48 protein-coding genes (1 of these 48 running past the window's edge) are annotated in these 57,671 nt (G+C 55.8%); 15 read left to right on the top strand and 33 right to left on the bottom strand.

Going from position 1 to position 57,671, the window contains the following annotated elements; all coding sequences use genetic code 11:
• The 8 genes from EF096_RS15175 to EF096_RS15140 form a co-directional block, all read left to right on the top strand.
• Window positions 1-473: the 3' portion of a FixH family protein gene (locus EF096_RS15175; RefSeq protein ID WP_158611294.1), read on the top strand. The gene continues 43 nt to the left of window position 1, outside the view; only the last 473 of its 516 coding nucleotides appear in the window; the start codon falls outside the window, past its left edge; its stop codon occupies window positions 471-473.
• Window positions 474-476: 3 nt separating this feature from the next.
• Entirely contained in the window at window positions 477-2,927 is a 2,451-nt protein-coding gene (locus EF096_RS15170) for a heavy metal translocating P-type ATPase (protein ID WP_123890649.1), read from the top strand.
• A complete protein-coding gene (ccoS, locus tag EF096_RS15165) occupies window positions 2,924-3,142 on the top strand; it encodes a cbb3-type cytochrome oxidase assembly protein CcoS (RefSeq protein WP_123890648.1) in 219 nt (72 codons plus the stop codon). Before EF096_RS15170 ends, ccoS begins: the two co-directional genes overlap by 4 nt.
• On the top strand, window positions 3,139-3,885 hold the full coding sequence (locus EF096_RS15160; RefSeq protein ID WP_123890647.1) for a sulfite exporter TauE/SafE family protein: 747 nt from the start codon (window positions 3,139-3,141) through the stop codon (window positions 3,883-3,885). The genes ccoS and EF096_RS15160 overlap by 4 nt, the downstream gene beginning before the upstream one ends.
• A gap of 99 nt (window positions 3,886-3,984) precedes the next feature.
• On the top strand, window positions 3,985-4,716 hold the full coding sequence (fnr, locus tag EF096_RS15155) for a fumarate/nitrate reduction transcriptional regulator Fnr (protein WP_123890646.1): 732 nt from the start codon (window positions 3,985-3,987) through the stop codon (window positions 4,714-4,716).
• Between the two features lie 15 nt (window positions 4,717-4,731).
• Complete coding sequence (locus EF096_RS15150) at window positions 4,732-5,280, top strand: adenine phosphoribosyltransferase (protein WP_123890645.1); 549 nt, start codon at window positions 4,732-4,734, stop codon at window positions 5,278-5,280.
• A gap of 52 nt (window positions 5,281-5,332) precedes the next feature.
• On the top strand, window positions 5,333-6,169 hold the full coding sequence (locus EF096_RS15145; protein WP_123890644.1) for an ion transporter: 837 nt from the start codon (window positions 5,333-5,335) through the stop codon (window positions 6,167-6,169).
• Window positions 6,170-6,289: 120 nt separating this feature from the next.
• A complete protein-coding gene (locus tag EF096_RS15140) occupies window positions 6,290-6,931 on the top strand; it encodes a response regulator (RefSeq protein WP_177412359.1) in 642 nt (213 codons plus the stop codon).
• Window positions 6,932-6,935: 4 nt separating this feature from the next.
• Here EF096_RS15140 and EF096_RS15135 read toward each other — a convergent pair whose 3' ends face one another.
• Entirely contained in the window at window positions 6,936-8,726 is a 1,791-nt protein-coding gene (locus tag EF096_RS15135) for a hybrid sensor histidine kinase/response regulator (protein WP_123890642.1), read from the bottom strand.
• A 152-nt stretch (window positions 8,727-8,878) separates the two neighbouring features.
• On the opposite strand from EF096_RS15135, the gene EF096_RS15130 reads away from it, so the two are divergent.
• Window positions 8,879-9,436: a hypothetical protein gene (locus EF096_RS15130; protein WP_123890641.1), complete on the top strand. Its 558-nt coding sequence runs from the start codon at window positions 8,879-8,881 to the stop codon at window positions 9,434-9,436.
• A gap of 121 nt (window positions 9,437-9,557) precedes the next feature.
• On the top strand, window positions 9,558-10,592 hold the full coding sequence (locus EF096_RS15125) for an NADP-dependent oxidoreductase (protein ID WP_123890640.1): 1,035 nt from the start codon (window positions 9,558-9,560) through the stop codon (window positions 10,590-10,592).
• 204 nt (window positions 10,593-10,796) lie between these two features.
• On the opposite strand, the gene glpD is transcribed toward EF096_RS15125, so the two are convergent.
• Window positions 10,797-12,344 (bottom strand): glycerol-3-phosphate dehydrogenase, encoded by a 1,548-nt coding sequence (gene glpD / locus EF096_RS15120; protein ID WP_123890639.1) that lies wholly within the window; start codon window positions 12,342-12,344, stop codon window positions 10,797-10,799.
• A 140-nt stretch (window positions 12,345-12,484) separates the two neighbouring features.
• On the opposite strand from glpD, the gene ybaK reads away from it, so the two are divergent.
• On the top strand, window positions 12,485-12,955 hold the full coding sequence (ybaK, locus tag EF096_RS15115; RefSeq protein ID WP_123890638.1) for a Cys-tRNA(Pro) deacylase: 471 nt from the start codon (window positions 12,485-12,487) through the stop codon (window positions 12,953-12,955).
• A gap of 39 nt (window positions 12,956-12,994) precedes the next feature.
• Window positions 12,995-14,476 (top strand): glycerol kinase GlpK, encoded by a 1,482-nt coding sequence (gene glpK, locus EF096_RS15110; protein ID WP_123890637.1) that lies wholly within the window; start codon window positions 12,995-12,997, stop codon window positions 14,474-14,476.
• A gap of 59 nt (window positions 14,477-14,535) precedes the next feature.
• Here glpK and efeO (EF096_RS15105) read toward each other — a convergent pair whose 3' ends face one another.
• The 19 genes from efeO (EF096_RS15105) to acnA all read right to left on the bottom strand — a co-directional run bounded on the left by efeO (EF096_RS15105) (window position 14,536) and on the right by acnA (window position 39,733).
• The gene (gene efeO, locus EF096_RS15105; protein WP_372237913.1) at window positions 14,536-15,381 is read right to left on the bottom strand and encodes an iron uptake system protein EfeO; all 846 of its coding nucleotides are present in this window, start codon (window positions 15,379-15,381) and stop codon (window positions 14,536-14,538) included.
• A 59-nt stretch (window positions 15,382-15,440) separates the two neighbouring features.
• Window positions 15,441-16,745 (bottom strand): iron uptake transporter deferrochelatase/peroxidase subunit, encoded by a 1,305-nt coding sequence (gene efeB / locus EF096_RS15100; RefSeq protein WP_123890635.1) that lies wholly within the window; start codon window positions 16,743-16,745, stop codon window positions 15,441-15,443.
• A gap of 31 nt (window positions 16,746-16,776) precedes the next feature.
• Complete coding sequence (gene efeO / locus EF096_RS15095; RefSeq protein WP_123890634.1) at window positions 16,777-17,904, bottom strand: iron uptake system protein EfeO; 1,128 nt, start codon at window positions 17,902-17,904, stop codon at window positions 16,777-16,779.
• A gap of 21 nt (window positions 17,905-17,925) precedes the next feature.
• Window positions 17,926-18,765, bottom strand: a complete 840-nt coding sequence (gene efeU / locus EF096_RS15090) for an iron uptake transporter permease EfeU (RefSeq protein ID WP_123890633.1) — start codon at window positions 18,763-18,765, stop codon at window positions 17,926-17,928.
• A gap of 141 nt (window positions 18,766-18,906) precedes the next feature.
• Window positions 18,907-20,439: a sensor domain-containing phosphodiesterase gene (locus EF096_RS15085; RefSeq protein ID WP_158611293.1), complete on the bottom strand. Its 1,533-nt coding sequence runs from the start codon at window positions 20,437-20,439 to the stop codon at window positions 18,907-18,909.
• Complete coding sequence (locus EF096_RS20315) at window positions 20,420-20,863, bottom strand: hypothetical protein (protein WP_158611292.1); 444 nt, start codon at window positions 20,861-20,863, stop codon at window positions 20,420-20,422. Before EF096_RS20315 ends, EF096_RS15085 begins: the two co-directional genes overlap by 20 nt.
• 23 nt (window positions 20,864-20,886) lie before the next feature.
• Window positions 20,887-22,371 carry a right-handed parallel beta-helix repeat-containing protein gene (locus EF096_RS15080; RefSeq protein ID WP_123890631.1) on the bottom strand — a complete coding sequence of 495 codons (1,485 nt, stop codon included), beginning with the start codon at window positions 22,369-22,371 and terminating at the stop codon, window positions 20,887-20,889.
• A 17-nt stretch (window positions 22,372-22,388) separates the two neighbouring features.
• Window positions 22,389-23,468: an alginate lyase family protein gene (locus EF096_RS15075; protein WP_158611291.1), complete on the bottom strand. Its 1,080-nt coding sequence runs from the start codon at window positions 23,466-23,468 to the stop codon at window positions 22,389-22,391.
• A 23-nt stretch (window positions 23,469-23,491) separates the two neighbouring features.
• The gene (locus EF096_RS15070) at window positions 23,492-24,883 is read right to left on the bottom strand and encodes an alginate O-acetyltransferase AlgX-related protein (protein WP_123890629.1); all 1,392 of its coding nucleotides are present in this window, start codon (window positions 24,881-24,883) and stop codon (window positions 23,492-23,494) included.
• A gap of 32 nt (window positions 24,884-24,915) precedes the next feature.
• Window positions 24,916-25,569 (bottom strand): alginate O-acetyltransferase AlgF, encoded by a 654-nt coding sequence (locus tag EF096_RS15065; RefSeq protein ID WP_235869756.1) that lies wholly within the window; start codon window positions 25,567-25,569, stop codon window positions 24,916-24,918.
• A 14-nt stretch (window positions 25,570-25,583) separates the two neighbouring features.
• Window positions 25,584-26,687: an alginate O-acetyltransferase gene (locus tag EF096_RS15060; RefSeq protein ID WP_123890628.1), complete on the bottom strand. Its 1,104-nt coding sequence runs from the start codon at window positions 26,685-26,687 to the stop codon at window positions 25,584-25,586.
• A gap of 11 nt (window positions 26,688-26,698) precedes the next feature.
• Window positions 26,699-28,126: an MBOAT family O-acyltransferase gene (locus tag EF096_RS15055; protein WP_123890627.1), complete on the bottom strand. Its 1,428-nt coding sequence runs from the start codon at window positions 28,124-28,126 to the stop codon at window positions 26,699-26,701.
• A gap of 13 nt (window positions 28,127-28,139) precedes the next feature.
• A complete protein-coding gene (locus tag EF096_RS15050) occupies window positions 28,140-29,510 on the bottom strand; it encodes an alginate export family protein (protein WP_123890626.1) in 1,371 nt (456 codons plus the stop codon).
• The gene (locus EF096_RS15045) at window positions 29,507-30,943 is read right to left on the bottom strand and encodes an SEL1-like repeat protein (RefSeq protein ID WP_123890625.1); all 1,437 of its coding nucleotides are present in this window, start codon (window positions 30,941-30,943) and stop codon (window positions 29,507-29,509) included. The genes EF096_RS15050 and EF096_RS15045 overlap by 4 nt, the downstream gene beginning before the upstream one ends.
• An 8-nt stretch (window positions 30,944-30,951) precedes the next feature.
• Entirely contained in the window at window positions 30,952-32,112 is a 1,161-nt protein-coding gene (locus tag EF096_RS15040; RefSeq protein ID WP_123890624.1) for a PilZ domain-containing protein, read from the bottom strand.
• A gap of 17 nt (window positions 32,113-32,129) precedes the next feature.
• On the bottom strand, window positions 32,130-33,677 hold the full coding sequence (locus EF096_RS15035; protein ID WP_123890623.1) for a glycosyltransferase: 1,548 nt from the start codon (window positions 33,675-33,677) through the stop codon (window positions 32,130-32,132).
• Window positions 33,678-33,697: 20 nt separating this feature from the next.
• Window positions 33,698-35,125 (bottom strand): mannose-1-phosphate guanylyltransferase/mannose-6-phosphate isomerase, encoded by a 1,428-nt coding sequence (locus tag EF096_RS15030; protein ID WP_123890622.1) that lies wholly within the window; start codon window positions 35,123-35,125, stop codon window positions 33,698-33,700.
• A gap of 137 nt (window positions 35,126-35,262) precedes the next feature.
• A complete protein-coding gene (locus EF096_RS15025) occupies window positions 35,263-36,573 on the bottom strand; it encodes a nucleotide sugar dehydrogenase (RefSeq protein ID WP_123890621.1) in 1,311 nt (436 codons plus the stop codon).
• A gap of 427 nt (window positions 36,574-37,000) precedes the next feature.
• Window positions 37,001-39,733, bottom strand: a complete 2,733-nt coding sequence (gene acnA, locus EF096_RS15020) for an aconitate hydratase AcnA (RefSeq protein ID WP_123890620.1) — start codon at window positions 39,731-39,733, stop codon at window positions 37,001-37,003.
• Between the two features lie 286 nt (window positions 39,734-40,019).
• Between acnA and EF096_RS15015 the strand changes: the two genes are divergently transcribed.
• The 3 genes from EF096_RS15015 to galE all read left to right on the top strand — a co-directional run bounded on the left by EF096_RS15015 (window position 40,020) and on the right by galE (window position 44,718).
• Window positions 40,020-41,579, top strand: coding sequence for a methyl-accepting chemotaxis protein (locus EF096_RS15015; protein ID WP_123890619.1), 1,560 nt, complete (start codon window positions 40,020-40,022; stop codon window positions 41,577-41,579).
• A 232-nt stretch (window positions 41,580-41,811) separates the two neighbouring features.
• Window positions 41,812-43,638, top strand: a complete 1,827-nt coding sequence (glmS, locus tag EF096_RS15010) for a glutamine--fructose-6-phosphate transaminase (isomerizing) (protein WP_123890618.1) — start codon at window positions 41,812-41,814, stop codon at window positions 43,636-43,638.
• Between the two features lie 57 nt (window positions 43,639-43,695).
• The gene (gene galE / locus EF096_RS15005; protein ID WP_123890617.1) at window positions 43,696-44,718 is read left to right on the top strand and encodes a UDP-glucose 4-epimerase GalE; all 1,023 of its coding nucleotides are present in this window, start codon (window positions 43,696-43,698) and stop codon (window positions 44,716-44,718) included.
• Between the two features lie 93 nt (window positions 44,719-44,811).
• On the opposite strand, the gene EF096_RS15000 is transcribed toward galE, so the two are convergent.
• From EF096_RS15000 to EF096_RS14945, 12 genes are all read right to left on the bottom strand, one after another.
• A complete protein-coding gene (locus tag EF096_RS15000; RefSeq protein ID WP_123890616.1) occupies window positions 44,812-45,294 on the bottom strand; it encodes a GNAT family N-acetyltransferase in 483 nt (160 codons plus the stop codon).
• A gap of 38 nt (window positions 45,295-45,332) precedes the next feature.
• A complete protein-coding gene (locus EF096_RS14995; protein ID WP_123890615.1) occupies window positions 45,333-47,330 on the bottom strand; it encodes a polysaccharide biosynthesis protein in 1,998 nt (665 codons plus the stop codon).
• 112 nt (window positions 47,331-47,442) lie between these two features.
• On the bottom strand, window positions 47,443-48,837 hold the full coding sequence (locus tag EF096_RS14990; RefSeq protein ID WP_123890614.1) for a phosphohexomutase domain-containing protein: 1,395 nt from the start codon (window positions 48,835-48,837) through the stop codon (window positions 47,443-47,445).
• A gap of 115 nt (window positions 48,838-48,952) precedes the next feature.
• Window positions 48,953-50,593 carry a glucose-6-phosphate isomerase gene (gene pgi, locus EF096_RS14985; RefSeq protein ID WP_123890613.1) on the bottom strand — a complete coding sequence of 547 codons (1,641 nt, stop codon included), beginning with the start codon at window positions 50,591-50,593 and terminating at the stop codon, window positions 48,953-48,955.
• Window positions 50,594-50,596: 3 nt separating this feature from the next.
• Window positions 50,597-51,892 carry a UDP-glucose dehydrogenase family protein gene (locus tag EF096_RS14980; RefSeq protein WP_123890612.1) on the bottom strand — a complete coding sequence of 432 codons (1,296 nt, stop codon included), beginning with the start codon at window positions 51,890-51,892 and terminating at the stop codon, window positions 50,597-50,599.
• Window positions 51,893-51,913: 21 nt separating this feature from the next.
• Window positions 51,914-52,795 (bottom strand): UTP--glucose-1-phosphate uridylyltransferase GalU, encoded by an 882-nt coding sequence (gene galU, locus EF096_RS14975; RefSeq protein WP_123890611.1) that lies wholly within the window; start codon window positions 52,793-52,795, stop codon window positions 51,914-51,916.
• A 145-nt stretch (window positions 52,796-52,940) separates the two neighbouring features.
• Window positions 52,941-53,837 carry a nucleotidyl transferase AbiEii/AbiGii toxin family protein gene (locus EF096_RS14970; protein ID WP_123890610.1) on the bottom strand — a complete coding sequence of 299 codons (897 nt, stop codon included), beginning with the start codon at window positions 53,835-53,837 and terminating at the stop codon, window positions 52,941-52,943.
• Window positions 53,824-54,393: a type IV toxin-antitoxin system AbiEi family antitoxin gene (gene abiEi / locus EF096_RS14965; RefSeq protein ID WP_123890609.1), complete on the bottom strand. Its 570-nt coding sequence runs from the start codon at window positions 54,391-54,393 to the stop codon at window positions 53,824-53,826. Before abiEi ends, EF096_RS14970 begins: the two co-directional genes overlap by 14 nt.
• Before the next feature lie 139 nt (window positions 54,394-54,532).
• A complete protein-coding gene (locus tag EF096_RS14960) occupies window positions 54,533-55,708 on the bottom strand; it encodes a DegT/DnrJ/EryC1/StrS family aminotransferase (protein ID WP_123890608.1) in 1,176 nt (391 codons plus the stop codon).
• 56 nt (window positions 55,709-55,764) lie between these two features.
• On the bottom strand, window positions 55,765-56,382 hold the full coding sequence (locus tag EF096_RS14955; RefSeq protein WP_123890607.1) for an acetyltransferase: 618 nt from the start codon (window positions 56,380-56,382) through the stop codon (window positions 55,765-55,767).
• Window positions 56,379-56,975 (bottom strand): sugar transferase, encoded by a 597-nt coding sequence (locus EF096_RS14950; RefSeq protein WP_123890606.1) that lies wholly within the window; start codon window positions 56,973-56,975, stop codon window positions 56,379-56,381. Before EF096_RS14950 ends, EF096_RS14955 begins: the two co-directional genes overlap by 4 nt.
• A gap of 73 nt (window positions 56,976-57,048) precedes the next feature.
• Window positions 57,049-57,540 (bottom strand): glycosyltransferase, encoded by a 492-nt coding sequence (locus EF096_RS14945; protein ID WP_177412361.1) that lies wholly within the window; start codon window positions 57,538-57,540, stop codon window positions 57,049-57,051.
• Window positions 57,541-57,671 lie beyond the last annotated feature (131 nt).

Genomic DNA, 57,671 nt, shown 5'->3' with positions numbered 1-57,671 from the left:
GGGCATGGTTCGTCATAGCCATCCTCGCCTTTGCCGTCTTTATTGGCCTGGGGCTGCTGTTTGTGGCCACGATGAACCCTGACAGCCTGGTACGTGACAACTATTACACTGAAGGCAAGGCAATCAACATGTACCTGGGGCGCGACCATATGGCGCGCGACCTCAATGTAGTTGCCGACTTCAGTGTTGATGAGGTAACCGGCGACGTCAGCCTGCAGTTGCAAGGCGACTTTGTCGCCCTGCCGCGCAGCCTGACCCTGGATCTGATTTCTCCCACCCATGCTTCGCTGGATCATGCGGTCTCCTTGCGCCAGATCAAAGGCAACACCTACACAGGTCAACTGGAACAAAAGATCGAAGGCAGACGCTACATTGAGCTCAGTGATCCGGACAAACCCGGTGACCAGGGCTGGCGCCTGACCGGCGAAGTACACCTGGCGCCAGGACAGCCATACCAGATCACCGCGCAGTAACAAATGGCGCAACCCACCCCCTGCTTTCATTGCGGCGAACCGGTGCCTGCCGGCGCGCCCTGGCATGTGCAAATCCTGGATGAGCAGCAACCAATGTGCTGCCCCGGCTGCCAGGCGGTCGCGCAAGCAATCTGCAACGCAGGCCTGGAGTCATACTACCAACACCGCACCGAGCGCTCTGCCAATCCCGAGGCCATGCCTCGGGTGCTGCAGGAAGAGCTTGAGCTCTATGATCGCGAAGACGTACAACAGCGCTATACCCAGAGCAGCGGAGAGCAACAGCAAATTCAATTGCTGATCGAAGGCATTAGCTGTGCTGCCTGCTGCTGGCTGATTGAACGTCACCTGCGGGCAGAGCCCGGAGTTGTCGAAGCCAACCTGAACATGGGCAACCAACGCCTCAACCTGACGTGGCACGCGAGCGAAGCCAAGCTGTCCGCGCTGATCGCCGGGCTACGCCGTATCGGCTATACCGCGCACCCATACGAACCCGACAAGGCCGGCGAGCAAATCGCGCTGGAAAATCGTCGCTATCTGCGGCGCTTAGGGCTGGCTGGCTTGATGTTCATGCAAGTGATGATGGCCACCATGGCACTCTATGAGGAGTTCGACCAGGACCTGACCGAAGGCATGGCTCATCTGTTGCGCTGGGCAAGTTTACTGATGACCACGCCGGTTGTGTTCTACAGCTGCGCGCCCTTCTTTCAGGGCGCCTGGCGTGACCTTAAAAATCATCGCCTCAGTATGGATGTATCCGTGTCGCTCGCTATTGGCGGCGCTTATCTTGCCGGGATTTGGGCCACGGTTACCGGTACCGGCGAGGTCTACTTTGATTCCGTCACCATGTTTGCCTTCTTCCTGCTGGCCGGTCGCTACCTGGAGCGACGCGCACGACAGCGCACGGTCGAAAGCACCGCTCGACTGGTCAACCTGCTACCACCCAGTGCCGTGCGTATTCAGTCCGACGGCAGCAGTCAGCGCATCATGCTGGATGAGCTCAAGGTCGGCGACGCGGTCGAGGTAAAGCCTGGCGAGAGCATCCCGGCGGACGGTCGTATCCTGCGCGGCACCAGCAGCGTTGACGAATCGGCGCTATCGGGCGAATACCTGCCTATAGCTAAAAGTGCGGGTGACCTGGTTACTGCCGGGACGCTGAATGTCGAGGGCCCCATGCAGATAGAAGTGACTGCATTAGGCGAGGAAACACGCCTGTCGGCTATTGTTCGCCTGCTGGAGCGCGCGCAATCCGACAAGCCGAGACTGGCCAAACTGGCCGATCAGGTCGCGCAGTATTTTCTGCTGATTGTACTGCTCAGTGTGGTTGCGGTCGGCGGCGCCTGGTGGGTGCTAAGCGACGGGCATACCGCGTTCTGGATAGTGCTTGCCATGCTGGTAGCAACCTGCCCTTGCGCACTCTCGCTGGCTACACCGACCGCCCTGACCACGGCGACAGGAAGCCTGCACAAGTTAGGACTATTGATCACCCGTGGCCACGTGCTGGAAGGCATCAACCAGATTACCACCGTCATTCTGGATAAAACCGGAACCTTGACCGAGGGGCGCATGACCCTTGAGCAAATCCAGCCCCTTGCGAATCATGATAGCGAGCAGGCGCTGCGCTGGGCGAGCATGCTGGAAAGCGGTTCTGAACACCCTATCGCCCGCGCCTTCGGCCGGAGCATGCTCAGCGCGAGCGAGCTCAGCAGCGTTCCCGGGCAAGGCCTGCAAGGCGACTGCGATGGCACTACCTTGCGAATTGGCAAGCCCGATTTCGTCAGCGCACTGGGTCACTACAGCGCTCCTGACTACCCCGATTCGCCAGGCCAGTGGTTGCTGCTCGGCAGCGCCGCCGGGCCGATTGCCTGGTTCGCGCTCAATGACCGTCTGCGTAGCGATGCCGTCGCCATGGTTGCAGCACTGCAGAGTCAGGGACTGCGCGTCGTTCTGTTATCCGGCGACCAGTCTCCGGTAGTGCAGCGCATGGCTGCCACTCTTAACATCAGTGAAGCCATCGGCAACGCCAGCCCGGACGATAAGCTGGCCTTTGTTCAGACCCAGCAAGCGCGCGGTGAGAAGGTATTGATGCTGGGAGACGGTGTAAACGATGTGCCGGTGCTAGCCAGTGCTGATATCTCAGTCGCCATGGGCAACGCCTCTGATCTGGCCAAGACCAATGCCGATGCGGTGCTGCTCAACAGCCGCTTGCTCACCCTGGTCGACAGCATGCAGGTAGCCAAACGCACGCGCGCCATCATGATTGAGAATCTCTGCTGGGCCAGCCTGTATAATCTTGCGGTATTACCCCTCGCAGCGCTCGGCATGGTCACACCAGCCTGGGCTGCACTGGGTATGTCCGCAAGCTCGCTACTGGTGGTGCTCAACGCGCTGCGCCTGACGCGAGTCACGGTGCAGCCTCAAGCACCGGCCCGCTCAACCCTGGAGGTCAGTGCATGACGGTACTTTACATTCTGGTCCCCATTGCAATCTTACTGGTGATCCTGGCCATCTGGGTATTCAACTGGGCGGTCAACAACGGCCAATACGACGATCTGGATAGCCCGGCGCACAGTATTTTATTTGACGAAGATGACCCCGCTCACCTGGCCGCGCAAAGCCAGCACGATAAAGCCAAAACTGGCGATGAAAGCCCTGATGATAAATCGGTATGACGGCTGACTTGCTGCCGCAACTATTTACTGCTTTGGCGCTTGGCCTGCTCGGCGGCGGCCATTGCATTGGCATGTGCGGCGGACTAATGGGCGCGCTCACTATGGCCATACCTGCCAAACAGCGCCAGGGCTGGCCACTATGGCGCATTCTACTTAGCTACAACCTTGGCCGCATCGCCAGCTACACCCTCGCAGGCGGCTTGCTCGGCAGCTTTGGCTGGGCACTGCAGGGAATGGGTCTGGGGCCTGTATTACGGACCATAGCCGGCCTACTGATGATTTGCATGGGTCTCTACCTTGCCAACTGGTGGTCTGGCCTTACTCGCATTGAAAGCCTGGGACGCGGCCTCTGGCGGCACATAGAGCCGCGCGCGCGCAAGCTCTTGCCTGTCGAGCGCCCACGACAAGCATTGCTCTTAGGCACGCTCTGGGGCTGGTTACCCTGTGGTCTGGTATACAGCTCGCTGGTCTGGGCCAGCAGTCATGGCAGTGGCGCCACCTCTGCCCTGCTGATGCTGGCATTCGGTATTGGCACCCTGCCCACCTTGCTGGCAACGGGCGCTGCCGCAGACAAGCTCACTGCGCTGCTACGCAAACGCACCTTGCGCATCGGCGCTGCGAGTCTCATCATCGCGTTTGGCCTATGGACGCTCCCCGGACCGCATCAGCACTGGATTATCAACAAGCTGACACCACCTGCCAGCGTGCAACAGCCGGATAACCAGCAGCATAGCCACCACTAACAGCAACATCTTGAGCACAGCCCGGGGTGAAACCCATCGGGCCTTGTTGTACTCTTGCAACCAACGCCTGTACACCAAGACTGAAGAGACACTTTTGCCATGACTGACGCCATTAAACTTCGTGCATTGCCAGAGGCCCACTGCAAAGATTGCAGCTTGGCCACCATGTGCCTGCCATTGGCGCTGCATGACAAGGATATGGATACGCTTGACGACATCGTCAAACGTGGCAAGCCGCTGCGCAAGGGTGAGCTGCTGTTTCGTCAGGGCGACACCTTCAGTTCGGTCTACGCGCTTCGCTCCGGCACTATCAAGACGTTCAGCGTTGACGATGCCGGCATAGAGCAAATAACCGGGTTTCATCTGGCAGGTGAACTGATCGGCCTCTCCGGCATGGATGGTGATCGCCAGCCGCTGTCGGCCATGGCGCTGGAGACCACCTCGATTTGCGAAATCCCCTACGAGCGACTTGATGACTTAACGGCTAATATCCCCGGCTTGCGCCGCCAGGTAATGCGCTTGATGAGCCGTGAGATCCGCGAAGATCAACAAATGATGTTACTGCTGTCGAAAAAAACCGCCGACGAGCGAATCGCGACCCTGCTGATCAACCTGTCAGCTCGTTTTCGCTCCCGCGGTTACTCAGCCAATCGCTTTCGACTGGCGATGTCACGCAATGATATCGGCAACTATCTGGGCCTCGCCGTCGAAACCGTATCGCGTGTTTTCACGCGTTTTCAGCAACAAGGGCTGGTTGCCGCCGAAGGTAAGCAAATTGATATTCTTGACCACGCCGAGCTCTGTGCTCTGGCCGGTGGCCAACTCGATTGATCCGCAGGAAAGCCCATGATTTTTGACGAATACACCATCAAGTCGCTGATCCGTCCGGTACCGGATTTTCCCAAGGTCGGCGTCACCTTTCGCGACATCACGCCGCTGTACCACTCACCACGCGCCATGCGCATGGTTGCCGACAGCCTGATTCAGCGCTACGTCGAGTCGCCGGTAACTCATATCGGCGCCATTGATGCCCGTGGCTTTCTGCTCGGCGCGGTATTGGCTTACGAGCTGAACAAACCTCTGGTGCTATTTCGCAAAGCAGGCAAATTACCAGCCGACACCCTGCGTGAAAGTTATGCAACTGAATACAGCGAAACCACACTGGAAATGCACCGTGACGCCCTGAGCGGCGGTGAACAGGTGTTGCTGCTCGATGACCTGATTGCCACCGGCGGCACCTTTCTCGCCGCAGCACGACTGGTACGCCAATCCGGCGCCCATGTTTATGAAGCCGCTGCCATCATCGACCTGCCCGACCTTGGCGGCTCCCGCAGTATGCAGGATGCCGGCATTCCAACCTTTACTCTCTGCGCCTTTGCCGAGGACGAACAGTAGAAGCCCTCCGGCTGGCAGCACTGGCCAGCCAAGGCATTCACCGACAACGCCCATGAACGATAATTTCCTGAACCTTGCTAGTCCCTGGCGTCAGCGCCTGGCTGAATGGCTGGAACGTGCGTCCGTGCAATATCTCGTTACCGGACTGATCCTGATCAATGCAGTGATCCTTGGCCTGGAAACCTCCAGCACCGCCATGCAGCAGTGGGGCCATTGGCTGAGAACACTGGATCAGTTGATTCTCGCCTGCTTCGTTATCGAGATCGCACTTCGCTTCACCGCGCATGGCTGGCGCCTGCTGCGTGATCCCTGGGGCCTGTTCGACACGCTCGTCATTGCCATAGCGCTGATTCCAGCCAGTGGGCCTTTGGCGGTATTGCGAGCGCTACGGGTGCTGCGGGTTTTGCGCCTGATTTCACTGGTACCCAGCATGAAGATGGTGGTCCAGTCACTGCTGGCCTCCTTGCCCGGCATGGGCAGTATCGTCGCGCTGCTTGGCCTGGTTTTCTACGTAGCCGCCGTCATCGCTACACAACTATTCGGCGAGCAATTTCCGCAGTGGTTTGGCACCCTGGGCGACAGCCTTTACACCCTGTTTCAGGTAATGACGCTGGAGAGCTGGTCGATGGGTATCGTCCGGCCGGTGATGGAAGAGTTCCCCTACGCCTGGCTGTACTTCATACCCTTTATTCTGATTGCCACCTTCATGATGCTGAACCTGTTCATCGCCGTCATTGTCGATGCCATTCAGAATCAGCGCGACAAGGTCGCAGAGCAAGAGCAGGAACAGGCGCCACCCAGCGAGAGTGCGCTGCTGCTGGAAGAAGTGCGCCAGCTACGTGCGGAACTGCACATACTGCAGCAACGTCTACCGCCCAACGAGCCCTAAAGCACATCTTTGATCCTGGGCGCTAGACCTGGCAACTGCAGTTACTTATCATCTGCTTTGTTCAAAATAAAAAGCCTACCCTGCCATCTGGCTATAAGGTAGCTGCCGAGGATGATCAAGATGCCTAGTAATCTGCCGCCGGATACCCGGCTGCTGTTGATTGATGATCACCAGATATACCTTGACGGACTCAGCCTCACACTGGGTAGCCTCTGCGAGGGAGTGAAGCTGGACCACGCTCACAATGCGGCGCAAGCCATACAGCAAGTCCAGTCCAATACCTATGACCTTATCCTGCTCGACTTGCAGCTACCGGACAGCAGCGGCCTGGCCTTGCTACAGCGGTTGAACGCAATAGATGCCATGGTACCCGTCGCCATTCTTACCGCCAGCAATAGCCCCAGTGACCTTGATGCCGCCCTCCAGCTTGGCGCCGCCGGATTCATCAGCAAAACCGCCGACAGCAAGACCCTGATTGAAGCGGTTACGCAGCTCCTGTTCGGCGCGCAAGTAGTGATCGGTGATGAAAGTCGGCCACTGGACCGCCAGAGTAGCGCACGCGATGTCGGCATCACACCAAGACAACTGGAGATTCTGGACCTGCTAGCCGAAGGGCTGCCAAACAAGGTGATATGCCAGCGTCTCTGTTTGTCCGAAGACACCGTAAAGACGCACCTCAAGGCGCTTTTTTCCTCACTGGACTGCCACAACCGCACCGAGTGCGTCAGCAATGCACGCAAGCTGGGGCTGGTTAGTTTTTAACCGCTCATTTGCTTAACGACAAGAGTTTATGCACCACTCGGCGCAAGCGCGCTGGCAGGACCGGCTTGTAAAGCACCTCGACATCCGCCAGGCGCGCAGACTCGCCCAACTCCTCAGAGGTATCCGCGGTCACCAAGGCAGCGGGGCCGGCAAAAATAGCCTGATCGCGCAGCGCGCGAATCAAATCCAGTCCGTCGCTATCGCCCTCAAGACGATAATCAGTCAACAGCACATCAACGTCTATGCTATTCAGGCCATCAATCGCCTCATCGGCACTTTCGAACGCCCAGACGATGCAACCCCAAGACGACAGCAAGGTCTGCATTGCCTCGCGGCTAATCCGATCATTTTCAATCAGCGCAATCCGGCCATTCAGTGCAGGCGCCTGGGCCTGTGTCGGCGTATCTGGTTGCGCTTGCCATTCACCCAGCGGCACCTCGAACCAGAACAGCGCGCCCTCGCCCGCGACTGAGCTTACGCCGGATGGATACTTCAACAGATGAACGATCTGTCTGCAGATACTCAACCCTAACCCTACGCCCTTATCCAGCGTGCGGGCAGGATTTCGCAGTTGAGTAAACTCCTCAAAAATACGCTCCTGATCAGCCTCAGCCAATCCACAGCCATCATCCACCACACTGATACGCAAACTGTTATCCAGGCGCTGCACCTCAATACTGACCGTACTGGCGTCAGCATGAATCAGGGCATTATTCAGATAGTTGCGAATAAGGCGTTCCAGCAGCACTGGGTCACTCGAAACAGCATAGGCTTTATTGCACTCCAACTGCAGGCGGATATTGCGCCGTGCAGCAAAGGGCTCAAGGCTATCGAGTAACTGACGCAACCAGGGTGCCAGGTTGAACGAGCGACGCTGCGCCCGCACCATCCCGACCGACAGCCGAGAGATATCCAATAGCGAGTTCAGCATGGCCTGCAACAATTGGGTCGAATCACTCAGCTTAGCTACCGTTTTGTTTGCTTCAGGGCTGTCTACCTGCTCGTAAAGATGCTGAATAAACAAAGACATGGCATGCAAAGGCTGCCGTAGATCGTGGCTAGCCGTGGCCAAAAAGCGTGTCTTGCTCTGACTTTCGCGCTCAGCACGACTGCGCGCAGCTTCCAGTAGCTTTTCGTTCAAGTAGGCGCGCCGTTGCATGTATTCATACAAGTAGGCACCAAAGGCGCCCATCAACGTAAAGTTGATCAGATAGATGCTGCTGGAGATCACCGTCGACCGGCTGGAACCAATGCCGTACTCGGCAAGCAAATAAACCACGACGATTGCAAGAGAGCCCACAGTGGCATGGCGCATGGGCAGCCCTAATAAAAACATACCGGACAGTAACACCACGTATAAACCGTCATGGGTGATCCGTATCGGCAGGTCAGCCAGGCGCGCGGCTATGATCACCATCGCCACCATCAAACCCGTGCAGAAGTAGGCAAAAGTCGACACAGCAAAAGCGCGGTAAGGTGCAACCCGTCCCGCGCGATTGGCATAGAACAACGCAAAAATCATCACCATCAGCGCCACGCCTCGCACGCTCAAGGTGTAATTCCTTACCCAGTCAGGCAGATAGATGATGTCGAGCAGCATAAAAAACAGCATGAAGGCGATGCTTGAGATAGCGACTATTTTTGCGCGCGCACACATTTTACCGTGCAGGTAGAGCTGAAAATCAGGCTCCAGCTGTGCACTGAAACGCAGCCGAGCAAAACCTCTCGCCTGCCCCAGCAGTGCCGGTTCATCTACAACGGCACCGGCAGAGGTGAGCCGCATATCGCTCATCATTTTTCATCCATTTTTATTGTAATAATCCGGCTTATATATCCAGCCGTTATATCCGCAAAACCGAATTGCATAAAATAATTTAAAAACAACGCTTTACAGCGTCAATTTACAACTACGCTTCACCTTAGGCAGATAAACAACAGGATGTAGTCGTGATTGCCAACCCGCTCTTGCAAGCACCACAAGTCACCAATACTCAGGATCTCTTCCCTCTTAATCTGCTGGCCCTCAGTGCAGCTGACAATTTGTTGGAAAACATTCTCCGCCCCACCCTCACCTATCTAGGCGTCACCTGCGTCGCGATGGAACAGCTACTGCTCGGCACTCTGCTTACCACGGCCCGCCTCTCAGCATTGCAGCGCAACGAGCAGGCCATTGGCCCGTATGCAATAACGCCTGAACAGCACACCGAGATCTGGGACAAGCACCTGGCCTTGCAGCCTGAACTCGCCAGCAAGATACGAGGGCTGGCCAGCCAGCACTGTTTTCTGCATAACCCACATGCCGAACTGGGCTACAACCTGGGCTACGCCACGGCCATAGCCTGGCTAATCTACGAGCGTCAGCAATTGTCTATCGGGAGCCACAGCGATCTACCAAGCCTAGCGCGAATATGGGAACGCTCCTACCCCCATAGAGGTGGTCGTGCGCAAGATTTCTTGCGCGCCTGGCGGTCGGCCTGCAAAGCAGCCAGCCCAGTCTCGGCCTGATCAATAGCGCCCTATCAAGCCAACCCGGGTCAACTTGACCCCGTTATAGCGGGCGCGCACTCTGACGCAGCGCCATTATCGTGGCGCCCTTCCATGCTAACCACAGTGCCGGAGACCCTTTATGCCGCAATCAGCCAAGATCAACCGCCAGATTCTACTTGCTTCACGCCCAGTGGGCGCACCTACCGCTGCCAATTTCAATCTGGTCGAGACGGCCATCCCAACTGTCGCTGACGGTCAGATGCTGCTGCGCAATAAGTGGATGTCGCTGGATCCTTACATGCGTGGCCGCATGAGCGACGCGAAATCCTACGCTGATCCAGTGCCGGTGGGTGGTGTCATGACCTGCGCCACCGTCAGCGAAGTGATGGAATCGAAACTGTCAGGCTATGCCGCGGGCGACCTGGTCATGAGTTTCGGTTCAGGCTGGCAGGATTACACGCTGTCTGACGGCACCATGGTATTTCGCCTCGACAAGCAGATGAAAGAGCCCTCACAGGCGCTCGGCGTGCTCGGCATGCCTGGCTTTACTGGCTATATGGGTCTGACCGACATTGGCCAACCCAAGCAAGGCGAGACTGTCGTCGTTGCCGCTGCAACCGGGCCGGTAGGCACCGTTGTCGGTCAGGTTGCCAAACTGATGGGCTGTCACGTTGTCGGCATCGCCGGCGGTGAAGAAAAGTGCCGCTACGCTGTCGAAGAGCTGGGTTTTGATGCCTGTATCGACCACAAAGACGTCGGCCTCAATGACCAACTCGCCGCCGCCTGCCCCAAGGGCATCGACGTGTATTTCGAAAATGTGGGTGGCAAGGTATTTGACGCTGTTATGCCTCTGCTCAATGCTCATGCGCGTATCCCGCTGTGCGGCCTGATCGCCCAGTACAACGCCACCGAGCTACCCGCCGGCCCGGACCGCACAGCGCAATTGATGCGCTTGATATTGAGCCAGCGCATTCGTATGCAGGGCTTTATCATTTTCGACAACTACGGCAATCACTTCCCCGAGTTCCTGAAGACCATGACGCCCTGGGTTGAATCAGGCAAGGTGCGGGTTAAAGAGGATCGCGTGGAGGGTCTGGAGAATGCACCAGAGGCCTTTATGGGGCTGCTCGAAGGTAAGAACTTTGGCAAGTTGGTGGTTAAGATTGCGGATTGATTTGGGGTGTCAGCAAGACAGTTAAAATGCCGGCGATGCTGCATTTTTGATTGTTAATCAATTCCGCCTGAGGCGACCCTTGCCGCTGCCATACATTGCCAGGATCGAATCGCTCGTCCTATGGCTCACTGCTGTTTTCGCCCTTAGGCGAGTTCAGGCTTTTTAATCGTTCCCACGCTCCAGCGTGGGAACGCCAGCCATCTTTCAAACCGCTAATATCTCCCCAGCCAGTTCGCTCAGATACTCTCCCAACCGCACCTTTTGCGGCTCACTCAAATGCAGCCCCAGCTTGGTTCGGCGCCACAAAATTGCTTCCAGATCGCGCGCCCACTCGCGTTCGCGCAGGTACTTGATCTCGCGCTCAGTGAGTCCGGCACCAAATTGTTCGCCCATATCAGCCTGTGAGCGCATACCGCGCAGAAACACGCGGCTCAGGGTGCCGTAGCACCGCACAAAGCGATCCAGCTGCTGATCGGTCAACCAGGGAAACTCAGCCTTCAACTCGGCTGTCAGGCTGGCATGGGATGCAAAGTCCCCGCCAGCCAACGCGTATTCTGCGGTCCAGGCCGGCGTTGCGTTGGGAAACCACGGCTTTAGTTTATCCACCGCTGCCTCGGCGAGACGTCGATAGGTCGTCAGTTTGCCGCCATAAACCGCCAGCAGTGGCGCCTCACTTGCATCGCCATGGAGCGTGAGGCTGTAGTCCCGGCTAACGGCAGAGGGGTCCGCTTCGCTGGCGTCACTGATAAGCGGCCTGACCCCGGAGAATCGATGGCAGATGTCCGAGTGTTTCAACTGTCGCTTGAAATGCCCATTAACCACCTCGAGCAGGTAGTCAACTTCTCCGTCGGTAGGCTCAACCCGGGCCGGGTCTCCCTGATAATCGACATCAGTGGTGCCAATCAGCGAATAACCGCCCTCGTAGGGCAGCACAAAGACAATACGCTCGTCCTCATTCTGCAGAATGTAGGCCTGCCGCTCGTGATACAGCTCCGGCACTACGATATGACTGCCCTGCACCAGACGAACACCATAAGGAGAGCGCGTTGACACCACGCGCTCCATCACCCGCGCAGCCCAGGGGCCAGCCGCGTTGACCAGCGCTCGCGCCTGCACCCTTTCGCGCACATGCTCGCCGACCAATAGATCGACCTGCCATAGATCACCGACACGAGAGGCCGACTCACAGCGGGTATAGGGTCGAATGTCTGCGCCCAAGCTGGCGGCCTGCACGGCATTAAGCACAACCAGACGGGCATCGTCAGCCCAGCAATCGGAGTATTCAAACGCGTAATCAATCTCCGGCTTAAGCGGTCCCTGCCCATTCAATGGGCCACCAGTCGAACCGGGCAAGGTAGTGCGCTTACCGAGGTGATCGTAGAGAAACAAACCCGCGCGCAGCATCCAGCGCGGACGCAGATGCGGGCGGTGTGGCAGCACGAAACGCAGCGGCCAGATAATATGCGGCGCCTTGTTCAGCAGAACTTCGCGCTCGCCCAGCGCCTCGCGCACCAGCCTGAATTCGTAATGCTCGAGATAGCGTAATCCGCCATGCACCAGCTTGCTGCTAGCCGATGATGTATGAGAAGCCAGATCGTGCTGCTCGCACAACAATACGGACAGACCTCGGCCGGCGGCATCATTGGCTATCCCAACGCCGTTAACGCCGCCGCCAATCACCAGCAGATCATAGATCGCGGCATCTGCCGCTGACTGGCCTACACGCCGCTCTTGTGGATGGGGTTTGAACATCAACATCTCCGAAAACCTGCGCAACCATGCGCCCACTTGTTGTACAACGTCGCTGCCCGGCCCGCAAGGACCACAGGTGCTACTTGGCCATGCGCTCACAGACGTTTAATCTGTAGCTTGATATATCCAGTTGAAACGACATGACCCCAGCGACCAAACTACTCGATAAGGCAGGCGTCAGCTATCAGCTGCATCGCTACACTCACGACCCACAGGCTGAATCCTACGGCACCGAAGCGGCAGACAAACTGGGGCTGGCCCACGGCCGCGTCTACAAAACCCTGCTGGCAACCACTGAAAACGGCGAGCTGCTGGTCGCGGTTGTGCCGGTGACCGACAAACTTAACCTCAAGGCGTTGGCCACAGCGGCCAAGGTAAAAAAAACGGCTATGGCCGATCCCGGCGCCGCTCAACGCAGTACGGGTTACCTGGTTGGGGGCATTAGTCCACTCGGCCAAAAAAAGCGTCTGCGTACCTTCATTGATGCCAGCGCCACAAACTGGCCTACTGTATACATCAGCGGCGGTCGTCGGGGACTGGAAATAGAACTGAGCGCCGATGACCTGCGCCAGCATACCAGCGCACATCTTTGCGAACTCTGCCGCGACTAAGCGCTCAAACAAGAACGACAACCGAAGGATTTCCGCGCCATGGGCAAACCCATTCTTGCCATAGACCAGGGCACCACCAGCAGCCGCGCCATACTTTTTTCTGCCGAAGGCAAGCCTGAGTTCACCGCACAGCAGGAGTTCGCGCAGCATTTTCCGCAGGACGGCTGGGTCGAGCATGATGGCGAAGACATCTGGAACAGCACCCTGGCCGTTTGCCGTGAAGTGCTGGAAAAAGCGGGCATCAGTGCCTCAGAGGTAGCTGGTATCGGCATCACCAACCAGCGCGAAACCACCCTGCTCTGGGATGCTGAAAGCGGTGAGCTGTTGCACCGGGCGATCGTCTGGCAGGACCGTCGTACAGCGGATTTCTGCGCAGAGCTCAAAGCCGCAGGCCATGAAGAAAAGGTCACAGAGCGCACCGGGCTGCTGATTGACCCGTACTTCTCTGCCACCAAGCTACGCTGGCTGCTGGAAAACGTCGAGGGTGCACGCGAACGCGCTGAGCGCGGCGAGCTGCGCTTCGGCACCGTTGATAGCTTTCTGCTCTGGCGCCTGTCCGGCGGCAAGGTGCATCGCACCGACGCCACCAACGCCTCGCGCACCATGCTGTTCAATATCCATCAACAGTGCTGGGACGAGGAGCTTCTGGCGCTGCTCGATATTCCAGCCAGTCTCTTGCCCGAAGTAATGGACAGCGCCGCCGAGTTTGGCAACACCGATGCCGCCCTGCTCGGCGCCAGCATTCCGGTCTGCGGTATCGCTGGCGACCAGCAGGCTGCACTCATCGGCCAGGCCTGTTTCACGCCCGGTATGGTCAAGAGCACCTATGGCACCGGCTGCTTCATGGTAATGAACACCGGGAGCGAACCGGTGCGCTCAAGCAACCGACTACTAACTACCGTCGGCTACCGGCTAAAGGGCAAAACCACCTATGCGCTGGAAGGCAGCATCTTTGTCGCTGGCGCAGCAATACAGTGGTTGCGCGATGGCCTTAAGCTAATTCAAAACGCTGGCGAAACCGAGGCTTTGGCGCGCGAAGCAGGCGGCGCCACTGACGTCTACCTGGTTCCCGCCTTTACCGGCCTGGGCGCCCCCTATTGGGACCCGAGCGCTCGGGGCGCGATCTTTGGTCTGACGCGCGATACCGGTATTGCGCAAATCGTCACCGCCGGTCTGCAGTCGGTCTGCTTCCAGACCCGCGACCTGCTCGATGCCATGACCGCCGACGGCGCCCACAGCACCGCAGCCCTGCGTGTCGATGGCGGTATGGTGATCAATAATTGGGTGGTACAGGAGCTGGCGAACATTCTTGGCGTCACCGTTGACCGCCCGGAAGTCACCGAAACCACCGCATTGGGCGCAGCCTATCTGGCAGGGTTGCAGCTGGGGATTTTTGACAGTCTGGAACACATTGCCCGGCACTGGGCCTGCGAGCGCACGTTCAGCCCGCAGATGAGCGAAGACAAACGGGACAAACTGTATGAAGGTTGGCTGGATGCCATTCGCCGCGTGCGCGACTGAGGCTTGAGCAGTACTGCGCGCTTGCTGACGGCAAGTGCGCAGTGCTGCATCATCAACAATCAGTTGAGACCGAGCAGACCACGCAAGGTCGATAGTTCTTCGGCCAGCACAGTCACCGGGCCAACCAGCGCCCGACGGTCGGCATCGCTGACCTTGTCATAGGTGACAAAACCACTCGCAACATTGCCCTCTTCCACGTAATAGTGCGACAGCGTTGCCTCCATGGAGCTGAAGTTCTGCTCTATGCGCTCGACGAACGCAGGGTCTTCTTGTGCCGCCAACGGTTTGACCAGCTCAAAGATTTTCTTGGCGCCGTCCACATTACCCTGAAAGTCCCAGAGATCGGTTCGACTGTAACGGTCCTCTTCACCGGACACCTTGGTCGCCGCCACCTCTTCCATCAGCGCAGCCGCACCGCCAACGACTTTTTCCGGTGGGAAGGTCAGCTCTTGCACACGTTGTTCGAGATCCTCAACGTCCGACATCAGACGCTCGGCAAAAGGTGCCATGCCATCCGTAGACTCTTGCTTGAACAAGCCATATTCCAGACGATGAAAGCCGGTGAAGTCAGCATCTTGCACGCCGTTTTCATAATCGTCTTCACGCGCATCAATACTGGCATCCAGATCGGCAAACAACTCGGCAATCGGCTCAATACGCTCATAGTAGACGCGCGTAGGCGCGTACAGTGATTGCGCCTTTGCAAGCTCACCCGCCTTGATGGCCTCAGTGAACTCGCGGCTATGCGCCGTAAATTGCTCAAGGTTATCCAGCACATAAAGCTTGTAGTCGGTGATCGGTGCGACCAGGTCCTGTGGCGCAACCGCGGCATGCGCCGACACATTCAATCCAATCAGACCGAACGCACTAGCAGCAAAAAAAAGCGAGCGTGGTAATGACATCAAACATCTCCAGCAAATAGGGGTTTAACCAATCTACGAATAGCAAGGGTGGGTGCCCATGGCTAGCTTGCAGCCAGCATGCTGCTACCCAGAAAATCCCCTTCTTCTATGCCCGGCAGAGTAAAGAAATAGCCCCCACCAACGGGCTTGATATATTCCTCCAGCGGCTCACCATCCAGACGTTTCTGCACCGTGATAAAACCGGCATCCAGGTCTGCCTGATAGGCAATAAACAGCAATCCCATGTCCAATTGACCGTTGGCTTCCACACCGTTGGAGTAGTTGAACGGACGGCGCAGAATCAGATTGCGCTGGCTCTCAGCGGTACGCGGATTAGCCAGACGAATATGCGAATCCAGCGCCGTAATCTCACCCTTGGGATCGCCACTGTACTGCGGCTCATCGTGCTCGACGCCACCGGATAGCGGCGCGCCGCTCTGGCGCTGACGACCGAATATCGCCTGCTGCTCCTGCAGGGGCGTACGATCCCAGCGTTCAACAAAGTTGCGGATAATACGCACGGCCTGATAGCTACCACCCTCTGCCCACCGTGGCTCGCCGTTGGCGTCATCGACCCAGACCACCCGCTGCATAAGCTTGCGGTTATCGGCCTGCGGATTGGCAGTACCATCACGAAAGCCCAAATAGTTACGTGCACTTTCGGTGGAGCCATCGGCATGCGGCGCCATCACCGGCACCGTGCCCTCCTGCTTCCAGCGCACCATGAGCAAACCGGGTGTATTTTTGATGATGTCACGCAGCGCATGAATAGTGGTGCCCTCGGTGTTGGCACAGAACTGCAGCGATAGATCACCATGACAGCGCGCCGCATCCAGCGCGTCATTGCTGAACGAGGTCATGCGCTGCAAGTGGCGCGGTTTTGCCGCCGCCAAGCCGAAGCGGCCATCAAATAAGGACTCGCCTACAGACAGCGTAATCGTCAACGCATCCGGCGCGATAGTGGGGCCGAGAATACCGGAGTCGACCGGCGGGAACCGTTGGTCGCGCTGCTCATAGGTGCCGCCACTAGTGAGAAAGGCAATGCGTTCGGTCAAGGTGCGCAGCAGGCGCTCAAGGCCGGCACGGCCCGGCGCCAACACATCAAAGGCGACCAACATACCCACTGCCGGACGCGGCGTAGTGATACCCTGTTGATGCGCTCCGTGGAAGGGATGGGACTGCTCGGTAACCGCGCTGGTAGGCGCGTCTGTCACCTCTGCCTCCCCGCTCTGCTGGCTGGCAACTGCTGGCCCGCTCAAGCCCGCGGCGGCGGCCCCCAAACTGGCAACGCCCAGCCCCTGCAGAAAACGCCGGCGATTCAGACGGGCAAAAGGGCAACCAAAAGACAGATCATCGTGTTCACTCATCGCTGTAAACCTGTGTAGTAACTTTGTGCACTTAATACGCTGGGGTCAGCTGTTCATTGGCCTGTGCCAGCGCGCTGGTCAACTGCTCGGTCTGCTGCAACAAAAGGACACGATCAGGTTCAGCCTCCTGCAGCGTTTGCGCCAGGCCATCGCTACTCTGTTGCAACGCCTCAGCCAGTTGCGGCTGCCCCTGCAGCAAGGGTGAAAGCAAGGAAACCACCTTGCCTGCGCCTTGCTGCAGACCACGCAAGTCAGCCAGCTCACGAGCATTCAACTGCGGCTGCGATTGCTGATAGTCATGCCAGGCTCGCAGCACACGAGCCGAACCTTTGGTCAACTGTGAGGCAGGTACACCATCACGTTGCAAACGCGCTGTCAGCAACGCCACGTCGGCGCTGAGTTGCTTGGCTACTGGCGCCAAATCAGCAGTACTACGGGCAACAAAAAGGCCCTCAGCCAGCCGATGAAAGCCGACAAAGTCCGGGTCTTGCTCACGCTCGGCGAAGTAGTCGGCGCGAGCGTTCAGGCGCTGGTCCAGATCGCTGAACATACCCGCCGCCAACGCCATGCGCTGATCAACCAGGCGCGCTTGCACAAAGGCTTGCTGCGCGGCCGCCAAATCGTCATCAGCGATAGCGCGCTGCAAAGCCTCGGCACTCTTTTGCAGCTCACGCCCCTGCAGAATCAAATAGACCCGGTACTCAGCCAGTGGGCCGATCATGGTTTTGGCCGATACGCTTTGTATACTCGCCTGCCCCTCTACCGCAGTGACGGTCAGTGTGCCGTGGGGATTGCTGAGCAAGCCGCAGGTCATTTGATATTCACCTGGCTGCAGGCTAGCCGTGATCTGCTGATGCAACTGAGGGGCAATATTCTCGCGCTCCTCCAGCACCATCACACCATCCAGAATCTCCCACTCGATTGCCCGCTCGGATTCGTTGATGACAGTAAACCGATGACGCCCAGCAGGAACCGTGAGTGCATTAGGCTCGCAGCCACTGGCGGTAATGGTAACGCTGGTGCCCTCGGCATCTGACGCGGGCGCATCGCCCAGTGATAGATAGAACAGACCCAGTGCGGCCAGCATCAACAAGGCAGCCAGAGCCATACCCAAACGCAGTAACCCGGAGGACGGCGTCGGTGAAGACGAATCAGACATCGCAGAAGCTCACTTCAGGTGTTAGCTGGCCGTCTCGACCCGCGCAGCAACAGCCGCAGGGCGATCAGGGCTAAAAAAGATCAACAGGGTGAAAAGCAGGTAGCCCACATAAGCCACCACTTCACTCAGACTGGGTGCCGGCTGATAACCAAATACACCAGCGAAGACGCTGCCTAACGGGGTATCCAGCGGCAGCGAGGCATTAAGATCAAACAGCACTTGCTGGGCATGATTCCACCAGCCAGCCTCATGCATAGCGCGCACCGAACCGGCGAGCAGTCCAGCGGCAACCAACAGAATGAATAAACCGGTGAGACGAAAGAAGTGCTTGAGGTTAAGACGCAGACTGCCGCGATAAAAAGCCCAGCCAGCGACAACCGAACAGGCCACGCCAAGCAAAGCGCCGACGGGCGCCGCACTGCCCTGGCTTTGCTGAAATACGGCCAGCAGGAAAAACACCGATTCCAGCCCTTCGCGGGCAACAGCAAGAAACACCATGGCAATCAGTGCATAGGTGTGGCTGTGGCCACTGGCGAAAGCGCTATCCAAAGCGCCCGTAAGCTCCCGGCGCAAACCTTTGGCCGCGCGGCGCATCCAGAACACCATCCAGGTCAAGACCGCTACCGCGATCAGCCCCACCACCGCCTCAAACATTTCCTGTTGGCGTTGCGGGAATTCGGCGCTGACAAATTGCAATCCTGCGCCCACAAACAAGGCCAGGCTTGCGGCAAGGAAAATACCTATCCAGACAGCGGGCATCCAGGCGCCACGGCCAGTCTGGCGCAGATAACTGGCAATAATGCCAACAATCAGCGCCGCTTCAAGGCCTTCGCGCAGCATGATCAAAAAGGGAACAAGCATGAGTCTCAACCTTGTCAGAAAAGGGAATCTGATACGGAATGAGAATCATACATGTTACAAAATGTGTAATAAACGCATTTACCTGTGGCATCGCGCCGCAGGCAGCCGTGCACGTATGCAGCGCGGCTTGCTCATTACAGATCAGTTAGCGGTTAGCTCAGGTCTCTGGGCAAGCCAGTTAAAGAGTGATTCGGGAGGCATCGGCTTGGCTATCAGGTAGCCCTGCACCTCATCACACCCCCAGGATGCAAGCAGATCGTAATCCTCTTGCGTCTCTACGCCCTCAGCAATGACGCGAAAACCAAGCTTGTGCGCCAATTCGATAATTGTCTGGGCCATATGCCGATCTGCCGTATTTGCCTGCAACCCATCAACAAAGGACTTATCCAGCTTCAACCCGGAAGCGTCTATTTGCCGCAAGTAAGACCAATTGCTATATCCGGTACCAAAGTCGTCTATCGCGACTTTCACCCCTATGTCGCGAAGACGCATCAGCTGCTTATTCACCACACCTGGATTTCGGATCAGCACGCTCTCGGTAAACTCCAACTCAAGCCATTGCGGCGCAACGTCAAGACGCTGCATGGCTTGCTGTAAACGCTCGACGAAGACCGGCGATTCCAGATCACCGGCTGAAATATTGATGGAAACCGTTAACTCCAGGCCTTGTGAACGCCAGTCGCTAATCTGCCGCAACGCCTCTTCCATAACCCACAACGACAATGAATGAACCAGAGCGGTTTTTTCCGCCAAGGGAATAAACTCTGCCGGACCAACTCGCCCCAATTCGGGGTGAGTCCAACGCAGAAGCGCCTCAACTCCGGTTAAACGGCCATCGACCATACTGAGTTTTGGTTGATACTCCAGACGAAACTGATCATCGGCCGCAAGCGCCGAAGCAATACCACCCAGCAGTGCGAAGGAACGCTGATGCGCTCGGTCCAGCTCAAGTCTGAACCAGGCCCAATTATCACTGAGGCTACGTGCATAGTCAGAGGCACTGATAGCCAGTCGTAACCAGTTGGAGTGATCAGCCACGCCAGGATGCAGCGGCAAGAGGCCAACAGCGGCCTGCGTCTGAATAGGTATGCCATCACAGAGAATCGGGTCGCGCAGCGCTTCGAGCAATCCTGTGCTGAGCGACTCGCAGAGGTCACCATCAGCATCTTCGATCATTACCGCAAACCGGGTCTGGCTGGCCTTGTACAAATGGGTGCCCGAAGGTAAAAAACCTTGAAGCCTGCGCGTCGTTTCAACCATCAACTGATTGAAGAAAGAAAACCCAAGTGCCTTGACGACATCTTTCACGTAAGACAACACAAACACGTCTACCAGAATGACGTTGGCATAATCCGTACGCTCCTGCATCAGAAAAACGTCGTTAGCCAGACGTTCGCTATTGAGTAACCCAGTCGTTGCATCGATAAAGCTTCTCTCACGCAAGGACATGATTCTCGCCATAACCAAGTCTGCAAGATGCTTCAATATGGATAGCTGAGACGCGCTCAACTCAGGTCTGGGCTTAGTGTCTATAACGCACAAGGATCCCAGCCCGGTACCATCCTCGGTTATCAAGGGCATACCAGCATAAAAGCGGATACGTGGATCGCCGGTTACCAGAGGATTGTTTTCAAAGCGAGGGTCCTTGAGAGCGTCAGCAACCTGCAATGGCATGCAGCACTGCATACGCACAAAAGGATTGATTACGGGGCGTTTCAGTCGCCCCAAGGCCGACTCTGGCCAGAAACCACTGACGCTGGTTATCCAGAATCGATATCAAGGCTATCGGGGCGTCGAGACATTCAGCGGTAAGCTCAACCAATTTGTCAAAAACCGAGTCTTGACCGTGGCTCGTAAGGCACAGTTCGTCAACACGTAACTGTCTCTCCTGCTCCCCTTCTGGAAAAGGAGCGCCAACATATTCCGAATGCGCTAAAACCATCGTGCCCTCGCCATCGCAGCAATGCCATATTGATATAACAGTAATGCCTTGCGTGCAATACCAAGCGGGCTTACTAAAGCAGAAGTTAATATAAATTCGTCTATTTGAAAACAGCTGCAACTGCGCACATTCACGCACCTGAGTGGATAAAAACATCGTTGTGTACTACTGGCCCAGTATCAGCCGTCTGCAGGTAACGGTAGCAGCGTCACATGCTCCATTTTCAGACTGACCGTTTGCCCCCGGTTCAACGTCATCTCCAGCAGTGACGCCTGATGTGGCAGCAGGTCACCAATCAGCAGATTCTGCAAAAGGGGATTACCCTGATACTGGTTTTCACCCAGCACAACGTAATGGATACCCTGAACCCGGATCATGGCCTTACCGACCCCCCACAAGTGATTACCTGTAACAGTGACCGGCCCATCTGCCGGCACGGCATTACGCAGACTGATGGCGTATTCAGGCGTACCAGTAATACTGTTGCCCGTTATACTGAGCTGGTGCACATTGGCGCCATCAATGGCGCTGAGCTTGGTGTTACCTATGAAGTTATCCGCGATCAACAGGGGCGCATCTGCTCCCAGTTCACGTAATAACACGCCATAGCCTGCTCCCGCGCCCAACTGATTGTTGCGCACGATAACACTGCCACGTAATGCCGTTATCTCAATAGCACTCTTGTCAGCACGTAAAATCTGATTTCCCTCGATACGCCCGTCAGTGTTGCCACTCAACCGAATCCCGCTGAGGTTACGGACACCATCAACCCGGTTGCGGCTAAGTGATACGCGGGAATCGCTCAGATCCATAGCGTATTGCTGCATTTGGCTGAAACGGCTGTCACTGACTCGAACCAGGGCATGGTTGAGCTCCAGACCAACAGACATATCTTCAAACGTACTGTCGCTGATCAATACGTGCACTGGTGCTACAGCGGCGGACTGCTGCGAACTCCGAGCACTGGTGACACCACGTGACAGGTTCTCGTTATAACCAAGCCCAACCAGCTCCGAGCTTTGTATTTGCAAACTACTGCCAGCCCAGTTGATCAAAAACGGGCGATAAGGCCGGTCGGTAGACTGCACGAGATTGCCGCTGAAACTTTCCATGTGAGCATTTTTAAGACTCAACAAACCACGATTGATCAGCGCCGTGCCCGAATACCCGTAAAGATAGAGCGACGTATCCTGCACCAACAACGCTGCGTCGGGTGCGATCATCAGCGGATAACGCAGTAAATAGCCGTCCTTGTGTCGGCTAATGACTTTTTCATCAGCCAATCGTGTGAAGAGCTGCTGTAAGGTGATGCTGCCACCCTGAATAACCAATGCGCGTGGATGGTGGCTTTGATAACCAGCTATCGCACGAAAGAGACCGTTGTGTACGAAGGGCTCGAACGGCCAGCTACCCTGCTGAGCAGAGTACATGGTGAGCAAACCCACCCTCGCACTGCCAGCAGGAACCGGCATCGGCATTTCTGCTATTTGCGTCTCCTGCTCCAGCTTCAGCAGTTGCGTCGACAATTGTGCCTGCTGCTCAAGCTCGTTCAGAGCTTCCAGCGAGCCAACATCACGTGCCGTTGCAACACCAGTATCAAATAGGAGAGCAAAGGTCACACTCAACAAGATGAGAAAACCCTGATTCGGGGAGCGTAAGTGCATAAGAGGGTTCCTTGAGATCACTCGATATCCATATAGAAAAAGTGGATGTCGCCACCCACCTGGCTGTAGGAGCCCGTTTCGTCCTTGACGTCGCGAAACAAAGACCGAGCCAAAGGATGCTCGGGCTGCAGCTTGAGAAACGGCAACAACCAAATCATCTTGTGCTCGCCCGGTCGCTTCTGCGGCTCAGTCAATTCGGGCAAACGCTCCGGCGACTGCACGCCAAGCACGGCAAACTTGACGAGTTGGCCCAACTGCTGTCGTTCAATAGCAGTCAGAGGCCTACCATTGGCCTCTGCGGTTTCTGCCAACAAGACGAGTGGAATCAAAGCATAGTGAGTGTATTCAACCGCCAGCTCGCCCCGTGCGGTCTCTAGCGGAAGCTGCCTATAATCGCCAGCTTCGCCGGGCTCCATTTGCGAAAAGGCAAGCCCGAACGTCGTATTGGCCCAACGCAGGTAGTCATCACGATCTAACAGCATAGCTGAGGCACTGACCGCCCAGGCAGCCCAGTAATCGTGATTATTGAACCAGGCAAAAGATAGGGTCTGGCGCGGCCCGTAATCAGCTATAACCGCATCAGTCAGACGCCGTATCCAATCTCGTTGCGCTAACGTCAGCTCGTATTCGTTGTCAGATAAGGCGCGAACCTTCATTACACCCGCGGCTATAGCCGCTAAAGACCATTTGCGAACGGCCTTTCCGGTACTACTGGTATCGGTGCTGAGTAATGCGCCTGGCCCAGCCCATGCCTCAAGCCATTGATCCAGACATGCGAGCGAGTAATTGACCTCTTCAGGCTCACTCGCACGCTCAAAGCGAGTCACTATCTGCATTAGCCCGGCTTGATACTGAGTGAGCCTTTCACGAATCTGGCGTGACTCACGCGATAGCCGACGCAGTGTACTTTTGGTCGCGTCACGTTGATCGTATTTGCTGTCTATCTGCAGCGTCCCTGTGTACGCAGCTGGCGGCGCATGAGGGCAACGCAAACTGCGGTAATCACTGATCATCTCGGATTGAACGGTCGCTCGTGCCGGCCAGATAGTATTGGCGGCATGTGCCGGCACCGTAAGACCTAGTGCTACAGCTACCATAGGAGCACATAATAAAGAGCGTGCTATCGACATAAACGAACCTCCAACGTAGTGGGTGTTTGTAATGTCTCCGTGGGCTCCATGAATACCGACAACAGGTTGGCATTACGAAACTCAGAAGCCTTGCTGAGCTCAAGGTAGTACTGCCCACCGCTGACTATGGCTTCACGGCGAATCCACACTTTGTCTCGGGTGCCATTGTCATAGTAGACGATGATATAAAAGTCTTTTACGTTTCCGTCGCCAATGCGAATGTCCAAATACCCGTTATAACCCGCCAACGCACGACGTCCTGCACCCGTATTGCTAAGTAGCTCTACCCGCTCGGCCGTTTTCAGGCCGGGGCGTTCCTGTCGTCTGGCGAGCACGGTTTCTGCTTCTGAACACTGTCCTTCGATGGCTGGAATCAGTTGCCGGTACATTAACGGGTCGGCCAATGTGTAATTGGCTGGCAACTCCCAGAGAATAAGCTTTGGCGGCGCCTCAGGTGCATAGCTATCCGAGTTGAGATACTCAACCATAGCGCCGTACTCACCAGCACCCGGCAGCGCATAGTTCAGCAAATCAATACTCAGATACTCTTTGAGGAAACCGTCAAAATTGAACTGCTTGTTCTCTTCATCGCGGGCCGCTGAATTACTGGTGCCCAGCAAAATCACTTCTGGTTCGGGTTGCTCGTCAAATAGCGCGCTAACGTCATTGACCGCAGGAACAGTGCGATAGCCGGGGACGTATTGAACGCCGTAATCATTGCCGCACAAACTATGAAGCGCGAGGTTGAGAGTGCCGTCTTTATGCTGGGTTAGTCCAGGCTCGGTACGATAGGCCTTTTTGGTCAATTGTGGGTAGATCGGTTGCTCCCTCAGATAATCCGCAACCACTCGCGCAGTGGCACGAGCTCCATCCGAGGTCCAGTGGTGGTCGCGGCGGAAAAAGTACTCCTCCTCTGGAGGCCGATCCACCAATTGCACCATATCCGGCACCAGAGCTCCGGCCGCACGTAATTGCTCAAGATAGACGGCAAAGCTGTTTCGCGAGCGCTCAAAGTCAAAGCCCTGGTTCCAGTCTTGTCGTACTTTGCCGCGATGCATCAGGCCACGCGTCGGCTGGAGAATCATACCCAGTTGTATGCCTTTCGCGGCCAATGCATCAATCAACCGAGCATACTCGGCAGTCATCGCACGCGGCATACCAAAGGTATTGGTCAGATCCACCTCAGAGCGGAATAACCAGCGGTCCGTACCCGGGGTGAGCTGATCCATCAGCTTCATATTGCCCTGCAGATAGTTGTCAGGGTCTTTCAGCGCCGGACACAGTAGACAGTCAAGATCCGTGCACCCCTCATCACCGGTTGCATAGGCGGTTTGCGCCAGCGCCAGAAACAGCAGCGCGGCAATATATCGCAAGGCAGGCATGAGCACGTATCTCTTCCTTTTTTGGCAATCGATCATTGGCTGGCATCAATGCTATTTGCCACCATCATGCTGCGATACCCACCACCCTCCTGCATAATTGCATAACTGTAAGAACGCCCCTTACGCAGCAGCTGTTCCTCGTAGTCCGCTAGCTTGCGCTGATCCTGATACACAGCGAAACCGATTTTGACTTCGTTAACCATACGACTGCCATTCTGGTAAGCCGAGCGACTACTGACCACGGGCGTTGCCCCATCAGCCGTGGTCAGCGCGGCGTTAACATCTGTCAGGTTATAGAAGACGATCTGGGCGCGTGCTGGCTCCTTGACGACCTCGTCTTTAAGCAACTGCAGCTGCCCATTTCGATAGAGCACAGTGCTGGCAGTATTGGCCTCCAGCTCGGCTTCGAGGACCTGACCCGCCACACCAATACGGTGCAAGCCTGGCTCGACAAAACGATAACCGCTGAACTGCCCGGCACCTACCCGCTGAGCGCTAGTCTTGCTGGTCAGTGTGGCCTCTACGCCGGTATCACTGAGGTTCATCACCCGCACAAAGGCGGAGTTGGCTGGAGCCACCGCATCGTACAAATCCGCGTTGGCATCCTGCGCCGAGGCAGTTCCAACGCCCAAGCACATATGCAGCGAGCAAAAAACAAAGAAAAACCGTGTTATAAACCTGTTCATAATCGACTCCCTGATCAGAATAATGTGGCGTTCTGCTTGCTGACATCTCGCACGGTCGTGCGCTGCGCCAACAAGGTACGTAACGGAAATTCCCAAACAACGGTGGTTAACACCGGGTCATTGAATGCGTCACTGGCGACAAACTCCTCCATCGCATGGAAGGGACCTTTCGCTTCCACGCTGACGCTCAACAGATCGCTTTGCAGAGCCTCTTTTAGAAAGCCAACAAAGTTCCAGTCATCTATTCGACTGTAACTTGTGCCCACCAGCATCAGGCTCTGACTCACTTCACCAAACAGCGCCTCCGCGGCGTTACCCCGCTGGCTATCCACGGTTTCATAAAGCGTGATGGTGACGGGTGCAAAGTATTGCGGTTGCAAGCCCGGATCAAAATTCAGGAAGTTGACCAGATCACCTTTCACCGCCTTGTCTCCGATCACGCTGCTTGCGTAATGCCTGCTGCCATGCAGCTCGGGATACTGTCGCGCGAACTCGACAGCCGCAAGACGGGCGCCTGCGGGGCTCCAGTGCGTATCGTTGCGCACATAGAGGTCCTGCTCCTCAGCGGCCTCCACAAAGGCAGCGCGCACATCGCTGAAAGCAATTTGCTGCTCCTTCAGCGCTGCGACAAACTCATCATGCAAGGTAAAAACCTCAGGCTCTGGCTGGTCCTGAAGGTAATCACGCTGAATATCCAGCTTCATCGGCACCGGCAATACAATCAGCCGCTTGCCCTTCGCGGCTAGTGAGTCGCGCACCTCAGCTATTTGCGCCAACTGATTGGCGACATTGGCGTCCAGGTCATTGGGGATCAGATACTCCTGATTGGAGAATAACCAGCCCTCACGACCAAACACTGCCCCACTGGAGCCTTCATGGAAAACCAGGTATTGCAGGTTCGCCCACTGCCGCACGGAAAAGTCGCGCAGAAAGAGCCCCTTGTCATAAAAGGTCTCAAACTGCCGCAGCAGCTTGCCATCGACAAACAAACCCACGCCATGCGGTTGGGTGCGCGCGAAGTTGAAGACCGCTGGCAGTGAGTAGATAAACATGCCTGCCAGCATCGCAATAAACACAATGCCGTTGACCTTACTGGCCGATCTCATCACAGGTAGCATGTTCACAGCTCCTAGAATTGAAAATACAGAAAGGGAGAAAAGGAATTGGCGGCCAGACGCGTCAGCGCCAGCGCAAAGCCCAACCACAACAGTAGAGCGCTGAGTCCCCCCACGTGCTGCATAAAGTACGGCTGTGTTTCGTTGGCGTAATAGCGCAGGTTGATTCGACCCGCAACAGCAATCCAGGCCAGACCTATCACCACAAAACACATCGACATGATGGACGCGCCGTACACATAGCCGGACAGGCTACCGACACCATTCATACCCAAAAGACCGGCATAGATATCCAGACTGTGGCGCAGGTCGCCGGTATAAAAGAGCGGCATACTGAGATTAAGCAGGAAGAAGGTGCGAGCATTGCGCCAGACGTTGTAAGGCGTCGTGATTTTGGTTGCGATACGCAGCCTGCGCTCGAGCACCATGCCGACGCCAAAGAACAAACCCCACAAGATGAAGGCGAAACTGGCACCGTGCCAGAAACCCGACAACAGCATGGTATAGATCAGCGCGACCATCGCCCCGGCGAAGCGCCTGCGTACCATGGGCAAATAAACATAATCACGTAAAAACTCCGCCAGCGTCATATGCCATCGCTGCCAGAACTCGGTGATACTTTGCGCCAGATAAGGTTGATTGAAATTCTCCGGGAAACGAAACCCCATCATCATTCCCAACCCAATCGCCATATCGCTATAACCGGAAAAATCAAAATAGAGCTGAATGATCGATACCAACAAGCCGAACCAGGCATCAAACATCTGTGGCGTGCTTTCCCCGACGAACAGCACATTCATCGATGCCATAGAGTCCGCAATCAATACCTTCTTGATAAACCCCAACATGAAACGACTGGCACCCAGCGAGAACAACTCCATGGAGTGAGTCCGTTCGCGCAACTGCTCCTCTACCAATTTGTAACGCACGATCGGGCCGGCAATCAGTTGCGGAAATAAAGCGATGTAGGCAGCAAAATCGATAAAACTGCGGGTTGGCTCAGCCTGCTTGCGATAGATATCAACGATGTAGCTGAGCGCCTGGAACACGTAGAAAGAAATACCCAGCGGGAGAATGATGTGTTCCAGCGTAAAGGTATTGATACCCAGCGGCTCCAGAACCCCGGTGATCACCTCCACACCAAAGTTGGCGTACTTGAAATAGCCCAGGGCAGCCAAGTCACCGACAACGCCCAAGGTTAGCCAACGAAAGGCAGTCTGCTTGCGCTCTACATCCAATGCGGCCTTGATGCGCAGGCCAAACCAGTAGTTCCAGTAGGTAATGGCGACGAACAACAACAGAAAGTCCGGACGCCACCACGAATAGAACAGATAGCTGCCCGACACAATGACCCAGGAGCGCCAGCGAGCGCCGACAGCGTAATACACCAGCAGAAATGCCGGTAGAAACAGAAATAGAAATACGTTTGAGCTAAATACCATGACGACAGCCCTGTCAGTAGCGCATCACGACGCTCAGCGTAAGCTGAAAGTCATCGTCAAGATTGCCCGTAGCGGGGCCGGCAAAAAAGTATCCGGCGCTGACCAGGGTATTCATATCAAACTGGCGGCCGGCATAGGCCAACGGAAAACTCTGCCAATAGAAGTTCACATCCACGACCTGGCCGAGCGAATGGCTGCTGGAGTCCTGCGCTTCGGTCGTACGAACGGGCAAAGAGGCATCACTGTTACGCAGACGCAAATCGCTAACGCGCATATCAACGGAACTGCGCGCAGTCGGTTGAGCGTCTACACCTATGCCGTAATACAGCAGGTTACGTATGTCCATACGCATGAAGGAGCTGACCAAGCGCGTGCTGTAGCTGGCATCATTGATCAACCGGTCAGACTGGATGCGGCTCAGATAAAAGCCATCGTCATCGTCCCCGGGCTTGTCAGTCAGGCCCGAGCGGATCACGATACGCGGCTGCCACGCGACGTCGTAGAAACGCCGGCCAAACTCGGTCAGCAGCGCCCAACCGCGCATATTCGTTTCGCTGATACCGCTACTGGCAACGTTATCTCGCTTACCGTGCAATGCAGCAAGCTCGACGTGGTAATCACTCAGCAGCAGCATGTCGAGATGCTCTGCACTGGCAAAGCCTCCGTAGCGCCAGCCAGTGAAATCACTGCCATCGTCGAGATCAACGTCGGAGTGATCTTTCTGATAGGTAAAACGCACACCGGCCCACTGATTTTCACGCCAGTTCCAGGCATATTCACCCAGGGCGTTGTGAAGCTTCTCGTCGCGAGGATCCAGCTCATTTACTTCGGTGTTGTAGTTATAGAACTTCTGCCCGTAAGCCAAAAAGCCCCTTGAGAAGCTATCTACGTAGTCAAATCGCACTGACTCAAACGTATCATCCCACCACAAGCCGTACTTGCCAGCGTAGCGTTGGCGTCCTACTGCGAGCGAAAATCGAGGATCATCGCCCAGCAGGTTGCGCCTAACGTAAAACTCGCGCAGTTCAGCGTTAAGCCCTTCGACGTTCTGCTGATCATCATTATTAAACCCGGTCGCATTGCTACTCGAGTCATAGGCCAGCCAGCCACGGGTAAACACTTCCCAGCGAGGCCAGCGCTGGTCGGGCGAATACCAGATAAATGTGGGCTCGTAACGCAAGCTGTAGAAGGTCTCACGATCGGCGCCTAGTAATGAGTCTTCCGGGCCATAGCCGGTCTGCAGCGTGAACTTGTTGCGCACTTCGTAGGTAACAATCTCTTCAGCGAACGGCAGATTGGCTGCTCCGACCTCTTCGTCAGCGACGCTCAGGCATGGCAAACAAAACGCGCAGCCACAAGCCCCCGCAATGGTGATTCCCTTCATATCGTCAACTCCTGGAGAATGTCAGCGCGAATACTCTCGGCTTTTGCTCGCTCATCGTCAGACAAATCAAAGTTCAACTCGCGCATCAGACTGCGTGCACGTTCCAGCCCCATGTCGTAGGCAACTCCAGCCAACGCATAGGCCTGAACAGGATCGCTACAGAACGCCGGTGCGGAGGCATACACCCGGGCCTGACGGAAGTAGGCCGAGGCAATGCCTTGGGCGGAAAGCTCTTGATAGATCTGCAGTGCTCGCTGCTGATCTGGCTCATCCAGCCCGCCCTTGTTGTAAAGGTCACCCAGCAGCTCCTTGCCGTCCGGATTACCCTGAGAAATCATCTGCTGAATGATCTGATGCGCCTGCTGCGGGTTCAGCGTGTCCCAGTTGGTCACCATCAATGCTTCCACCCGCAACGAAGGCGCACGTGAGGGTTCAAGCTCAGCTACTCGGTCGATCAACTGCATCGCCTCAGCACCGCTGTAGTCGTCCGGATAAGAGGTCATGAAATACAATCGCGTCGCCATTGCCGGCACCCAACTACGCGCCGCCGCATGGTCAACCCAACCCAGCGCGCGTTGGCGCAGCCCATCAGATGCCGCCGTTGCATCAGGCGGCATCGGTTCAAGCTCTGTACCTGCTGCTTTTGCGGCAGCGCGGCGCTGGCGCTCGGCCAGACGCTCATCAACGCGCAGTATCTCCGCGATGCGGTCCAGTACCATGCCCACCCGGTGCACAGCATCTGCCGACATTGCCTCCCGATGGGGTTCCAACTGCAAGGCAAATTGTGCAAACAGTTGATTTTGCTGCTCACCAAGAAAATGGTAATAACGTTCCGCAGCACGACCATCTACCATCACAGCTGCACGGTAGTGCTTATCGGCAAGCGGTCGATCTCCCAGGCTTTCGGCTAATACCGCCCGGTACAGCTGAAGATCACAGTCGAGCAGACAAGAGCGCTCATGCAAGCGCAACAGCTCCTCGGCCTCCTGCGGCGAAAACAACGAGGGGTAGATCAAAAACACGTCAAGCGCGCTCGCAAGCGTCTGCAAGTCGCGCTCATGCGGAAACTGCGTCAACGCTTGCTGGAATGCAGGACGATAATGGACTCGCCGCACAGTGTCGGTTTCCATCATGCGGGCCATTGAACCCAGCGCCCTGATTTCACCGCGCCCCTGGGCAAACGAACGCTGATACAACGCCAGCCTGTCCCGCTTTGAGGTACTGCTAGAGCCACCCAGCATATCGCCAAGCATACGCATGGCACGATAGTCACCACGTTCAACCAATGCTCGCAGATCGTCCTGTACATCCGCATTCGGGTTCTGGAACAGAGCGTAATCTATTTGCGCAAGGCTACGATCAGCCAAAGCATTTTGACTAAGTAGCAGCCCTGTCAGCAAAGCCAGAGGCAGGATCGCAGATGGAATAGGCATGGCCACTCCTAGCGCAGCTCATCAATGGCATCTAGCGTTGGCATACCCGGCAAGCCGAGATGGAATTGCACCCACACCGGTTTCTGGTAATCGGCTAGCGCCAGCGCTGTTTCCGGCTCAATGTCGAGTACGACCATCTGATCCTGATTCACAGATGCAGACAGAATCCGTCCATCAACAGTGGTATCCGTGCCATAGACCTGCAGACTAACCTTGCGCGTGCGGAAGAGTTTATCGAGCTGTTCATAGGGCACGCTGGCCGTTACGGTCATCGGCTGATCTTTTGGCAGCAGCTGCATCAACGGCTCACCTTTGTAGCCAAAACCATCAAGCCTGGCGCCGGAGTAATAGACAGTGCAGTCGCAAGGGCTGGAAATCACCGTTTCAATATTGGCCCGGCCCAGCAAGGCATCAACATCGCCCGGCGCCAAGTCCATCATCGCCGCAATATCCGCAGGCGAGCTCAAGCGCGTGCTTAGTTGGGTAGAGATACTGGCAACCGGCTGCCCGAGGCTCACCTCGGTTTGTCCTTCCGGCACCAGGTAGGTGACGTTACCGTTGTCCGGCATGTTGATCGCATAGGCACTAGTAGTGACTGACGCCTGTGCAGCAGGTATACGGAAAAACAGCGTATACGCCTTGAACAGTACATACAGCAGCGCGAGCACACCAAGCCCAAGGAAAATCAATGTCCCCAAACCCGCGCGCAGGCGCTGGCCAAAGGTACGTTCAAGCTGATACTTCTGCTTGCGCTCCTTGATGTAATTTTCCCGCTGCATCACATTGAACAAGCCGTTGATGTCGGCAATCTCGCCAGACATGTAGGACGAGATGATATAGCGCAGGATGTCGGCCTTTTGCGGGTCAAGATCGACAAACTGAGTACCCACGATGCCATCTTTTTGGGACAGCACTTTAACCTTGGCCTTGAAGTTCAAGTCAACGCGGCTTAGCCCTACGTTGATGGCCACATCATAAAGGCCACCGACCTCAAGGGGCTCAGCACAATTAAGTCCTAAACCGCCCAGCGAAATATCCTGCACATCACAAGCGATCGGCTCGCCCTTGCTGCCAAAGAGCTGCGCCTTGGCGGGGATTCGGGTACGAATGTGCTGACGCTCATCGATTGCCTCATGGACAACCTTGTCTGGAAGAACCGAAGTGCTCATATCCTATGGCCTTTTTTTCAGAGTTGAGATACATCCAAAAGAATCGAAATGACACCAAAGAAGATGGCGATGGATGACATCAGCATCGCTTTTGAAGTCCATTGGTTCAGCATTACATCGAAGTCCGCGCCGCCGCTCAGGGTGGTTTTCTGTCGCGTCCAGCTTTGTCGATCCATGTGGAACATTGAGTACACCTTCATCACCGACCCCACTATCTGGTTGTAATACAGAACAAACGGATACAGCGGGTCGACCGGATGCCGGGTGAAGAAAAACAGCACGGTCACCAAGGTGCGTGATAACAAAATCCAGAACAGATAAATCAGCAGGTATTCAATGCCGAATACCAGGCCAGCCACTACTGAACCTGACAGCCCCACCAGGCAGGTCCACATCGACACGCGCTGGTCATAGAGCACGTAGCTGGCAAACAGCCCCAGACGACGAAAACCCAGTTCTCGCGTAGCACGGAAATTTTGCCGCAGAGAGTTGCCGTACCAGCGATACATAAGCTGGCGGGTCGCGCGGAAGAAATTGCTATCCGGTGGATGCTCAACGGTCAGGGTGTGGCTGTCGGGCACGTAGTAGGTATCCCAGCCCGCACGCATAAGGCTGAACCAGGAAGACTTGTCATCGCCGGTGAGAAACTGAAAGCGCCCCAGCCGCCAATGATCAAGAAAATCAGCTTCAACATCCTTGATGAACTCGGGATCGGTCATCACCGATGCGCGGAAAAAGGAGAGACGTCCGGTCAAGGTCAGCACCCGACGTGACAGCGACATAGAGCACATATTGATATGCCGCTGGACGAAGCGCATGGTGTGCCATTCCTTCATCATGCGACTGCCTTCAACAGCGCAGAATTCGTTGGTGGTCACCCCGCCAACATTAGGCATGTAAGCGAACAACTTGGCCGCCCGATCAATACAGCCGGGCAACATAATGGTATCGCCGTCGACTACGCCAACCACTGCACCTTCAACCGGCATCCGCCGTGACAACGCACGGAACGCATGCGCCAGACCATCACGCTTGCCAGTGCCCCGCGCACGAATGATCACTAGGCGAATGTCATCACGCTCCAACACCACATCGCGCATGATCTGCTTGATGAAGTTTTCATCCGCCTTTTCAACGATTGAGGCAATAACCGTACTCGCCACCGGCAAACGCTGCAGCTCCTCAAACACCGAGCGATACACCTCGTAGGTCGTTTCCGTTGGAATGCGAAAACTGGTCACCACCATATACATGTGCGTCGGCAAAGCCGCATCGCCCATGCGCTCGACCGCACGCCTCACGCGCGGGAAACGCCAGTGCAGGAAGTACATACCTCGCATGTAATGCGTGAAGGCGTTGCTGTAGCGCCAGATCCCCAACAAACCAATAATAAAAATAAAATTCTTGTGCGCCGGATCCAGGTAACTCGGATCAACCATATTCGACGCCAGCGCAATCAGCGCCAGTAGAAAAACCCACCCGCACCAACTACGAATGCCCGGCCTATGAAAACCGGGAGCTGCATACTCAGGCGCCTCAACGGAGATTGCTCTGGACTCATCCATGTAAAAACGTGCTCCTTGGACTACTGGCTCATTGCCGGTGTGCGACCGTAGACATCATCCAACCGCTCGATATCGTCTTCACCGAGATAGCTACCAGACTGCACTTCTATGATTTCCAAGGGGATTTTCCCGGGATTGGACAACCGGTGTACCGAGGCGATAGGGATGTAGGTTGACTGGTTTTCGGTCAGCAAAAAGGTCTTCTCATCACAGGTCACCTGAGCAGTACCGCGCACAACAACCCAGTGCTCAGCACGGTGGTGATGCTTCTGCAGTGACAGCCGCGCCCCAGGCTGAACAGTGATGTGCTTGACCTGAAAGCGCTCACCCAGATCGACCGAGTCATAGCTCCCCCATGGCCGAAACACTTGCACGTGGTTATTAACCTCGTCACGCTCATCCTGGGTCAACCGCCCTACCACATCCTTGATCTGTTGGGTCTTGTCGCGATGAGCAATCATCACCACGTCGCGCGTCTCAACCACCACCAGATCCTCAACACCAACCATGACAACCATTTTGCTGGTGGCGTGCACATAGTTGTTCTGCGCATCCTGTAACAGAGAGTCGCCCACAACCACATTGCCCTGCTCGTCCTTGTCCTGCACTTCCCACAACGCAGACCAGCTACCTACATCGGTCCAGCCCGCGCTCAAGGGAACCACACAGGTCGTTTCCGTTTTTTCCAGCACGGCATAATCAATCGAATCATCAGGACAGGAGGCAAACGCCTCGGCATTGATGTGAATGCGCCCTTCTTCGCAAAGGCTACGATCCAGGGCCAACCGGCTGGCTTCAAGAATATCCGGAGAATAGCGCTCCAACTCCTGCAGATAAGTGCTGCAGCGAAACAAGAACATACCGCTGTTCCAGCAATAGCCGCCGTCTTCTACGTAGGACTGAGCGGTCGCCAGGTCAGGCTTCTCGACAAAATGCTCTACTCGCATAGAGCCCGCAACAGGGCCACTGTCCGTAGCGCCCACCTTGATATAACCGTAACCAGTCTCAGGTTTATGCGCTGGCACACCGAAGAGCACCATGGAACCGTTTTCAGCGGCCTCGCGGGCGCGTTCCACCGCAATATTGAAAGCCGTTTCATCGGTAATCAAATGGTCCGCCGGCAATACCAACAGCAACTCGTCACGACCTTGCCCCATCAGGTGCATCGCCGCCAGAGCGACGGCAGGCGCCGTGTTGCGACCAAAAGGCTCGAGCATGATCTCCTGCGCGCGCACCTTGCTCTGGTTCAACTGATCATCAACAATGAACTTGTGTTCCTTGTTGCAAACGACAATAGGTGCCTCAATACCCGGCAACCTCAGACGCGCTAACGTCTGTTGAAACATAGTCTGCTCGCCCATCAAGGCGTGAAACTGCTTAGGGAACTGTTTGCGTGACAATGGCCATAGGCGTGTGCCGCTGCCACCCGACAAGATCAGTGGAACCATAGTATTCTCCCAGTACTTAATCAGTTACCCGTGTGCGCGCAGCCGCACTAGAACGTAAGAAATAGTCTTGTAACAAACGCTGAATGCCTGGGATCGACAGCAAATTACAATATTACGAAGCCCAGCCAGATAATGAGTTACCAGCAAATACCTTCAAGCCCAGACGCACTTGAAGTCTGCATAAAGCCAACCAGATCGATAACGTACTTATCTTTATTGGGATCATTAACCAAAGCGGCGAACTGCGGATCACCGTTGCCTAACACCAATACTTCGGAGTCGGCTATAAGTTGCTGCAAGTCGGTATGCAACAATGAGGAAACATGGGGGATTTTTGATTCTATGTATTCTTTATTGGCGCCAAATACACGAGCATATTCAACATTCTCGTCATATATGCGTAACTCGTAGCCTTTGCCAATCAACTTTTCAGCCAACTCTACCAGCGGACTCTCACGCAGGTCATCAGTACCTGCTTTGAAACTAAGCCCCAGCAGACCAATACGCCGCTTACCCTGGCTTGCTATCAAGTCGAAGGCGCGCTCTATCTGCTTGCTATTGCTGTCCATGATACCGGCGAGCATCGGATGTGGAACATCCAGTTGGCCAGCACGATAAGTCAAAGCGCGCACATCCTTAGGTAGACACGACCCGCCGAACGCAAAACCGGGCTTCATGTAGTACGCGGAAATATTCAGTTTGTGATCCTGACAGACGATATTCATTACTTCTCGTCCGTCCACACCGCAGGCCTTGGCGATAGAGCCAATCTCATTGGCAAAGGTCACTTTGGCCGCATGCCAGACGTTGCAGGTATATTTGATCATTTCCGCTACCGCAATAGTTCTGCGGAAGATAGGGGCGTCCAGCTCCTGGTACAGCGCTTCAAGCTCATCACCGGATGCTGTATCCAACTCACCAATCACCGTCATCGCCGGAAAATCGTAGTCCTTGATCGCCGTGCTCTCGCGCAGAAATTCCGGGTTAACCGCCACCCCAAAATCGACCCCCGCCTTCTTACCCGAGGTCTCTTCCAAAGCAGGGATTACAACGTTGGTGACGGTACCAGGCAAGACAGTACTGCGGATAACGACGGTATGGCGCTGTGACTTGTCGCGCAGAACCTGTCCTATCTCGCGACAAACTGCATCCATGTAGACCAGGTCCAGATCACCGTTTCGCTTACTCGGTGTCCCGACGCATACCATCGACAAAGTAGAGTTGAGTACTGCTTCCTGCACGTCGGTACTACCGCGCAAAAGACCCGCCTGAACACCCGCCTGCAACAATTCGCCCAGGCCGGGTTCTACAATCGGAGATTTACCTTGATTGATCAGATCGATCTTGGTCTGTGATACATCAACGCCGATAACGTTATGACCACGAGAAGAGAGACAGCCGGCGCAAACAGCACCGACATAACCCAAACCAAATATGCTGATTTGCATAGTAGTGCACTCCATAGCTCAAAAAGACGATACAAGTCGGTACTTGCCGCCCCCCAACTTCCGTGTTGGTTTTATTATGCAAACAGGGGTCTAAAGTGTTTTTAACGAGCCTGGGTGTTTGGCTCTTTCGTTGCGAAAAACAATGCCTTCAAATATTTCTTTATGCAAGCCAAATCACAGAAACAAGCATTGTTTTTATCTATGACTCGTTAAAACCGCTACAGCAATTTGGCGTCATAATTAAAGCGCTCGCTAAGTTTCTGAATTAATTAAAGTAAAAAATAGAACCAGCCTGAGATCCAGCCACCAAGAAAGTATGACCACGCGCACCTTATGAACCAAAAAAAAGCCCCGACCCATAGCGTCGGAGCTTTTTGTGACCATCGAGTCCGCAATGGTCAGGCTAACTACAAAATATGTTGGTCAACTAAGAGCCAATAAGGTCCCTTAATACGTAATGCAGGATGCCTCCCGCCTTGAAGTAATCAATCTCATTACCCGTATCAATGCGACACAGCACCTCGAAATTGACCTTATCTCCCTTGCTGGTGGTCGCGACTACCTTGAGCGTCTGGCCCGGCTTCAAATCGTCATCGATACCTTCAATGTCGATCAGCTCGTGACCATCCAGCCCCAGGTTAGCGACACTCTGCCCATCCTTGAACTGCAGCGGCAACACGCCCATACCAACCAGGTTGGAGCGGTGAATACGCTCAAAGCTTTCTGCCAGCACAGCCTTGACGCCCAGCAGATTGGTACCCTTGGCGGCCCAATCGCGGCTGGAGCCAGTGCCGTACTCCTTACCCGCCAGCACGACCAATGGCGTGCCATCCTGCTGATACCGCATGGCCGCATCGTAGATCGACATCCGCTCGCCGCTCGGCACATGTATGGTCTCACCACCTTCTTCGCCGCCCAGCATGCGGTTACGAATACGGATATTGGCAAAGGTGCCCCGCATCATTACTTCATGATTACCGCGCCGGGAACCATACGAGTTGAAGTCCTCTGGCTTCACGCCAAGGCTTTGCAGGTATTCACCAGCCGGTGAGCTGGCTTTGATGTTGCCTGCTGGCGAGATATGGTCAGTGGTAATGGAATCACCAAACACCGCTAGCACGCGCGCCTGATCGACGTTAACCAATGGCTTTAATGGCTGGTCAATCTCATCAAAGTACGGTGGATTCTTCACGTAGGTGGAATCATCCTGCCAGGCGTAGGTTTTACCTTCGCTGATCTTGATGGACTGCCAATGTTCGTCGCCGCTAAACACATCGGCGTAACGCGAGCGGAACATGCCATCTTCAACCAGTGCCACCGCCTCGGCGATCTCAGCGTTGCTTGGCCAGATATCCTTGAGAAACACCGGCTTGTTGTCCGCATCCAGTCCCAGCGGCTCCTCGGTCAGATTCAGCCGTGTGTTACCGGCCAGTGCATAGGCTACAACCAGCGGCGGCGATGCCAACCAGTTGGCTTTCACCTGGGGATGCACGCGACCTTCAAAGTTGCGATTGCCCGAGAGCACGGCGGAAACCACCAGGTCGTTCTCGCTTACAGCATGGGCGATATCATCCGGCAATGGTCCCGAGTTACCAATACAGGTGGTGCAGCCATAACCCACCAGATTAAAGCCAAGCTGATCCAGATAATTAGTCAGCCCCGCTTTGTCCAGATAGTCGGTGACAACTTTAGAGCCCGGCGCCAATGATGACTTGACCCAAGGCTTGCGCATCAAGCCGCGCTCAATCGCCTTTTTGGCGACCAAACCGGCAGCCATCATGACACTGGGGTTGGAGGTATTGGTACAGGAGGTAATCGCCGCGATCACCACCGCGCCGTGGCTCATCACGTACTCTTTGCCATCCACCATAATAGCGGCCTCGGCGTTTTGTGCGCCAACGGCGGTACCGCCACCGCCCTCACCTTCCAGACGCGCTTGTTCCTGGTCTGCCGGGGCTACCTGCAGCGCCAGCAGATCGTCAAAGGCGCTGGGAATATCCGGCAAAGCGACCCTATCCTGCGGCCGCTTGGGCCCGGCCAGACTGGCAACCACTTCGCCCATGTCGAGGTGCAGGCTATCAGTAAAGGCAGGCTCATCGCCCGCGTCACGCCATAAGCCCTGCGCCTTGCTGTAAGCCTCGACACGTGCGATCACCTCATCAGGGCGACCGCTCAGGCGCATGTAATTGAGTGTCTCTTCGTCAATCGGGAAGAAGCCGCAGGTCGCACCATACTCCGGTGCCATGTTGGCAATGGTGGCACGGTCAGCCAATGGCAAATCAGCCAGGCCATCACCATAAAATTCAACAAATTTACCGACCACACCTTTCTTGCGCAGCATCTGCGTGACCGTCAGAACCAGATCGGTTGCCGTCATGCCCTCGGGTAATTTACCCGTCAACTTGAAGCCGATAACTTCAGGGATCAACATTGAAACTGGCTGGCCCAGCATGGCCGCCTCCGCCTCAATACCGCCGACGCCCCAACCCAGCACACCCAAACCATTAACCATGGTGGTGTGTGAGTCGGTACCAACCAGGGTGTCAGGGTAAGCCCATAGCTTTCCGTCAACCTCTGCCGCCCAAACACTCTGCGCCAGATACTCAAGGTTAACCTGGTGGCAAATACCGGTGCCCGGCGGCACCACACGGAAATTATCAAAAGCCGTTTGGCCCCAGCGCAGAAAGGCGTAGCGCTCGCCATTACGCTGCATCTCAATCTCGACGTTCTCGTGGAAAGCATCATCGGTGGCAAAGTTATCAACCATGACCGAGTGATCAATCACCAAATCAACCGGTGAAAGTGGGTTGATTTGCTGCGGGTCGCCGCCAGCCTTGGCCACAGCGTCACGCATGGCAGCCAGATCGACCACGGCTGGCACCCCGGTAAAGTCCTGCATCAGAACGCGCGCTGGACGATATTGAATTTCGCGGTCAGAATGCCGAGCCTTGAGCCAATCCGCCATCGCCTGAATGTCGTCGCGGGTTACCGTTTCACCATCTTCATTACGCAGCAGATTTTCCAGCAATACCTTGAGTGATTTGGGAAGCTTATCGATCCCCTTCAATTGGTCTGCCGCTTTGCCAAGTGAATGAAAGTGGTATGTCTTGCCGCCGACATCCAGTGTGGAGTGCGTCTTCAAGCTATTGACTACAGACATTAAGATTTTCTCCTATCGGCCGATTAACTAGCCATCGGCACCTGATTGACCATACTTCTCTGAAAGCTTAGTTACACTTTTAGCTATCGCAGTACCGAATTGCAGCTATCGTTAAGGGCACAGGGCCATTATTAGAACTAATTACGTTGTAAAGCGGTTTTCACCGTACTGATGAATATCGAAGCCTGCAACCGGCGATCAAACACCACCACGTGCAAGCTGTTAACAGAGCATAGACAACAAAATGGGTGAATTACTCCCACCCAGAGCATCCAAGGACGCTTACATGCGTAACAACCAACCTGTCACCCAGCGAGAGCGCACCTTCCCTGAAGAGCAGCGCCTGATCTCCACCACCAATCTCAAAGGCATCATCACCTACTGTAATGATGCTTTCGTCAACATCAGCGGCTTCGAGCGCGAAGAGCTGATCGGCAGCCCGCACAACCTGGTACGGCACCCGGACACCCCAGCTGCGGTCTTCGGCCATATGTGGGGAGACCTGAAAAAAGGTCAGGCCTGGATGGGGATCGTGAAGAATCGTTGCAAGAACGGCGATTACTATTGGGTTAATGCCTTTGTTACGCCTATTTATGAGCACGGCGACATTCAGGGCTTTGAATCAGTGCGGGTCAAGACAACCGCAGGCCAGGTGCAACGTGCGGAGGCACTCTACAAACGCCTGAACGCAGGAAAAAAAGCGGTTCCTGCCGATTGGTCAGGAATAATGTTGCATGTCATCCCTAGCGCCTTGATGCTGGCCATCGGCGCCGGGGCAGGTGCAGCGCTCGGTATGCCAGGGGCTGCCTTGGGTCTGGTGCTTGGCTTGCCCGCTGGCCTTGGCCTCAAAGCTCTGCTGGACCAGCGCCTCAATCGCATTGTCGGCGCAGCAAGCAGCAGTATCACTGACCCTCTGCTCGCCCAAATGTATACGCCTTTCCAAGGCGCGCTCGGCCAGATCGAAATGGCCATTCACAGCCAGCAAGCTCGGCTGCAAACCTGCCTGACCCGGCTTGCCGACAGTGCCGAACAGTTGACGCGACAGGCAGGCGAATCCAGCAAGCTGGCAGCGCAAAGCAGTGAAGGCCTCTCGCAACAAAGCAATGAGACAGATCTGGTCGCCGCAGCCATCAACCAGATGGCCGCTGCCACCCAGGAAGTGTCGGGCAATGTACAAAGCACGGCCAGCGCAACACGCGAAGCCATTGACCTGGTAATGCATGGCAAGACCGTTGCCGGCAGTGCACGGCAAGCGATTGAAAGCCTCTCAGCCTCCGTTAACGCCGCGTCTACTGTAGCCGACAAGCTTGCCTCTGACGCACGCGAAATAGGCACTGTCGTCGACGTAATTAAAGGCATCGCCGAACAGACCAACCTGCTGGCCCTTAACGCAGCGATTGAAGCGGCCCGAGCAGGCGAACAAGGCCGTGGGTTTGCCGTGGTCGCCGATGAAGTACGTGCACTGGCCAGCCGCACAGCGCAATCCACCGAGCAGATTCACTCGCTGATCGCCAACCTGCAACAGGCAGCCCAGGGCACCGTCGAGAGTATGCGCACTGGCAACGAGCAAGCCGATCGCGGCGTTGCGCAGGTCATCGAAGCTGACGATGCACTGGAAGGCATCCGCCTGGCGGTCGAGCGCATCAATGATATGGCCGGTCAAATCGCCAGCGCTGCAGAGGAACAAAGCAGTGTCGCAGAGGAGATCAACCGCAACGTCACCAATATCGCAAGCCTGGCTGACACCACCTCAAATGAAGCGCTGCGCAGCGCAGACCTCAGCAGCGAACTCGCCGCCACCGCGCAGCAGCAAGTCAATCTGGTTGAGCGCTTTAACCGACGATAAAGCCAAACCGGCGCGCAATCCCGCGCCGGTAGTAATGACCAGCCGAAAGAAGAGCAGGCTCTACTGCTTTTCGTCAGATATAGAATGCTGATTGCCAGACAGACCGACCAAAGTCCTCAGTTTAATCGGTAGCCGGATTAAACAGGCGACAGCACCAGACCAAGGATATTCCCCCGCTCCCATGCAGCAATGATAAACTCGCAAACTTTGCACCTGTATCAAGGACATCGTTATGTGCGGAATTGTTGGCGCTATTGCTCATCGAGACATTACCCCCATCCTGCTTGAAGGTCTGCGCCGTCTGGAGTATCGAGGCTACGACTCCGCCGGTGTCGCGGTGCTTAGCGACAGCCAGCAGCTGCAGCGCGTGCGCGCGGTGGGCAAGGTAATCGAGCTGGAAAAGGCGCTCGCCGCCACGCCAGCCGAAGGTCACATGGGTATCGCTCACACCCGCTGGGCCACCCACGGCAAACCCGCCGAGCATAACGCCCACCCGCACCTGTCCGCAGGACTTGCTGTGGTACATAACGGCATAATCGAAAATCACTCGCCATTGCGCAAAAAGCTGATCGAGCTAGGCTATGTATTCACCTCAGAAACGGATACCGAGGTAGTAGCCCACCTGCTAGCCCATCACTACCGCCAAAGCCAGGACATGCTGACCGCCTTCCGCGCCACCCTGGATGAAATCCACGGCGCCTACGCACTGGCCGTCATCCATGAAGCCGAACCCAATACTCTGTATTGCTCGCGCATGGGCAGCCCCCTGGTCATTGGCGAAGGCAGCGGCGAGCGGTATCTGGCATCCGATCCGCTCGCCCTGCTGCAGGTCACAGACCGCTTCCGCTATCTGGAAGAAGGCGACTACGCCCGTATCAGCCTGGACCAATGCGACGTGTGGAACCGCAACAAACAATTGGTCGAGCGGCCCATCACGCGTTACGAGCATGCCGCACATAGCCTGGACAAGGGCGAATACCGTCACTTCATGCTCAAGGAAATCTTCGAGCAGCCGCAAGCCATCCGCGATACGCTGGCTGGCACCCTGGGCGATGACCATGTGCTGACCGCCATACTCGGGCCCGATGCTGAAACCCGTCTGAACGATATCGCCAACATTCATATTGTGGCCTGCGGCACCAGCTACCACGCAGGGCTAGTCGCACGCTACTGGATAGAGGCGCAGGCGGGCATTCCCTGCCAGGTCGAGGTCGCCAGCGAATACCGCTATCGCACGGTAGTGGTGCCCGCCAACACCCTGCTGATCACCATTTCGCAGTCCGGTGAGACCGCCGATACCCTGGCAGCCTTGCGCTATGCCAAAGACCAGGGCTACCTCGCTACCCTCGCCATCTGCAACGTAGCAGGCAGCTCACTGGTGCGCGAAGCCGACTGGCGTTTGCTGACGCACGCAGGGCCGGAAATTGGCGTTGCATCGACCAAAGCCTTCACTACCCAGTTGGTCGCCTTACTCTGGCTAACCACGGCCCTGGCCCAGGCACGCGGCCAACAGGAGTTTGTGGCGCGCAACGTTAATGCCCTGCGCGACCTGCCCGCTATGGTGGAGCAAGTACTGACGCTGGAGCCTGCCATTACCGCATTGGCACAGCGCTTTGCCAACAAGCATCACGCACTCTTCCTTGGCCGTGGTACCCACTACCCCATCGCGATGGAAGGGGCCCTCAAGCTGAAAGAGATTTCCTACATTCATGCTGAAGCCTACGCCGCTGGCGAGCTCAAGCACGGACCACTGGCATTAGTGGATGACGACATGCCAGTCGTCAGCGTCGCGCCCAGTGACAGCCTGCTGGAGAAACTCAAGTCCAACCTGGAAGAAGTCCGTGCACGCGGCGGTCAGCTGATCAATTTCGCCTGCGAAACCATAGAGCCGACCTCAGACGATACGGTCCAAACCATCAGCCTGCCCTGGGTCGAAGAATGCGTATCGCCGATACTCTATACTTTGCCACTGCAGCTCCTCAGCTACCATGTGGCTCTGGTGAAGGGCACGGACGTCGACAAACCACGCAACCTGGCCAAGTCGGTAACGGTTGAGTAACGCTAGCGCCCAGCAGCAGGCACTGACGCAAGCCAGACAGACAGAGGCGGAGAACTGATGGATACCAATAAAACCATTCTGGTAACCGGCGGCGCCGGCTATATCGGCTCACACACCTGCATCAAGCTGCTGGACGCGGGCTACGCCGTCGTAGTGCTGGACAACTTCAGCAATAGCTCCCCAGAAGCGCTGCGCAGGGTCGAAGACATTACCGGCAAAACCACTACTCTGGTTCAGGGTGACATCAACGACCTGCCACTGCTCAACCAGCTGTTCAGTGATCATGCCATCGATGCGGTCATTCACTTTGCCGGGTTAAAAGCGGTCGGCGAGTCTGTCGCCGAGCCGCTGCGGTACTACCACAACAACGTGACCGGCACCCTGACGCTATGCCGCGCCATGCAGGAAGCAGGTATCAACAAGCTGGTGTTCAGTTCGTCTGCCACGGTATACGGCGATCCCGCCTCGCTACCCATTAGCGAAAGTTTTCCTACCAGCGCGACCAACCCTTATGGCCGCTCGAAACTGATTATTGAAGAAATCCTGCGCGACCTGCACCACAGTGCCCCACATTGGGACATTGCCCTACTGCGTTACTTCAACCCGGTGGGCGCTCACCCCAGCGGACGCATTGGTGAAGACCCGGCAGACATTCCAAATAACCTGCTGCCCTATATTGCCCAGGTAGCGGTGGGTCGGCGTGAGTATCTGAGTGTGTTTGGTGGTGACTACGACACTATCGACGGCACCGGTGTACGCGACTATATCCATGTTATGGACCTGGCAGACGGCCACGTTCGCGCCCTCGAATGGCTGGAGCGTAAGCAGGGTATCCAGGCCTTCAACCTGGGGACCGGAACGGGCTACTCGGTTCTGCAAATGCTCAAAGCCTTTGAGCAAGCCTGCGGCAAGGAGCTGCCCTACAAACTGGTAGAAAGACGTGCCGGAGACGTAGCAAGTTGTTATGCCGACCCGGCAATGGCCGCAGAGGTACTGGGCTGGTCAGCCGAACTCGGTCTTGAAGCCATGTGTGCCGACGCCTGGCGCTGGCAGCAGCAGAACCCCGATGGCTACCGTTAAACGCGCCTGAAAGCCGAAAGCGCGCGCCAGCAAACGCAAAAAGGCCACGACATGTCGTGGCCTTTTGTTTGCTCAATGCAGAGCGCTATCATCTTAACTATTGGCAAAATGCTCCAGCGCTGGGCCAGCCAACCGATAACCAACCCATTCATCCTGCGGCTTTGCGCCAATGGATTGATAAAAGTTGATAGCAGGCTCATTCCAATCAAGCACACTCCATTCAAAACGCCCACATTGCTTAGCTACCGCGATCTTCGCCAGGTGCTTTAGCAGCGCCTTACCCGCACCCACACCTCTGTATTCAGGCGAAACGTATAAATCTTCCAGGTACAGGCCATTCTTGCCAAGCCATGTTGAGTAATTAAAAAAGTAAACCGCATAACCGATAGGCTGGTTATTGCTGCTACAAATCACGGCATGCGTCGTTGAGTCTTGAGCAAACAATGATTTTTTTATATCGGCTTCAGTCGCAATGACTTCATGCTCAGCTTTTTCATAAATGGCAAGTTCTCTAACAAACCGCAGAATCAACGACGAATCATCAATCGTTGCTTCTCTAATATCAACACTTGGCACTTGGCGCCCCAATTAACAGTGACTATAAATACGAACGATCAACCCTGGCGCTGCTCGTAAATCAGATCGACGATACCATGTCCAGGCTGATAGCCCTGTACGGTGCTCAGCAACAATGCACGTACATCATCATAGGCATCGGTATTAACCGCCTTATGCATAGCATCCAGCACCGCACGTAACTCGCTCCAGGCCACAAAATCCTCGTTAGCACGGTGGATTTTCGGGTGCGCGGTCGGAGATGGGTTATCTCCCAGCAATAGCTCCTCATAGAGCTTTTCGCCTGGGCGGAGCCCCGTATAGGTCATGGCAATATCGCCGTTGGGATTGATCTCATCACGAATACTCATACCCGACAACATCACCATCTTGCGTGCCAGCTCCACAATAGCCACCGGCTCACCCATATCCAGCACAAAGACGTCGCCACCCTGCCCCATCGAACCTGCCTGTACTACCAGCTGAGCCGCCTCAGGGATCGTCATGAAGTAGCGCGTAATATCAGGATGGGTAATGGTAATCGGCCCCCCGCGCGCAATCTGCGAACGAAACAGCGGAATCACCGAACCCGATGAACCCAGCACATTGCCAAAGCGCACCATGGTAAAACGCGTGCGATTAACCGAGCGAATACGGCTCTCGTCGCCCCACAAATTCGGCGCCTGTTCAGCGCTCAGCGCTTGCAAGACCATCTCTGCCAGGCGCTTGGTTGCGCCCATCACATTAGTCGGCCGAACCGCCTTGTCAGTGGAGATCAACACGCAGTTCTGAACCTGGCAGCGGATGGCTGCCTGCGCCACTTTTAGCGTGCCAAATACATTATTCATGATGCCTTCAGCCACGTTGTGCTCAACCATCGGCACGTGCTTGTAAGCAGCCGCGTGATAGACCGTGTTAACGCCCCAGGCAGACATGGTGTCTTCCAACCGCACACCATTGCGTACCGACCCCAGAATCGGCACCAACAGCACATCCAGCTCATTGGCGCGAATCCAGCCCTGCAACTCGCTGTGAATGGCGTACAGGCCATATTCGTTATGTTCAAACAGAACCAGCTTGGCGGGCAAGGCGTTGATAATCTGCCGGCACAGCTCACTACCGATAGAGCCACCCGCCCCCGTCACCATAACCACCTGGTCACGAATACAGAACTCCAGCAGCTCGTCCGCGGGTGCGACGGGGTCACGGCCCAGCAGATCGGCCACGTCGATTTCCTGCAGATCGTCTACCTTCACCTTGCCACTCGCAATGTCCATAATGCCGGGGATACTGCGCACGTGTAGCGGGAAGGGTGCCAACCGGTTCAGGATTTTCTGCCGCGTCAAGCGCGAGGCCGAGGGCACCGCCAACAGAATCTGCTGCACGCCCGTCTCCGCCATCATGCGCCCCACCTGATTGGACGAGTAAACCGTCAGGCCCGCAATCATCCGCCCTTCCAGGCTTGGATCATCATCAACAAAGGCCCGAGGTTTGAGCGTACGCCCAACACGCAAAGACGCCAGCAACTGATTGCCCGCTTCCCCGGCACCAAAGATGGCCACGGGCATACCGCTGTCATCCTCCCGGTTGGCAGCCTTGGCACCTACGCCGCCGCCAATCAGCCAGTCACCCATAAAGTACTCGCGCGCAGCAAGACGCAGCCCGCCAATAAACAGCAGGCTTAACGACCAGTAAGAAAACATCGCCGCACGCGGAAAGAGCACCTGCCAGCCGTTATCGCGGCCAATCAGCACAGCCACAGCCAATGCGGCAAAGGCCAGGGTCACGGCCTTGAAAATATCGATCAGCGCCTGGTTGCCAAAATGGCGCATAACTGCCCGATACATCCCCGTCTTGATATAGATCGGCAATGCCAGTACCGGTGCCAATACAAACAACCACAGCTGCTCAGTTGAGGGGAATAGCCAACCTTCTTCTCCGCCCAAACGCAGGAAGAGGGATAGCCAGAGAGCGCTCCAAATGAGGAGGATGTCCACGGTAATTTGCAGAATGCGTTTTTGCGCATAACTCAAGCCAATCAACCGCTCCTTGAGCATTAAACTCTCCACCAAGACAAAACGAATGAGCATTATAAAGAATAGAACAGGGTGCAGGGGCGTTATCTACTTACGCCCCCGCAACAATCCTTGATGCGCATCTCAAACAGCGTTACTGAGCAGATATCTGTGCGACCAACTCGTCTGTCTTCTCCTGCATCAGGGCCGCGTCAGCACGGCTTTCCACGTTCAGGCGGATAACCGGCTCGGTATTGGACGCACGCAGGTTAAAGCGCCACTGCGCGAATTCGACACTCAAGCCATCCACATGCTCTACGCTCAGCGCCTTCTCCGCATACAGCGATTCGATACGAGCCAACACCGCTGGGGCATCAGTGACCGTCAAGTTGATCTCCCCTGATGAAGGATAGGCGGCAATGCGCTCGCGCACCAACTCAGACAGGGATTTGCCCTTGCGGCAGACCAACTCGGCCACCAGCAGCCAGGGAATCATGCCACTGTCACAATAGGCAAAATCGCGGAAGTAATGGTGCGCGCTCATTTCGCCACCATAGGCCGCATCTTCTTTGCGCATGCGCTCCTTGATGAACGCGTGCCCGGCCTTGGTCTGCACGGCAACACCACCGTACTGCTCAACCAGATCAATAGTGTTCCACACCAGGCGAGGGTCATGCACAACGCGCGCGCCAGCCTCTTTCTGCATAAAGGCTTCGGCCAACAGGCCAACAATGTAATACCCCTCAATGAACTCGCCGTGCTCGTCAAACAGAAAGCAGCGATCAAAGTCGCCATCCCAGGCGATACCCATGTCAGCGCCATGCTGCTTCACCGCGTCGCCGGTTAGCGCACGATTCTCCAACAACATCGGGTTGGGAATGCCATTCGGGAAGCTACTATCCGGCTCATGGCAGATCTTGATCAACTCTACCGGCATACCCGCTTGCTTGATCGCCTTCTCCAGCGCATCGACCGCCGGACCGGCAGCGCCATTACCGGCATTCACCACCAATCGCAGTGGCGTAAACAGCGCAGGCTCGATGTAGCCCATCAAGTGCTCAATGTAGGCATCGCGCAGATCCAGCCGCTCGTACTTACCGCGTTTGTCAGCGGCAACGCTAGGGTCTACCCCATCAACCAAGGTAAACGACATGGACTCCGCCAGCGCACGAATATCCGCCAGCCCGGTATCTGCCGAGATGGGCCGAGAGCCTTCGCGCACCATCTTAAAACCGTTGTAATCAATCGGGTTATGCGAGGCCGTCACCTCGATGCCGCCATCCACGCCCAGGTGGAAGGTCGCGAAATAAACCTCCTCGGTGCCCACCATGCCGAGATCCAGCACATCAACACCCTCATCACGTAGCCCGTTAGCCAAAGCAGCTTTAAGGCCTGCCGTGCTCTCACGTATATCGCCACCCAACACAATGCTTTTGGGTTTACGCCACTGCGCAAAAGCACGTGCTATGCGGTACGCGATATTTTCATCCAGCTGAGTGCCCAACTGACCGCGAATGTCATAAGCCTTGAAACAGGTAATTTCGGACATGAGTTTTCCCTGAAAGAGTTAGCCAAGCCGACCGTGCCAGCTTGGCTATAGCGATAAAACGGGTAGCACGCAAAAAGGCAGCAGGCTGCTAAATGTGCGGCCTACAAGGCGTGACCTAACCCATGATACGAGCCAGCAGCCCGGTGGTAGAGGAATCGGCATTATTGATTTCCGCGCCATCGCCGCGGATATAAGCGAGCGTATCCATGGCGATTTTTTTGCCCATTTCCACGCCCCATTGATCAAAGGGGTTGATATCCCAGATAACCGACTGCACAAACACCTTGTGTTCATAGAGCGCAATCAGAGCGCCAAGGCTGTAAGGCGTCAACTCGTCCAACAACAAGGTCGAGCTGGGCTGATTACCACGATAGCGTTGGTTCAGCGGCAACTGCTCTGCGCCCTCAACGGCCGCATCGCCCAACGCCAACAAACGCGACTGCGCAAGGCAGTTGGCCAAGGCCAGTTCATGCTGCGCCACCAGCTGGGTTGCAGACGCGTGGTGCTGCTCCTCCAGATAACGCTTGGCCGGCACAATAAAATCACAGGTCACCGCCTCAGTGCCCTGGTGCAGCAACTGATAAAACGCGTGTTGCGCGTTAGGCCCCACGTTGCCCCATACAATCGGACAGGTCGCGTAATCGACCGTCTCTCCGGCCAGGTTCACGCTCTTGCCGTTAGATTCCATCTCCAGCTGCTCAAAGTAATCAGGCAGCGCCTGCAAGCGACCGTCGTACGGCAAGATCGCATGCGCGTTAATAGCCATCACGTTGGTATTCCACACCCCAATCATGCCCAACAAAACAGGCAGGTTGTCAGCAAAAGGCGCTTGCTGAAAGTGCTGATCCATCGCGTGCGCTCCGGCCAGGAGTTCACGGAACGCCTGCATACCAATCGCCAACGCGACCGGCAGACCAATCGCGGACCACAGCGAGTAGCGCCCACCCACCCAGTCCCAGAGCTGCATTTGATTGGCCGGCGCAATGCCCCACTCGGTCATCCTGTTGGCCGCAGCGGAAACGCCGAGAAAGTGACAGCCAAGTAAACCGGGACGCTCGCCCATCTCGCGCTCAAGCCAATGCCGCGCGGTCGCCGCATTACTCAAGGTATCGATGGTGGAAAACGACTTGGAAGAGATAATAAACAGCGTGGAATGCGCACTAAGGCCGCCCAGCAACTGCGATAGCTGACTACCATCCATCGTGGAGGCAAAATGCACATGCAGCGGTGATTTGCCAGGCAAACACCAATCGGTCAATGCCTCGGAAACCATCAGCGGGCCAAGGTCCGAGCCGCCAACGCCAATGTTTACCACGTCGGTGATGACCTCACCGGTCACGCCGCGCCACTGGCCCGAGCGTACCTGCTGCACCACTTGCTCCATACGTGCCAGTTGCGCGTGGACCAACGCCGCCACATCTTCGCCATTGACCGAACACTCAGCCCCGGCTGGCAAACGCAGCGCCCAGTGCATGGCCGCACGCTGCTCACTCTGGTTAACCACCGCGCCAGAAAACAGTGACTGAATACGCTCTTGCAGCTTTTGCTCATGGGCCAGATCGAGCAAACAATCCAGCGTCTTCTGCCCCAAACGCTGCTTGGAGAAATCGAACAAAATGGGACCAAACTCGCGGTGCAGCTGAGCAAACCGCTGCGGATCATCAGCAAAGAGACCGGCAAGATGTTTATCGCGCATGGTATCGCCGTGGGCCATCAGTGCCTGCCAGGCCTCACTATTGCGTCTGGACTCGTGCATTGCTCAGCGCCTCCCTATGCCAAGGTAATCAAACCCACTTTGCTTCATGAAGTCCGGGTCCCATACGTTACGGCCGTCCAGCAGCAACGGGTGCGCCATACTCATCTTCAGGCGGAACAAATCCGGGCTCCAGTAAGCCTTCCACTCGGTCACCAACATCAAGGCGTCAGCGCCGGCAGCAGCCTCGTAGGGATCGTCGTGCAATACCAGATCATCACGCTCACCAGCCCACTCACGCAGCACGCCCAAGGCCCGGGGATCATGCACATGCACCTCAACGCCCTGCGCCCACAGCGCCTCCATCAGTTTCAGCGCGGGTGAGTTATCAATACGGGAGGTTTCCGGCTTGAACGACACCCCCCAAATGGCCACACGTCGACCACGCAGGTTGGTACCGTAGTGCTGCCATAGTTTGCGAAACAACACTTCCTTCTGTCGCTCGTTAATGCGCAGCACCTCGTCCAGCAACTGCGGCTGCATACCACTGCCCTGCAGGGTAGTCGCCAGGCTCATCACGTCACGCGAGAAGCTCAGCCCACCAAAGCCACAACCGGGGTACAAATAAGCGTCGCCGATGCGCTTGTCGGCACCCATGCCCTGACGCACCCGCTCAATATCAACCTGCAGCGTATCTGCCAGATTCGCCATGTCATTCATATAACTCAAACGCGTCGCCAGCATGCCGGTAATGGCCAGCTTGGAAAACTCGGCTTCGCGTGAACTCATCACCATGACGGCATCACGGCGGCGATTAAACGGACGTAACAACTCAGCCACCAGGTTCTGCGCCCAAAGATGCTCAGACCCCAGCAGCCAACTATCTGCACGCATAAAACTCTGCAGCGCGTTACCTTCGATCAACAAATCCGGCAAGCTGACCACCGCACAATCGGTATCCGACAGCTCCGCTCGCGCGCTCAGCGCCTGCTGCAAGCTATCACTGGTCCCCACCGCGAAGGTCGACTGATTCACTACCAACCAGGGCTGCACACGATCAGTCGGGAGCGCCGTGACCACCGCATGCGCCAACTCAAGCGCATCCGGGCTCAACGCCAACCAGACGACCGTGCTCGCCTGATGCGGCGGTGTTTGCATGGTGCAGAGCAGTAAACGACCGGACTCGGCCTGCTCCGCCATCATCTCGGCCAGACCAGGCTCACGAAACGGGCACTCACGCCGCGCTAACTGCATGGCCACATTGCCCTCAGGCACGTGCAGCTGCACGTTATTGCCGGATGACGCTAACGCCGTGGCTGCCACCAGCGCGCACAGAGTATCGCCATAAACATCCAGGTGCATGACTAGCTCCCTATGTCCTGCTCAGGATTGATAACGCGCCAACAGCGCCTTGAAATCAGCACCCAGTTGCGGGTGATTCAGGCCATAGGCCAAGGTCGCCTCCAGGTAACCCAGCTTGCTGCCGCAATCGTAAGAGCGGCCACGAATACGATAAGCCTCAACGCCACTGCCGCCCATCAGCGTGGCAATGGCATCGGTCAACTGGATTTCGCCACCGGCACCCGGCTTGGTTTTAGCCAGCAGATCAAAGATTTCAACGGGCAGCACGTAACGCCCGACAATAGCGAGATTGGAGGGCGCATCAGCGCGTGCCGGCTTCTCGACCACACTGCTCATCGGCGCATGCTTGCCCTGACGCAATTCGGTGCCGTTTAGATCCACCACCCCATATTGGTGCACGCGATCATAAGGAACAGGCTCAACCATAATCTGCGCCTGACCGCTCTGCGCGTAACGCGAGGTCATCAGATTAAGGTCGCTCATATCACCCGACTGCTCCACCAGCACATCCGGCAACAACACAGCAAAAGGCGCATCACCCACCACGGGCCGCGCGCAATACACCGCGTGCCCCAACCCCAGCGCCTTGCCCTGGCGCACCGCAGTCACCTTGAGCGAAGGCGGCGCTATATCGTGCAGGATTTGCAGCAGTTCATCCTTGCCGCGCCGCTCTAACTCGGCCTCTAGCTCGTAGTTCACATCAAAGTGATCTTCAATCGCCTTCTTACTGGAATGGGTAACCAGCACAATCTCATTAATGCCGGCAGCCAGCGCCTCCTCCACCACATACTGAATCACCGGCTTGTCTACCACAGTGATCATTTCCTTGGGGATCGCCTTGCTGGCGGGCAGAAAACGCGTACCGAGACCCGCAACGGGTAAAACAGCTTTGGTAACTTTCACAGTAACTCCTGAATATCAACGTCCTGTTTCTAAGACGGGGCTCTGAACAAAAGAGTTCAAGACTCGTGCCATCGCTCTACTGAAATAGTGAGCTGCACTATCTACCTAACCGCATTGTACCAGTCGCCCACATGCCTATTGATCGCTACATGGCAAAAGAAGGGGGCCTCGGCGTTTGCGTCACGCTGTGTTTTACGTCTCGAACCAATTGCGGGATTTCGTGCACCAGATAATCCCAGAAACGGTCATCGGCAACGGTGCCAGCGACCAGTTTGGTCGGCAGGAACCGCTGCATTTCGGCGCGGAAATCCTTTTTTGTCTGCTTATCCTGCGTGAGCGACGCTGCACGCCCCTCAGCCTTGTCGAGAAAAACGCCAGGCTCACATTGGTGATCTTTCAGCTTTGCAGGAATTAGTTCCAACGCGGGTTTGACGCCCTGCTGTTTAAGCCAAAGCAGGTCCCACAGATCGCGATTCTTGATACGACCGCGCCGCAGCGCGAAGGCCAACACCTTATCGGCATAAATCTCTTCCAGCGCCTGCGCGTTCAGAATCAGCCCCTGCGTCCCCATATCTACACCATAAGGGTTCAGCAATACTTTAGGTTGGCTCATGTAGCTGGGAATGGCACACACATCAATGTTGATTCGCTGGGCAGGCAGATCTCTGGCCCCGGGGCGGGTTTGCACTTTGAGCTTCCAGGTATCGACGTTACCGGCCTCCTTGCGGGGCTCGCTCACCTCCACGCTCAGACCGTATTTGGTTTCCAGCCTGTCGGTCAACACTGGCTTGAGCTGCGCCAGGTCAGCTCGCGCAAAATGGGCTCCTGCCGTAAAGTCCAGGTCTTCACTCAAGCGATTTGAACCATAACAAGCACGCAAGCAGGTACCTCCTATAAAACAGAGCTTCTCCAGCATGCCACTATCACTCAGCGCCCGCATAATGTCGTGATGCAACAACTCCTTCTCTACCACGACACGGAGCGAGGCCAGCTCAGCCTGATGTCGCAAAGCCTGGTCTACCAACTGATCAAACAAGCTCATCAACAACACTCCAATCAACCAGCTCCAAACTTCTTTTGGCAGCCTTCATATCCCGCATCGCTTGCGCTGGGTAAGCTCGCCACATACCGCACAACTCGTCATACGCCAACTGATTGCCGATGGTCGCTGCCTTCTGTCGCGTATGAATAAACTCGATGGTACCCCAACGTCCACAGTCAATCTCGCTACTGCGACCAGACGACATTAGGGTTATCCAGTTTTGTGGGATCTGCGAAATGATGCCGCAATCACTCAACGCTGTTTCCAGGCTGATGTAATTGAATTCATGCGCCCGTAAACGCGCTGCAGCATGAAACAACAGCCTGCCAGTATCAGGCCGGACAGGCGCGTATAAATACAGACCGCGACAAATCCGCTGCAAACGCCCGCCCTTGGCGGCGCGGCTAAGCAACGCTCTATAAGCAGCGTCGCTCATAGCAGGCAACAACGCACGCATATCGGCGGGGGTAAACAGATACCGTTCGGCAGACGCCAAAGCGTCCAGGCCTCTATAGAGACGCGCCAAGGGCTGAATTGGGATAGCGACGCTGGGCATAGGCTAACTCAACAGAAAGTGACAGTAAGTGTAACTTAGTGTGGAGTTTTTGCCAGCCAAGGAGACTCGAAACCATCAGCGATGATGGGTTGCATCTCAATCATCGCCTTCACAGCATCACGCTAGACCGCTCTTACGCTCATTTACCTGCCTCGGCCAGCACCTCGCTGATCGCCGCACAGGTGTGTGCTATTTCAGCCTCTGTCAGTGTGGGGTGAACCAAAAACATCAGGCTGGTTTCACCCAGTTCGCGCGCGACAGGTAAGCGCTCGGCAGGACGCCAGCCAGTATCATCAAAGGCTTTTTCGAGATAGACTTCAGAGCAGGAGCCCTGAAAGCAGGGCACGCCCCGTTCAGCTATGGCGGTAACAATAAGATCGCGCGACCAGCCCGCCGCCAGCCGATCAGGGCAGACCTGCACATAACACTTGTAATGCGCATGCACCACATCAGCAGGCAACTCAGGCACACGTACCACCGGATACTCACGACAGGTCTGCCAAATACGCTCAGCGTTCCGGGTACGCGCGGCAGTCCACTCGGGCATACGTTTGAGCTGAATACGGCCAATCGCCGCCTGCATTTCAGTCATGCGCCAGTTGGTACCAAAACTCTCGTGCAGCCAACGAAAACCCGGCGGGTGCGCACGCTCGTAAACCGCTTCCCAACTTTTGCCATGATCCTTGTACGACCACATACGCGACCAAAGCGCGCGGTCATTGGTGGTCACCATGCCGCCCTCGCCGCCCGTCGTCATGATCTTGTCCTGACAGAAAGACCAGGCACCGGCATGCCCAATAGAGCCGACCGAGCGTCCCTTGTAACGAGCACCGTGCGCCTGCGCGCAGTCTTCTATAACCCATAGCCCATGCGCTTTAGCCAGCGCCATGATCGGGTCCATATCGCAAGGCCAACCAGCCAGGTGCACGCAGATAATGGCGCGAGTGCGCTCGGTCAGTACCGCTTGAATGGTCTGCGCCGTTACGTTCTGCGAGTCCGGGTCAATATCGGCAAATACCGGCACTGCACCCGCGGTCACAATGCTTGAAGCGGAGGCCAGAAAGGTACGCGCCGTCACCACCACCTCATCGCCCTCACCCACACCCAATCCCTTTAACGCAAGATCCAGCGCTTGAGTGCCATTGGACAACGCAATGGCAAAGTCGGCATCTGCCCAAGCCGCAAAGGCCTTCTCGAACTCGCGCCCCTCCTGACCGGTCCAGTAATTGACCTTGTTGGACAAGAGCACATCTCTGGCCGCGTTGGCCTCATCTTCAGTGAAGGACGGCCAGGGCGAGAAAGGGGTATTAAGCATAGAAAACCTTTTAGAGAGGACGGCCGGAACGCGCCAGCCAACAGAAAACAAAGCGTTCAAAGCACTCTGGCGGGGACCCCAACCAGAGTAAAAGCATCGGGCGTATCAGCCACCACTGCAGCACCTGCGCCAATAGTGACATCAACCCCAACGCGGACCAGTTGGCGCACTGAGCTACCAATACCGATCCAACTACGCTCACCTACCGACACACCTCCAGCCAAATGCGCGCCTGGACTGACATGCACCCCGGCACCCAAGGTGCAGTCGTGGTCAACCGTTGCCGCTGTATTGATAATGACGCCCTGGCCAATCTGGCAATCAAGATTAACGACAGCGCCAGCCAACACCACGGAGCCAAAACCCAAAGCGCTGTACCGGCTCACCGTGGCACTTGGATGGACGAGAGTCGGCACAATTGCACCTGCATCGATCAGGAGCTGCAACTTGGCAAGGCGTACTTCATTATTGCCAATAGCAACAAGCACGCCATCAAAATCAGCATAACCACTAAGAAGCTCATGGGTATCGCCGACTACAGGCCAATGCCCGTTTAGCAGCAACCCTGGCCAGCGGTCATCAAAAAAACATATATCCTGCCAGCCACAGAGCTCGGCACACTCGGCCACGACCTTGCCGTGGCCGCTAGCGCCTACTATCGCTAAACGTTTCATCGGCCACTACCGGTAAACTTGGACATGGTCGCCTCACCCTCTGCACTGATGCCATCACGCACCAATACCTTTTTTACCGTCAAAAAAAGTATTTTGATATCCAACCAGAATGACTGGTTATCGACATACCAAACATCCAGTTTGAACTTCTCTTCCCAGCTCAACGCATTACGTCCGTTGATTTGCGCCCAGCCAGTGATGCCGGGGCGAACGTCATGCCGACGAACCTGTTCAGCCGAATACAGCGGGAGATACTCCATCAGCAAAGGTCGCGGTCCCACCAGGCTCATATCACCCTTGAGTACATTCCATAGCTCGGGCAGCTCGTCCAGACTGGATGAACGCAAAAACTGACCAAAAGCGGTAAGACGCTCTGAGTCAGGCAATGGATTGCCGTCAGCATCAAGCGCGTCTTTCATGGTGCGAAACTTGATCATCTCGAAGGGTTTGCCATTCAGACCGGGGCGAGCCTGACGAAATAAAACAGGAGACCCCATTTGGCGGTTAATTTGCCAAGCGACCAAAGCAATTACCGGGGTCAATAAAATGAGCCCTAAAAGGGATGTTAAAATATCAAGACAACGCTTCAACATTATCAGTCACTCAAAGACCGTTCACCGGTAAAATCATATAAGTATGAAAGCAAAAAAGTTAAAACTTCACGACTCAGCCAAATAGCACCTGCTCCAGTTTCTTAGCAAGCACCCCATACTCGTAGTCTTCTAACACAGCTTTTTTTGCATTGACACCCATCTGTACACGCTGCGCAGCGGTCATAGAAAAAAGACTGAGCACAGCATTCGATATCGCTGATGGACTTTCAGCTTCAACCTGAAGCCCTGCGCCAAGTTCACTTACGGGCTGATAAGCTCCCGATTCAATAGCATATATAATTGGCTTTCCAGAATACAAATAATCATATAGCTTGTTTGGGGAAACACCAAACCTGAACAAAGGATCTTTGGTCAGGCCTATAAAACATATATCAAGCTCACAAAGCATAGCCTGAATTTGGACCTTAGGTATTGGATCAATAAAGGTGACATTATTCAGCCCCCGTTCTTTCACCATATTTTGAAGCTCAGACTTGGCAGAACCACTCCCCACTAGCACAAATTGAATATCTAAATATTCCTTTAATAAGTCTGCCGCCTTAATGAGCGGGCGGCGGCAAAAACTGAGTGCAACACCTGACCTTTCCGGTACGGTGCTGCCCTATGTCTTATTCCGAACTCAGCGTTGCAGAGCGTGCCACCATTCAAGTTAGTCATGCCCAAGGCCTCAGCTTG

The sequence above is a fragment of the Pseudomonas neustonica genome, from assembly GCF_003797945.1.
Lineage (GTDB): Bacteria > Pseudomonadota > Gammaproteobacteria > Pseudomonadales > Pseudomonadaceae > Halopseudomonas > Halopseudomonas neustonica.
The sequence above is the reverse complement of the archived record's forward strand: the minus strand, read 5'-3'. Positions and strand labels throughout refer to the sequence as shown.

Bases quoted from the DNA above. Each gene is read 5' to 3' on its own strand.
- efeO (WP_123890634.1), bottom strand. From the start codon at position 17,904: ATGTCTGATTCGTCTTCACCGACGCCGTCCTCCGGGTTACTGCGTTTG.
- EF096_RS14970 (WP_123890610.1), bottom strand. From the start codon at position 53,837: ATGAGCTTGTTTGATCAGTTGGTAGACCAGGCTTTGCGACATCAGGCT.
- EF096_RS15070 (WP_123890629.1), bottom strand. From the start codon at position 24,883: ATGCCTGCCTTGCGATATATTGCCGCGCTGCTGTTTCTGGCGCTGGCG.
- EF096_RS15145 (WP_123890644.1), top strand. From the start codon at position 5,333: ATGAACGATAATTTCCTGAACCTTGCTAGTCCCTGGCGTCAGCGCCTG.
- EF096_RS15030 (WP_123890622.1), bottom strand. From the start codon at position 35,125: ATGGTTCCACTGATCTTGTCGGGTGGCAGCGGCACACGCCTATGGCCA.
- EF096_RS14995 (WP_123890615.1), bottom strand. From the start codon at position 47,330: ATGCTCAAGGAGCGGTTGATTGGCTTGAGTTATGCGCAAAAACGCATT.
- EF096_RS14960 (WP_123890608.1), bottom strand. From the start codon at position 55,708: ATGCTTAATACCCCTTTCTCGCCCTGGCCGTCCTTCACTGAAGATGAG.
- EF096_RS15080 (WP_123890631.1), bottom strand. From the start codon at position 22,371: ATGCACTTACGCTCCCCGAATCAGGGTTTTCTCATCTTGTTGAGTGTG.
- EF096_RS15045 (WP_123890625.1), bottom strand. From the start codon at position 30,943: ATGCCTATTCCATCTGCGATCCTGCCTCTGGCTTTGCTGACAGGGCTG.
- EF096_RS15085 (WP_158611293.1), bottom strand. From the start codon at position 20,439: ATGCCATTGCAGGTTGCTGACGCTCTCAAGGACCCTCGCTTTGAAAAC.
- EF096_RS15050 (WP_123890626.1), bottom strand. From the start codon at position 29,510: ATGAAGGGAATCACCATTGCGGGGGCTTGTGGCTGCGCGTTTTGTTTG.
- pgi (WP_123890613.1), bottom strand. From the start codon at position 50,593: ATGCACGAGTCCAGACGCAATAGTGAGGCCTGGCAGGCACTGATGGCC.
- glmS (WP_123890618.1), top strand. From the start codon at position 41,812: ATGTGCGGAATTGTTGGCGCTATTGCTCATCGAGACATTACCCCCATC.
- glpD (WP_123890639.1), bottom strand. From the start codon at position 12,344: ATGTTCAAACCCCATCCACAAGAGCGGCGTGTAGGCCAGTCAGCGGCA.
- EF096_RS15150 (WP_123890645.1), top strand. From the start codon at position 4,732: ATGATTTTTGACGAATACACCATCAAGTCGCTGATCCGTCCGGTACCG.
- EF096_RS15075 (WP_158611291.1), bottom strand. From the start codon at position 23,468: ATGGTAGCTGTAGCACTAGGTCTTACGGTGCCGGCACATGCCGCCAAT.
- galE (WP_123890617.1), top strand. From the start codon at position 43,696: ATGGATACCAATAAAACCATTCTGGTAACCGGCGGCGCCGGCTATATC.
- fnr (WP_123890646.1), top strand. From the start codon at position 3,985: ATGACTGACGCCATTAAACTTCGTGCATTGCCAGAGGCCCACTGCAAA.
- EF096_RS15170 (WP_123890649.1), top strand. From the start codon at position 477: ATGGCGCAACCCACCCCCTGCTTTCATTGCGGCGAACCGGTGCCTGCC.
- EF096_RS14955 (WP_123890607.1), bottom strand. From the start codon at position 56,382: ATGAAACGTTTAGCGATAGTAGGCGCTAGCGGCCACGGCAAGGTCGTG.
- EF096_RS15135 (WP_123890642.1), bottom strand. From the start codon at position 8,726: ATGATGAGCGATATGCGGCTCACCTCTGCCGGTGCCGTTGTAGATGAA.
- ccoS (WP_123890648.1), top strand. From the start codon at position 2,924: ATGACGGTACTTTACATTCTGGTCCCCATTGCAATCTTACTGGTGATC.
- EF096_RS15140 (WP_177412359.1), top strand. From the start codon at position 6,290: ATGCCTAGTAATCTGCCGCCGGATACCCGGCTGCTGTTGATTGATGAT.
- abiEi (WP_123890609.1), bottom strand. From the start codon at position 54,393: ATGCCCAGCGTCGCTATCCCAATTCAGCCCTTGGCGCGTCTCTATAGA.
- EF096_RS15065 (WP_235869756.1), bottom strand. From the start codon at position 25,569: ATGAACAGGTTTATAACACGGTTTTTCTTTGTTTTTTGCTCGCTGCAT.
- acnA (WP_123890620.1), bottom strand. From the start codon at position 39,733: ATGTCTGTAGTCAATAGCTTGAAGACGCACTCCACACTGGATGTCGGC.
- EF096_RS15040 (WP_123890624.1), bottom strand. From the start codon at position 32,112: ATGAGCACTTCGGTTCTTCCAGACAAGGTTGTCCATGAGGCAATCGAT.
- EF096_RS15060 (WP_123890628.1), bottom strand. From the start codon at position 26,687: ATGCTACCTGTGATGAGATCGGCCAGTAAGGTCAACGGCATTGTGTTT.
- glpK (WP_123890637.1), top strand. From the start codon at position 12,995: ATGGGCAAACCCATTCTTGCCATAGACCAGGGCACCACCAGCAGCCGC.
- efeU (WP_123890633.1), bottom strand. From the start codon at position 18,765: ATGCTTGTTCCCTTTTTGATCATGCTGCGCGAAGGCCTTGAAGCGGCG.
- EF096_RS15015 (WP_123890619.1), top strand. From the start codon at position 40,020: ATGCGTAACAACCAACCTGTCACCCAGCGAGAGCGCACCTTCCCTGAA.
- EF096_RS15025 (WP_123890621.1), bottom strand. From the start codon at position 36,573: ATGCAAATCAGCATATTTGGTTTGGGTTATGTCGGTGCTGTTTGCGCC.
- EF096_RS14990 (WP_123890614.1), bottom strand. From the start codon at position 48,837: ATGTCCGAAATTACCTGTTTCAAGGCTTATGACATTCGCGGTCAGTTG.
- ybaK (WP_123890638.1), top strand. From the start codon at position 12,485: ATGACCCCAGCGACCAAACTACTCGATAAGGCAGGCGTCAGCTATCAG.
- efeB (WP_123890635.1), bottom strand. From the start codon at position 16,745: ATGAGTGAACACGATGATCTGTCTTTTGGTTGCCCTTTTGCCCGTCTG.
- EF096_RS20315 (WP_158611292.1), bottom strand. From the start codon at position 20,863: ATGTTTTTATCCACTCAGGTGCGTGAATGTGCGCAGTTGCAGCTGTTT.
- EF096_RS15035 (WP_123890623.1), bottom strand. From the start codon at position 33,677: ATGGATGAGTCCAGAGCAATCTCCGTTGAGGCGCCTGAGTATGCAGCT.
- EF096_RS14950 (WP_123890606.1), bottom strand. From the start codon at position 56,975: ATGTTGAAGCGTTGTCTTGATATTTTAACATCCCTTTTAGGGCTCATT.
- EF096_RS15055 (WP_123890627.1), bottom strand. From the start codon at position 28,126: ATGGTATTTAGCTCAAACGTATTTCTATTTCTGTTTCTACCGGCATTT.
- EF096_RS15125 (WP_123890640.1), top strand. From the start codon at position 9,558: ATGCCGCAATCAGCCAAGATCAACCGCCAGATTCTACTTGCTTCACGC.
- EF096_RS14980 (WP_123890612.1), bottom strand. From the start codon at position 51,892: ATGCACCTGGATGTTTATGGCGATACTCTGTGCGCGCTGGTGGCAGCC.
- EF096_RS15160 (WP_123890647.1), top strand. From the start codon at position 3,139: ATGACGGCTGACTTGCTGCCGCAACTATTTACTGCTTTGGCGCTTGGC.